Source organism: Paraburkholderia xenovorans (assembly GCF_046030735.1).
Taxonomy (GTDB): domain Bacteria; phylum Pseudomonadota; class Gammaproteobacteria; order Burkholderiales; family Burkholderiaceae; genus Paraburkholderia; species Paraburkholderia xenovorans_A.
The window spans coordinates 1-57,671 of the sequence record NZ_JAQQBV010000010.1; the positions used below are offsets into that span (position 1 = coordinate 1).

53 protein-coding genes and 1 pseudogene (1 of these 54 running past the window's edge) are annotated in these 57,671 nt (G+C 61.6%); 34 read left to right on the forward strand and 20 right to left on the reverse strand.

The window, feature by feature from the left end; all coding sequences use genetic code 11:
• Positions 1-296: 296 nt before the first annotated feature.
• The 4 genes from PQQ51_RS11690 to PQQ51_RS11705 form a co-directional block, all read right to left on the reverse strand.
• Positions 297-977 (reverse strand): GIY-YIG nuclease family protein, encoded by a 681-nt coding sequence (locus PQQ51_RS11690; RefSeq protein ID WP_408496941.1) that lies wholly within the window; start codon positions 975-977, stop codon positions 297-299.
• A gap of 123 nt (positions 978-1,100) precedes the next feature.
• Positions 1,101-1,952 (reverse strand): carbohydrate ABC transporter permease, encoded by an 852-nt coding sequence (locus tag PQQ51_RS11695; RefSeq protein WP_408496942.1) that lies wholly within the window; start codon positions 1,950-1,952, stop codon positions 1,101-1,103.
• Positions 1,949-2,839, reverse strand: a complete 891-nt coding sequence (locus PQQ51_RS11700) for a carbohydrate ABC transporter permease (protein ID WP_408496943.1) — start codon at positions 2,837-2,839, stop codon at positions 1,949-1,951. The genes PQQ51_RS11695 and PQQ51_RS11700 overlap by 4 nt, the downstream gene beginning before the upstream one ends.
• 164 nt (positions 2,840-3,003) lie before the next feature.
• A complete protein-coding gene (locus PQQ51_RS11705; RefSeq protein ID WP_408496944.1) occupies positions 3,004-4,236 on the reverse strand; it encodes an ABC transporter substrate-binding protein in 1,233 nt (410 codons plus the stop codon).
• Positions 4,237-4,527: 291 nt separating this feature from the next.
• Here PQQ51_RS11705 and PQQ51_RS11710 point away from each other — a divergent pair, with 291 nt between their 5' ends.
• The 3 genes from PQQ51_RS11710 to PQQ51_RS11720 all read left to right on the forward strand — a co-directional run bounded on the left by PQQ51_RS11710 (position 4,528) and on the right by PQQ51_RS11720 (position 7,421).
• Positions 4,528-5,301: an SDR family oxidoreductase gene (locus PQQ51_RS11710; protein WP_408496945.1), complete on the forward strand. Its 774-nt coding sequence runs from the start codon at positions 4,528-4,530 to the stop codon at positions 5,299-5,301.
• 70 nt (positions 5,302-5,371) lie between these two features.
• A complete protein-coding gene (locus PQQ51_RS11715) occupies positions 5,372-6,454 on the forward strand; it encodes an ABC transporter ATP-binding protein (protein ID WP_408496946.1) in 1,083 nt (360 codons plus the stop codon).
• A 103-nt stretch (positions 6,455-6,557) separates the two neighbouring features.
• Entirely contained in the window at positions 6,558-7,421 is an 864-nt protein-coding gene (locus PQQ51_RS11720) for a MurR/RpiR family transcriptional regulator (RefSeq protein WP_408496947.1), read from the forward strand.
• Between the two features lie 4 nt (positions 7,422-7,425).
• Here PQQ51_RS11720 and PQQ51_RS11725 read toward each other — a convergent pair whose 3' ends face one another.
• The 4 genes from PQQ51_RS11725 to PQQ51_RS11740 all read right to left on the reverse strand — a co-directional run bounded on the left by PQQ51_RS11725 (position 7,426) and on the right by PQQ51_RS11740 (position 11,204).
• Positions 7,426-8,457 (reverse strand): MerR family transcriptional regulator, encoded by a 1,032-nt coding sequence (locus tag PQQ51_RS11725; protein WP_408496948.1) that lies wholly within the window; start codon positions 8,455-8,457, stop codon positions 7,426-7,428.
• Positions 8,458-8,618: 161 nt separating this feature from the next.
• Positions 8,619-9,392 (reverse strand): hypothetical protein, encoded by a 774-nt coding sequence (locus PQQ51_RS11730; protein ID WP_408496949.1) that lies wholly within the window; start codon positions 9,390-9,392, stop codon positions 8,619-8,621.
• Between the two features lie 133 nt (positions 9,393-9,525).
• Positions 9,526-10,338, reverse strand: coding sequence for an IclR family transcriptional regulator (locus PQQ51_RS11735; RefSeq protein ID WP_408496950.1), 813 nt, complete (start codon positions 10,336-10,338; stop codon positions 9,526-9,528).
• Positions 10,335-11,204, reverse strand: a complete 870-nt coding sequence (locus tag PQQ51_RS11740; protein ID WP_408496951.1) for an IclR family transcriptional regulator — start codon at positions 11,202-11,204, stop codon at positions 10,335-10,337. The genes PQQ51_RS11735 and PQQ51_RS11740 overlap by 4 nt, the downstream gene beginning before the upstream one ends.
• 269 nt (positions 11,205-11,473) lie before the next feature.
• On the opposite strand from PQQ51_RS11740, the gene PQQ51_RS11745 reads away from it, so the two are divergent.
• Genes PQQ51_RS11745 through PQQ51_RS11765 form a run of 5 tightly spaced genes read left to right on the forward strand, consistent with a single transcriptional unit; the run spans position 11,474 to position 15,399 of the window.
• Positions 11,474-12,433, forward strand: coding sequence for an MBL fold metallo-hydrolase (locus tag PQQ51_RS11745; protein ID WP_408496952.1), 960 nt, complete (start codon positions 11,474-11,476; stop codon positions 12,431-12,433).
• A gap of 45 nt (positions 12,434-12,478) precedes the next feature.
• Positions 12,479-14,179: an FAD-dependent oxidoreductase gene (locus PQQ51_RS11750; RefSeq protein WP_408496953.1), complete on the forward strand. Its 1,701-nt coding sequence runs from the start codon at positions 12,479-12,481 to the stop codon at positions 14,177-14,179.
• A gap of 48 nt (positions 14,180-14,227) precedes the next feature.
• Positions 14,228-14,464 carry a DUF2783 domain-containing protein gene (locus tag PQQ51_RS11755; protein ID WP_408496954.1) on the forward strand — a complete coding sequence of 79 codons (237 nt, stop codon included), beginning with the start codon at positions 14,228-14,230 and terminating at the stop codon, positions 14,462-14,464.
• Between the two features lie 28 nt (positions 14,465-14,492).
• Positions 14,493-14,696, forward strand: a complete 204-nt coding sequence (locus tag PQQ51_RS11760; protein ID WP_408496955.1) for a hypothetical protein — start codon at positions 14,493-14,495, stop codon at positions 14,694-14,696.
• Between the two features lies 1 nt (position 14,697).
• Positions 14,698-15,399: a 4'-phosphopantetheinyl transferase family protein gene (locus PQQ51_RS11765; protein ID WP_408496956.1), complete on the forward strand. Its 702-nt coding sequence runs from the start codon at positions 14,698-14,700 to the stop codon at positions 15,397-15,399.
• A gap of 22 nt (positions 15,400-15,421) precedes the next feature.
• Here the strand turns inward: PQQ51_RS11765 and PQQ51_RS11770 are convergent, their stop codons facing one another.
• The 6 genes from PQQ51_RS11770 to PQQ51_RS11795 all read right to left on the reverse strand — a co-directional run bounded on the left by PQQ51_RS11770 (position 15,422) and on the right by PQQ51_RS11795 (position 19,777).
• Positions 15,422-16,231, reverse strand: coding sequence for a 4'-phosphopantetheinyl transferase family protein (locus tag PQQ51_RS11770; RefSeq protein ID WP_408496957.1), 810 nt, complete (start codon positions 16,229-16,231; stop codon positions 15,422-15,424).
• A 12-nt stretch (positions 16,232-16,243) separates the two neighbouring features.
• The gene (locus PQQ51_RS11775) at positions 16,244-16,723 is read right to left on the reverse strand and encodes a hypothetical protein (RefSeq protein ID WP_408496958.1); all 480 of its coding nucleotides are present in this window, start codon (positions 16,721-16,723) and stop codon (positions 16,244-16,246) included.
• Between the two features lie 115 nt (positions 16,724-16,838).
• Positions 16,839-17,468, reverse strand: coding sequence for a nitroreductase family protein (locus PQQ51_RS11780; RefSeq protein WP_408496959.1), 630 nt, complete (start codon positions 17,466-17,468; stop codon positions 16,839-16,841).
• Between the two features lie 220 nt (positions 17,469-17,688).
• Positions 17,689-18,162 (reverse strand): Lrp/AsnC family transcriptional regulator, encoded by a 474-nt coding sequence (locus tag PQQ51_RS11785; protein WP_408496960.1) that lies wholly within the window; start codon positions 18,160-18,162, stop codon positions 17,689-17,691.
• 674 nt (positions 18,163-18,836) lie between these two features.
• Positions 18,837-18,992: a DUF3309 family protein gene (locus PQQ51_RS11790; RefSeq protein WP_408496961.1), complete on the reverse strand. Its 156-nt coding sequence runs from the start codon at positions 18,990-18,992 to the stop codon at positions 18,837-18,839.
• Between the two features lie 116 nt (positions 18,993-19,108).
• The gene (locus PQQ51_RS11795; RefSeq protein ID WP_408496962.1) at positions 19,109-19,777 is read right to left on the reverse strand and encodes a GntR family transcriptional regulator; all 669 of its coding nucleotides are present in this window, start codon (positions 19,775-19,777) and stop codon (positions 19,109-19,111) included.
• A 797-nt stretch (positions 19,778-20,574) separates the two neighbouring features.
• On the opposite strand from PQQ51_RS11795, the gene PQQ51_RS11800 reads away from it, so the two are divergent.
• The 16 genes from PQQ51_RS11800 (at position 20,575) to PQQ51_RS11875 (ending at position 42,651) form a co-directional block, all read left to right on the forward strand.
• Positions 20,575-21,954: an undecaprenyl-phosphate glucose phosphotransferase gene (locus PQQ51_RS11800; protein WP_408497108.1), complete on the forward strand. Its 1,380-nt coding sequence runs from the start codon at positions 20,575-20,577 to the stop codon at positions 21,952-21,954.
• Between the two features lie 22 nt (positions 21,955-21,976).
• Positions 21,977-24,373, forward strand: coding sequence for a YjbH domain-containing protein (locus tag PQQ51_RS11805; protein WP_408496963.1), 2,397 nt, complete (start codon positions 21,977-21,979; stop codon positions 24,371-24,373).
• Between the two features lie 19 nt (positions 24,374-24,392).
• A complete protein-coding gene (locus tag PQQ51_RS11810) occupies positions 24,393-25,109 on the forward strand; it encodes a carboxypeptidase regulatory-like domain-containing protein (RefSeq protein ID WP_408496964.1) in 717 nt (238 codons plus the stop codon).
• 683 nt (positions 25,110-25,792) lie between these two features.
• Entirely contained in the window at positions 25,793-27,313 is a 1,521-nt protein-coding gene (locus PQQ51_RS11815) for a mannose-1-phosphate guanylyltransferase/mannose-6-phosphate isomerase (protein WP_408496965.1), read from the forward strand.
• A gap of 7 nt (positions 27,314-27,320) precedes the next feature.
• Positions 27,321-27,776 (forward strand): arsenate reductase/protein-tyrosine-phosphatase family protein, encoded by a 456-nt coding sequence (locus PQQ51_RS11820; protein WP_408496966.1) that lies wholly within the window; start codon positions 27,321-27,323, stop codon positions 27,774-27,776.
• A 14-nt stretch (positions 27,777-27,790) separates the two neighbouring features.
• Positions 27,791-28,192: a hypothetical protein gene (locus PQQ51_RS11825; RefSeq protein ID WP_408496967.1), complete on the forward strand. Its 402-nt coding sequence runs from the start codon at positions 27,791-27,793 to the stop codon at positions 28,190-28,192.
• A gap of 118 nt (positions 28,193-28,310) precedes the next feature.
• Positions 28,311-29,480, forward strand: coding sequence for a polysaccharide biosynthesis/export family protein (locus PQQ51_RS11830; RefSeq protein WP_408496968.1), 1,170 nt, complete (start codon positions 28,311-28,313; stop codon positions 29,478-29,480).
• Positions 29,477-31,744: a polysaccharide biosynthesis tyrosine autokinase gene (locus tag PQQ51_RS11835; RefSeq protein WP_408496969.1), complete on the forward strand. Its 2,268-nt coding sequence runs from the start codon at positions 29,477-29,479 to the stop codon at positions 31,742-31,744. The genes PQQ51_RS11830 and PQQ51_RS11835 overlap by 4 nt, the downstream gene beginning before the upstream one ends.
• Before the next feature lie 54 nt (positions 31,745-31,798).
• Complete coding sequence (locus PQQ51_RS11840) at positions 31,799-33,073, forward strand: hypothetical protein (RefSeq protein ID WP_408496970.1); 1,275 nt, start codon at positions 31,799-31,801, stop codon at positions 33,071-33,073.
• Positions 33,070-33,906 (forward strand): glycosyltransferase family 2 protein, encoded by an 837-nt coding sequence (locus tag PQQ51_RS11845; protein WP_408496971.1) that lies wholly within the window; start codon positions 33,070-33,072, stop codon positions 33,904-33,906. The genes PQQ51_RS11840 and PQQ51_RS11845 overlap by 4 nt, the downstream gene beginning before the upstream one ends.
• A gap of 3 nt (positions 33,907-33,909) precedes the next feature.
• Complete coding sequence (locus PQQ51_RS11850; RefSeq protein ID WP_408496972.1) at positions 33,910-35,004, forward strand: glycosyltransferase family 4 protein; 1,095 nt, start codon at positions 33,910-33,912, stop codon at positions 35,002-35,004.
• 71 nt (positions 35,005-35,075) lie between these two features.
• On the forward strand, positions 35,076-35,885 hold the full coding sequence (locus tag PQQ51_RS11855) for a glycosyltransferase family 2 protein (protein WP_408496973.1): 810 nt from the start codon (positions 35,076-35,078) through the stop codon (positions 35,883-35,885).
• Complete coding sequence (locus PQQ51_RS11860) at positions 35,882-38,212, forward strand: DUF4838 domain-containing protein (RefSeq protein WP_408496974.1); 2,331 nt, start codon at positions 35,882-35,884, stop codon at positions 38,210-38,212. Before PQQ51_RS11855 ends, PQQ51_RS11860 begins: the two co-directional genes overlap by 4 nt.
• Positions 38,209-39,492 (forward strand): glycosyltransferase, encoded by a 1,284-nt coding sequence (locus tag PQQ51_RS11865; protein WP_408496975.1) that lies wholly within the window; start codon positions 38,209-38,211, stop codon positions 39,490-39,492. The genes PQQ51_RS11860 and PQQ51_RS11865 overlap by 4 nt, the downstream gene beginning before the upstream one ends.
• Positions 39,493-39,568: 76 nt before the next feature.
• Positions 39,569-41,311, forward strand: coding sequence for an ABC transporter ATP-binding protein (locus tag PQQ51_RS11870; RefSeq protein WP_408496976.1), 1,743 nt, complete (start codon positions 39,569-39,571; stop codon positions 41,309-41,311).
• Positions 41,312-41,313: 2 nt separating this feature from the next.
• Positions 41,314-42,651: a hypothetical protein gene (locus PQQ51_RS11875; protein ID WP_408496977.1), complete on the forward strand. Its 1,338-nt coding sequence runs from the start codon at positions 41,314-41,316 to the stop codon at positions 42,649-42,651.
• An 83-nt stretch (positions 42,652-42,734) separates the two neighbouring features.
• On the opposite strand, the gene PQQ51_RS11880 is transcribed toward PQQ51_RS11875, so the two are convergent.
• Entirely contained in the window at positions 42,735-43,133 is a 399-nt protein-coding gene (locus tag PQQ51_RS11880) for a hypothetical protein (protein WP_408496978.1), read from the reverse strand.
• On the opposite strand from PQQ51_RS11880, the gene PQQ51_RS11885 reads away from it, so the two are divergent.
• Positions 43,132-43,266 (forward strand): hypothetical protein, encoded by a 135-nt coding sequence (locus PQQ51_RS11885; RefSeq protein WP_408496979.1) that lies wholly within the window; start codon positions 43,132-43,134, stop codon positions 43,264-43,266. The two genes, PQQ51_RS11880 and PQQ51_RS11885, sit on opposite strands and share 2 nt — an antisense overlap.
• A 59-nt stretch (positions 43,267-43,325) precedes the next feature.
• Here the strand turns inward: PQQ51_RS11885 and PQQ51_RS11890 are convergent, their stop codons facing one another.
• The 3 genes from PQQ51_RS11890 to PQQ51_RS11900 form a co-directional block, all read right to left on the reverse strand.
• Complete coding sequence (locus PQQ51_RS11890; protein WP_408496980.1) at positions 43,326-43,568, reverse strand: hypothetical protein; 243 nt, start codon at positions 43,566-43,568, stop codon at positions 43,326-43,328.
• Between the two features lie 179 nt (positions 43,569-43,747).
• Entirely contained in the window at positions 43,748-44,032 is a 285-nt protein-coding gene (locus PQQ51_RS11895) for a hypothetical protein (RefSeq protein ID WP_408496981.1), read from the reverse strand.
• A gap of 97 nt (positions 44,033-44,129) precedes the next feature.
• Positions 44,130-44,411, reverse strand: a complete 282-nt coding sequence (locus tag PQQ51_RS11900; RefSeq protein ID WP_408496982.1) for a hypothetical protein — start codon at positions 44,409-44,411, stop codon at positions 44,130-44,132.
• A gap of 415 nt (positions 44,412-44,826) precedes the next feature.
• Here PQQ51_RS11900 and PQQ51_RS11905 point away from each other — a divergent pair, with 415 nt between their 5' ends.
• Positions 44,827-46,926, forward strand: a complete 2,100-nt coding sequence (locus tag PQQ51_RS11905) for a serine/threonine protein kinase (RefSeq protein WP_408496983.1) — start codon at positions 44,827-44,829, stop codon at positions 46,924-46,926.
• Positions 46,927-46,948: 22 nt separating this feature from the next.
• Here PQQ51_RS11905 and PQQ51_RS11910 read toward each other — a convergent pair whose 3' ends face one another.
• Positions 46,949-47,779 (reverse strand): formylglycine-generating enzyme family protein, encoded by an 831-nt coding sequence (locus PQQ51_RS11910; RefSeq protein WP_494478653.1) that lies wholly within the window; start codon positions 47,777-47,779, stop codon positions 46,949-46,951.
• Between the two features lie 363 nt (positions 47,780-48,142).
• A pseudogene (locus tag PQQ51_RS11915) lies at positions 48,143-48,871 on the reverse strand (caspase family protein); the annotation flags it as partial.
• A 365-nt stretch (positions 48,872-49,236) separates the two neighbouring features.
• Between PQQ51_RS11915 and PQQ51_RS11920 the strand changes: the two are divergent.
• The 8 genes from PQQ51_RS11920 to PQQ51_RS11955 form a co-directional block, all read left to right on the forward strand.
• Positions 49,237-49,704: a DUF4399 domain-containing protein gene (locus PQQ51_RS11920; protein ID WP_408496984.1), complete on the forward strand. Its 468-nt coding sequence runs from the start codon at positions 49,237-49,239 to the stop codon at positions 49,702-49,704.
• Between the two features lie 46 nt (positions 49,705-49,750).
• Complete coding sequence (locus PQQ51_RS11925; protein WP_408496985.1) at positions 49,751-50,185, forward strand: DUF4399 domain-containing protein; 435 nt, start codon at positions 49,751-49,753, stop codon at positions 50,183-50,185.
• Positions 50,186-50,460: 275 nt separating this feature from the next.
• Positions 50,461-50,748 (forward strand): hypothetical protein, encoded by a 288-nt coding sequence (locus tag PQQ51_RS11930; RefSeq protein WP_408496986.1) that lies wholly within the window; start codon positions 50,461-50,463, stop codon positions 50,746-50,748.
• A 268-nt stretch (positions 50,749-51,016) separates the two neighbouring features.
• Complete coding sequence (locus PQQ51_RS11935) at positions 51,017-52,429, forward strand: efflux transporter outer membrane subunit (protein WP_408497110.1); 1,413 nt, start codon at positions 51,017-51,019, stop codon at positions 52,427-52,429.
• 270 nt (positions 52,430-52,699) lie between these two features.
• Entirely contained in the window at positions 52,700-55,267 is a 2,568-nt protein-coding gene (locus tag PQQ51_RS11940) for an FHA domain-containing protein (RefSeq protein ID WP_408496987.1), read from the forward strand.
• Positions 55,245-56,618 (forward strand): beta-barrel domain-containing protein, encoded by a 1,374-nt coding sequence (locus PQQ51_RS11945; protein WP_408496988.1) that lies wholly within the window; start codon positions 55,245-55,247, stop codon positions 56,616-56,618. Before PQQ51_RS11940 ends, PQQ51_RS11945 begins: the two co-directional genes overlap by 23 nt.
• Before the next feature lie 44 nt (positions 56,619-56,662).
• Complete coding sequence (locus PQQ51_RS11950; RefSeq protein ID WP_408496989.1) at positions 56,663-57,415, forward strand: peptidylprolyl isomerase; 753 nt, start codon at positions 56,663-56,665, stop codon at positions 57,413-57,415.
• 60 nt (positions 57,416-57,475) lie between these two features.
• A protein-coding gene (locus tag PQQ51_RS11955) for a peptidase domain-containing ABC transporter (RefSeq protein ID WP_408496990.1) crosses the window boundary here: on the forward strand, positions 57,476-57,671 show its 5' end (the start). The gene runs 2,861 nt beyond the window's last position; the window shows 196 of its 3,057 coding nt (coding positions 1-196); its start codon is at positions 57,476-57,478; its stop codon lies beyond the right edge, outside the window.

Here is a 57,671-nt window from a genome sequence, read left to right on the forward strand (position 1 = left end):
ATATGTGTGCGTTTTTTTCAATAGAGCCGCCGTGCTTCGTGTCGATGCACACGCTGACGCAATTAAAAAATAAGATTGACAGACGGGCTTCTCGGTGATGGAAATAGGAAAGGTGGGGCCACTTTGGCTCGCCACGATCACCGTTTTTTTCATTGTCGGAACGTGCTAATCCCGTTGGATCTACTCGCGCCGGGAACGATGGCTATCAAATTGGGGAGTGACAAAATTAACAGACACTGTTTGTCGAGTCAGGTGATGCTGCCTACACGTAAATTTTTGTGTGTAAGGCCAATCATCTATTTTTCTGCCGATTGCCATTGCGGTTTAAATATTTCTCCAATTTCTCGGCATGCGGCATCGCTGAATAGATCCGTCACCATCATGATTGAGTAAGCATCGAAATCTTCGGTAAATTTTTTGGCATTAATAGTGACAGTGTCATCTCGCTGGAAGTAGTTGCTTTCTTCATCGTCGCCACATATGAACGCAAGATCAGTTCGTTTGATGGTTTGGTCTTTAAGGTAGTCTGCAATCGTTTTCTCCCACGTAATTTCCAGCCACACTCTTTCGTTGGTTTGAACAATGCGAACGTCTGCTATAGACGGATCCATCCAGTTATTATATTTTTCCTTCAATCGATGGAAAATGCTTACCGCTCCAAACTCAGAGTCCGGATCATTTTTATTTTTACTTAGATCGAGGACAAGACTAATTATATCTTTCAGCGGATAGCGAAAAAACTCTCGATCGTCATTGACACGAAAATTAGCGAGTCGGCTGTGTAATTCTCCTTCCAGCTTTTCATGATCCTCTGTGAACACTTCGAAGGCCACTTCGAATGGAGTTGGCACGCCCGTTGTGTACAGTTTTCGTGCTCTGAACTTGCTGTCCCGCAAGGTGCATCCAACCTTGACCATGCCCGGCATGGAGGGGTTGATGAGAAGGTAAACATACCCAGATGCCACGGCGATATCCAATAGAAGATCAAACGATCAAGTTTAAAATATCTACATGTCGCGCTCAACCAATATTTGGCGTCAGTACAGGGGTGCTCGAATTTTGTGTACAAGGCAGACCAACTCCTTCGCTTTTTCCGCAATTTACTTCACCGCCCCCAACGCCAACCCCTTAACCAAGAACCTCTGCAACCAGGCAAACACAATAGAAACCGGCAACGTCGCACAAAGAGTAGCGGCCATCACCAGATGCCACTCGACAACATATTTCCCAGCGACCATATCGGTGACTTGAACGGTGAGAGTCTTATTCTCCGGCGACCGAATCAACGTATAAACAACCGCAAACTCATTCCACGCATTAATAAAAGTAAAGATCGCCGTAACAACAATCGCAGGCACAGCCAGTGGCAAAAAGACCTTAAAAACAGCCCTCGTCCGACTACAGCCTTCGAGCCAGGCCGACTCCTCAAGATCCCTCGGCACGGTCTGAAAGTAAGAAGACAACATCCAAACCGCAAACGCGATATTGAACGCGGCATAAGAAACAATGACCCCAATCTTGGAGTCAACCAGATTCCCATCCCCATAAGGAATCATCGCAGCAAGCCGGAACAACCCCACAACCAGCAAGATAGGCGACAGCATTTGCGTCACCAGCAAAAACTGCGAATACAACCCCTTCCCACGAAACGGAAACCTGGCCAGCGCATAAGCCGCCGGCAAGCTCACCGCCAACGCCAACGCCGTCGACAAAAAGCTAATCACACAACTATTCCTAAGCGCGACTCCAAAATTAGCCGCAACCCACATATCCGAAAAATTGCTCCACTGCCAATGCACAGGCAGCCACCTGGCGGGATAAACAAAAATCTCCGAAGCCGGCTTCAGCGCAGTAAACAACATCACAGCAAACGGAAACAACACAACGACAACCAGCGGCGCCAGAGCCAACCAACACCACAACGACCGCTTCATCTTCGCGCTAAGCATCACGACGGATCTCCTTCTTTCGCGGGCTGCATGCGCAGATAGGCGATCGAGAAAATGAACAGCATGACGAGCATGATCAGCGAGACTGCGGCAGCCTGACCAGGCCGCCCCAACCGGAACCCGAGCTCATACAGATACGTGACGAGAATATGCGTACTGTTATCCGGTCCGCCCTGCGTCATCACCCAAATAATCGGGAAGGAATTGAACACATAGATCACGTTCAGAAGGATCGTCATATTGATGAACGGCCTCAACAGCGGCAACGTCAACTGACGAAACTGCTGCCACGCAGTAGCCCCATCCATCCGCGCGGCTTCATAAATATCCCCCGGCACCGACGACAACCCACCCAACAGAATCGTCACCGTAAACGGAATCGAAACCAGAATCCCAACCGCGATCTCCACCGGAAAAGCGAGCTCCGGCGTCGCGAGCCAGTGAATCGGGCCGCCGATCAACCCCAGCCGCTGCAACGTGACATTAACCATCCCGTAGTCATCGTTGAAGGCCCAGCGCCACACCACGGCGGTCATCGTCAGCGAGACGGACCACGGCAGCATCACGATCGTGCGCGCCACGCCGCGGCCATAAAAATCCTGATTCAGAATCAGCGCGACAGGTACCGAAATCAGCACCGTCCCACCCACCACGAACACGGTCCAGATGATCGTGCGCCGCGCGGCAGCGAGAAAAGAAGGATCGCTAAAAATAGCCGAGAAGTTATCCAGGCCGGTGAAATCGCGAATCGCGCCGAAGCGCGAAACGTCGTGCAGCGATTGCCACACGATGTTGAAAATCGGATAGCTGATGATAAAAAGCGCCAACACCAGGCTCGGCGCAATCAGCAACCAGGGCGCTTGCAGGCGCGAAGAAGCGGAACGGCTCATGCGTGCTCGATCGTAAGACGCGTCGGCATAACAGAGCCGACGCGACGGGATGGGCCGAAAAAACGTGCATCAAAACCGAAACGCGCACCGCCTGCATAGCAACGCAAAAGCGGCGCGCGTCCCGTGTTCAGCAAAAAATCACAACGCAAAACGAAACCAGAAAATCACTTCCCAAGCGACTTATTCGCCTGCGCAGCCGCCGCATTCAACGCATCAGCCGGCTTGGCCTTACCCAGATAAATCGATTGCATCGCATCGGTCACAGCCTTCGCGGTATCTTCCCAACCGGTCACAGTCGGCGCGAAATGAGCGGTCGGCAGCAGCGCGACAAACGCCTTCGTATCCGGATCGTTGAACGCCGGATCGGTTGCCTCAGCCTTCGTGGTCGGCAGGAAACCCTCGGTCGTCGTGAACTCGACACGCGGTTCCTTCGTGAACAGATAGTCGAGGAACTTCCACGCCGACTTCTTCACCTTCGAGTTCTTGAACATCACGATCGAGTCGGTCACTGCATACGTCGCGTGCGCGGTGCCCGTCGGGATCGGATCGATGCCGTACTTCAGGTTCGGCGCTTCCTTCTTGATCTGCTTCGCGAGGAACGGCGCGGAGATCATCATCGCGACGCGGCCTTGCTTGAACAGGTTCTGCACGTCTTCACGGCTGTAGCCGGTCACGCCCGGTTGCGTCAGACCCTGGTCGATCAGGCTCTTGTACAGCGTCGCAGCCTTGATGCCGGCCGGCGAATTGAACGCGGCCTTGCCGTCCTTGCCGACCACGTCGCCGCCATTGGTCCACAGCGCGTAGTAATAGTAGACGTCGGTTTCGATTTCCTTGCCTTGCAGACCGAAGCCGGCCACGCCTTGCGCCTTCAGTTTCTTCGACGCTTCGATCACGTCGTTCCACGTCTTCGGGCCGTCCGGGTAACCGACCTTCGCGAGCAGATCCTTGTTGTAGTAGAGCGCGCGTGCGGAAGCGGCGATCGGCAGGCCGTACACCTTGCCGTTGATCTCGCCCGGCGCGAGGAACGGGCCGATGAAGCGGGCCTTGAAGTTCGCGTCCATGTAGCCGTCGAGCGGTTCGGCGACGTCGTCCTTCACGAAGTCGAGCAGCCAGCGCGTGCCGACGATCGCGAGGTCGGCGTTCGCGCCGCCGGAAATGTCCGTTTGCAGCTTTTGTTGCAGCGTGTCCCAGTTCACGTCTTCGATCTTGATGGTCGTGCCGGGATTGGCCTTCTCGAAGTTGCGGGCCATTTTCTCGAAGTGCGGGGCGGTCGCATCGCTGTAATGCGCGACGGTCACGCGAACCGTGTCGGCGTGTGCCGCGACGGCGATACCTGCAAAAGCCAGCGCCACGGCAACTTTGCCGAGCGCGAGGGAAGCACGGGCATGCAACGACATTTCTCTCTCCTTAGTTGGTCTGCTGCCGTCGCCGGCCGCTTTGGGGTAAATTGTTTGAAAAAATCCTACATGACGCAAAATAGCTTGTCACGTAGGGTCTGCCATATTTTTTCTCAGCCAGTTTTGTGCATAAGATGCTGTAAAGCAGGGATATTCTGCATAACGCGAAGCAACGGATACCCAATCTTCGGGATGACTAGACAACTGCCGTTCAGTGGTTATGTAGGAAATTTACAAGCCCGGTGAGCCGTGAGACCGTTGTCGGCAACCGCTTCAGGAGCGAGGACGCAGATGAATCGTGTGGTGTTGGTAACGGGCGCATGCGGCGGAATCGGCAGCGTGTTGTGCAAACGTTTCGTGGAGCAGGGCGACACGGTGCTGGCGCTCGACATCGACGCGACCGCACTCGGCGCGCTGACTTCGCAACTGGGCGCGGCGCAGGTCACGCCGGTGGCCGTCGATCTCGCCGATGCCGACGCGGTGAAGCGCGCAGTGGCGGAAGCGGTGAAAGCGCGCGGCCCGGTCGACGTGCTGGTCGCCAACGCGGGCGCGGCCGAAGGCATGACGCTCGCCACCACCGACGCCGCGAGCTGGCAACGCGACATCCATCTGAATCTGAACGGCACGTATCACACGGTGGAAGCGGTGCGCGCGTCGATGATCGAGCGGAAGACGGGCGCGCTGGTGCTGATCGGCTCGGTGAACGGCCTGGCCGCGCTCGGTCATCCGGCGTACAGCGCGGCGAAGGCGGGGCTGATCAGCTACACGAAGGCGCTCGCGATCGAACTCGGCCGTTATGGGATTCGCGCGAACATCGTCTGTCCGGGCACCGTGAAAGCGCAGGCGTGGCAGGCGCGCGTCGACAAGAATCCGCAGGTCTTCGAGGACCTGAAAAAGTGGTACCCGTTGCGCGATTTCGCGACGCCCGACGACATCGCCGATGCGGTGCTGTTCCTCGCGTCGCCGATGGCGCGAGTGATCACCGGCGTCACGTTGCCGGTGGACGGCGGCCTGATGGCCGGCAACCGTTTGATGGCCGAAGAACTGACGCTCGAATCGCTGTGAACGCGCGAAACGCAGCACGCTTCAAGCGACGAAAAAACCTGAGTCAACGAAGCACGACGATGAGGACAGCATGGCAGCAGTGCAACTGAGCGGCATCTTCAAACGCTATGGCGACACGCAAGTGGTGCACGGCATCGATCTCGACATCGACGACGGCGAGTTCGTCGTGCTGGTCGGGCCGTCCGGCTGCGGCAAGAGCACGCTGATGCGGATGGTGGCCGGGCTCGAGGAAATCAGCGGCGGCGATCTGATGATCGGCGGCACGCGCGCGAATACGCTCGCGCCGCAGCAACGCAATATCTCGATGGTGTTCCAGAGCTACGCGCTGTATCCGCATCTGTCCGTCTACGAAAACATTGCGTTCGGGCCGCGCATTCGCAAGGAATCGTCGGCGAGTTTCAAGCCGCGTATCGAAGCCGCGGCGAAGATGCTGAACCTCGGCAGCTATCTGGACCGCTTGCCGCGCGCGCTGTCCGGCGGTCAGCGTCAGCGTGTCGCGATGGGCCGCGCGGTGGTGCGCGAGCCGTCGGTGTTTCTGTTCGACGAACCGCTGTCCAATCTCGACGCCAAACTGCGCGTGCAGATGCGCACGGAAATCAAGGCGCTGCATCAGCGTCTGAAGAACACGGTGATCTACGTCACGCACGATCAGATCGAAGCAATGACGATGGCCGATCGTATCGTCGTGATGAACGCGGGGCGGATCGAACAGGTCGGCCGGCCGCTCGATCTGTACGACCATCCGGCGAATCTTTTTGTGGCGAGCTTTCTCGGTTCGCCGTCGATGAATTTTGCGGAGGGCGTGCTGGCCGCTCGCGAAGGCGGCCAGGGCCACGTGCTGAAACTGACCGACGGCGGCGAGATCGTGCTGGAAAGCGTGCCGGCTTCGGCGCGCATCGGCGCGAAGATCACGCTCGGCGTGCGGCCCGAGCACATCGAGACGATGTCGGCGACGCCGGACGCGACGCTCGAAGTCGAAGTCGTCGAGCCGACTGGCGCGGAGACCCATCTATACGGGAAAATAGGCGGCAGCACGTGGTGTGTGACGACTCGCCAGCGCTCGAAGGTCGAGCCCGGACAGCGCGTCACGCTGCGCCTGCCGGCCGAGCACATCCATCTATTCGATACGGAGAGTGGACGCAGGCTGGTCTGAACCGCGTGTTGCCGCCTGAGGCTGAATCAAGCCGATTCAAGCTGAGGCAAGCGAACGAAGCTGCGGCGCGACGCGGATTCATTTAACCCTTAAGGAACACTGGGTGTCCGCACCGAACCTGATCCCCCACATCCGCGGCGCACTGGCCAATCTGCGGCCCGCCGAGCGCAAGGTCGCCGACATGGTGCTGAGCGACGTCGACTTTGCGATGCGCGCGAGCATCACCGAGCTCGCGCAGCGCGCCGAGGTGTCCGAGCCGTCCGTCACGCGCTTTTGCCGCGCGATCGGCGCGCATGGTCTGCGCGACTTCAAGATGCAACTGGCGCAGAGCGTGGCGGGCGGGATGCCGTATGCGTCGACCGCAGTCGCGCGCGACGACGACGTGCAGACGCTGATGGATAAAGTCGGCGAGGCGGCGGTCGACGGCATCACGCATGCTCGCGGCGCGTTGGACCCGGTGGTGGTGGAAAGCGCAATTGCGGCGTTGTCGAGCGCGGGGCGGGTGTTTTTTTTCGGCGTGGGGTCGGGCTCGGGGCTCGTCGCGCAGGATGCGGCGTTGCGGTTTCTGCGGCTGGATATTGCAGCGACCGCTTTCACCGACGGTCATTTGCAGCGGCTCTACGCGGGTCTGATGGAACCGGGCGACGTCGCGTTCGCGATTTCGCATTCGGGGCGCAGCGTCGAAGTGAACGAGAGCATTCAGATCGCCAAGGAGCGGGGCGCGACGACGATTGCGTTGACTAACGTCGGCTCGCGGCTTGCGTGGTTGGTCGACATTCCTTTGCTGCTGCGCGTGCCGAGTCCGGTCGATCCGAATACGCCAGGCGTGTCGCGGCTCGTGCATCTTTGCATCATGGATGCGCTCGCGATTGGCGTCGCGTTGAAAGCCGGGCCGAAGACATTGGAAAAGATGCGGCATGCGAAGGCCAGGTTGGCTTCGCATGAGCCGGAGGCGACGGGGGATTGAACGCTTATGCCGCTTCAGAGCGCCACGCGATCATGCCGGCCGTGCGCGCGCGAACTTCCGGGGACGCGACGCATGTCGCGACCGCCTCATATCCCGGCGATCCCGGATAAGGCGCGACACGGCTCGGCGGACTGTGATTGGCCGGGCAGAAAATGATCGATTCTTCTGGGCCGATTGCCGCGAGATCCAGAATCGCCGACGAACGTGTCATCAAAAACAGCGGACGTGCGCCGAATTTTGCGCGTTGGCGAAGAAGGGCGATTAACGCTTCCTGCGTCGTCTGATCCAGTCCTTGCTCCACCATATCGACGACTAGCACGGCAGGTGCTTCCGCTTCGAGACTCGCGAGCAACGCGATGAGTGCTTCGGATTTTGTAGCGCCTTCATCGACGAGCCACGTTAGCGTCCGATCGACGCGCGCTTTAAGCGCCATGTCGGCTTCGAGACGCGCTGCGGCGTTGCCTTCTTTCACCCGATCGAGAGCCAGAAATGCGGCATCGGGAAGCTGCTCGGCGAGACGCATCGCGAGGCGTGTTTTGCCGCTTCCCAACGGTCCGATGATGTAGTTCAGCGGCCTGATCTCGTTGAGTTCGAACCGCTCGCCGCCCCAAGGCCAAGGCAACTCGAACGAAACGCTCGATGTTGCGGACGGGTTCAGCACGCGCGCCAACTCTCCATCGGCCGGTACTTGGCCACTAGCTAACCCGGCGCGAATCCCGCGAATCCGATCGATCGTTTGCACGAGGCGGCGGATATCGCCTTCGAGCGCGGCTTCATGCGCGGCCAATGCAGGCTCGAGACTCCGCGGATCACCTTCCAGCACGCGCGACACTTGCGCGAGACTCAGACCGAGCGCCCGCAGTGCGGCGATCTCTGCGGCCCGCGCCATTTCCTTGGGACCGTAGCTTCGATACCCCGCCGCAGTGCGTTGCGGCGTCACGAGGCCACGCTGCTCGTAAAGGCGCAACGCCTTGATGGACACACCAAGGCGCTGCGCTGCTGCGGATGCGCTCAAAAACACAGTGGAACGATTCATGGAAAACCTCTTCGTTGACGGACCACTTGCATCATCGTGTCGACCCCAAGGGCCGGGTCAAATCGTTTGTGGCGTGATTCATGGCGAGTCGTCGAACAAAGCGTCAACAAGCCGGTGAGCGGCAAATGCGTGTCGACCCGGCGTGTCGACCTTGTTAGCGCTTACTCGTGGTTCTCGTCCGAGAATGCATCGGTCACAGCCTCGATGATCTGCGTGCTCAACTCCGGTCGTTCGTCGAAAATCGGGTAGCGCTTGCGCAAGCTGTTCGACACGCTGTTGCCGTTCTGCCGGATGCTACGGATGATGCGGTCGAGATCGGTGTCCGGTGCTTCGAGAAATTCCTTGATCGCACGCCGTGCTTTGTCGTTGGCATGCAGAAAACGCGCTTCGACACGCATTTCATGCGTGAGCGTCGCGTCGATGACGTCCGCGAGATACACGACGTGCGCGGTCAGATCGGGATAGCGCCAGGCGGGTAACGCGTCGTCGTAACCCTGAAAGTGCAGGTTGTATTCGACGCCGTCTGCCGCGATCTTCGTCTTGCCGAACGTGTATTGATCCGCGTAGTGCTGCATCAGCGGGCGCGAAAAACGTTCGAGCACTTGCGGCATCAGCCATTCGTAGAAGAAGCACGCGCGGCGCGCGTAGGCGCCGGTGGGTTCGCGGGCGATCCAGGCTTCCAGTTCGCTGCGTACTGCCGGCAGCGCGTAGAGCCGCGCGAGGAATTCCAGATGAATGCCTTCGCAGCGGAACGCGAACCCTAGATGACCTGGCAGGTTGGCGGCCGGGCGGTAGGCTTCCGGATAAATCTCGCGGCGGATGTCACCGTCGGTGGAGGTGGAGCGAACCCGGCCGATCTCGCTGCGCACCGCGAACGGGTGCACTGGCACGACGCCGTAGGTGTTGGATAGCCATTGGTAACCGACCTGCGGCATGGTTTTCGATCCGGGGACAAAGCGCGTGCGAACCGTCCGTTCCGCTTAGTTTTGATTATTCGACTCTCAAAACGATTGCAAAACGCCATTTTTCCAAAAAAACGATTGCAATCGATCGGCCAAAGCCGCTTTTTTAGCCCGCGCCATCCGTCGCGATCCAGCCGAAGCGCCGCGACAACCGTAGCGTCGCGGCCTTTAGCGTGTGCGCCGGCTGACCCGCCACTTCGCTATCGAAGCTGCCGCTCGGTCCCATCAGCGCGAGCACGAGGCAGATGCTGCCGGTGTGGTCCAGCACCGGCGCGGCCAACGTGCTGATGCCGGGCACGGGCCGACTCAGCGCGGTATCGATGCCGGCGGCGCGGATTTGCGCGAGCCGCTCCACGTAGGCTTTCGTCGCTCCCTCCGATGCCGCCGCGGCGCCGGCCAGCCGCAAATGATCCTGTTGAAGCAAACCGTGGCGCACGTCATCGGCGACATACGCGGCGAACACGCGCCCGATTGCGGTATTCACCAGCGACATCACCGTGCCGACCCGCAAGCTCACATGCAGCGGACGCGCCGATTCTTCCAGCCGGACGACGGTCGGCCCCAGCGGCCCTAGCACTGCCATCGCGACGCTCATCCCGGTCGAGGCGGCCAGTTCCACCACCTCCGGTTCGGCTTCGCGCGTCGGCGACAAACGCTGCAAGCCGATCAAGCCAAGTTCGAGCGCCAACGGGCCGGCTTCGAAGCAACCTGTCGCATCACGGTTCAGCAGACCGATCTTCAACAGGCTCACCAGATGCGGAAACGCTTTTGCCGGCGGCATGCCGGCCGCCGCCGCCAGATCGCGCAAGCTCAAAGGCCGCGCGGCGGTGACCAGCGCGGCGAGCAGTTCGCCGGTGCTGTCGAGCGACTGGATGCCGCGCTGCGGTTTGGCGTCGACGGTGTCGGGAGAGTCGGTCACGATGCGGAAGGAGCCAGAAGTGAGGGCAGGGCGGCGAGCTCTGCGCCGATGTCATGAGCGGCGGCGAGCAGCGCGCGAGCGATAGGGCCGTCGTCGGCGACGTCGATTGCGCCGGTCGGGCCGATCACCGTGAGCGCGAGACACAGGCGGCCGTCGGCATCGAGCACCGGCGCGCTCAGGCTGCTGATGCCGGGGCTCGGCGCATCGATACTGCTTTCCAGTCCACGTTTCAGGATCGCCGCCAGAACCTTGTCGAACGCGGCGCGCTCGGCCGCCGGCACCATTGCACCGGTCGCGTCGCCGGACTGATTCGCCCACATCGCCGCGATGGCTTCGTCGGGCGAATACGCGCAAAACACGCGTCCCGTCGACGTCGCCGGCAGCGACATCACCGTACCCACGTGCAGATTCACATGCAGCGGAAAACCCGCATGCTCATATCGAACGATGGTCGGCCCTTGCGGCCCGCCGATACAGATCGCGACGCTAAAGCCGATCGCCTCGGCCAGCGCCGCCACGCGCGGCACGGCGGCGCGAAACGCCGGCTGGTTTTGCAGATGCATCAAGCCGAGCCGCAACGCGAGCGGACCCGGCTCATAGCGGCCGGACAATTCATCGCGTTTGATCAGGCCCAGACGGCTCAAGCTCACCAGATAAGCATGCGCCTGGCCCGGCGCGAGTTGCGCGGCGGCCGCCAGATCGGACAAAGCCAGCGGACTGCGCGCTTGCGCCAACGCCTGCAGCACGCGGCCACCGACCTCGACGCTTTGAATACCGCGCTGGGTCTTGCCGCCGTCGGCCGTCTCGCCGCCGTTCGCACCTTTGCCCACGCCTGATTTGGCTGCCTTGCTCACGCCTCGACTCATCCCTGAAAAAGGGTCCATGTTAGCGGATGCCCCGCCTCTCTCACGACCATCTTAGGCGTCTGGTAATTTGCGTATAGCGATACATTTCGCTATTGACAAATATTCTGAGACAGCCATAAGATGGCTTCACCCCGACATACCGGCGCAGTCACAGAGTCAAAACGGGGCGAGACATCCTCCAATACCGTCAGTCCGCGCGTAGTACCGAACGCGATGCAACGCGCAGCCGGCCGTCTCGCCTCACGTCCACACTTTTGAGGGAGACAAGCATGGCAAAGGCATTCGCATCCCAGGCCGACCTGGAAGTCAAGAAAGTCACGTGGACCCAGTTGTCCGAGAACGCGTACGCGTACACCGCCGAGGGTGATCCGAACTCGGGCGTGATCGTCGGCGACGACGGCGTGCTGATCGTCGACACGACAGCCACTCCGGCGATGGCGCAAGACCTCATCGCGAAGATCCGCAGCGTCACCGATAAACCGATCAAATACGTCGTGCTGTCGCACTATCACGCAGTGCGCGTGCTTGGCGCATCGGCGTATTTCAACGAAGGCGCGCAGGAAGTGATCGCGAGCCGCGGCACGTACGAGATGATTGTCGAGCGCGGCGAAGCGGATATGAAGTCGGAAATCGAACGCTTTCCGCGTCTGTTTGCCGGCGTCGAAACAGTGCCGGGTCTCACGTGGCCGACCCTCGTGTTCGAGAAGGAAATGACGCTGTTCCTCGGCAAGCTCGAAGTGCGCATCGCGCATCTCGGCGCGGGGCACACGAAAGGCGACACGGTTGTGTGGCTGCCGTCGCAGAAGGTGCTGTTCTCCGGCGACCTCGTCGAATACGACGCGGCCTGCTACTGCGGCGACGCGCAACTCGCGCAATGGCCCACCACGCTCGAAGCACTGCGCGCGCTGAATGCCGAGAAGCTGGTGCCGGGCCGCGGACCCGCGCTCACCACGCCGGAAGACGTGCACAAGGGCCTCGATTACACGAAAGACTTCGTCACCACGCTGCTGCAACAAGGCCGCGAAGCCGTCGAACTGAAGCTCGATCTGAAGGCCGCGATGGCGCACACGCGCAAGGCGATGGACCCAAAGTTCGGCCAGGTGTTCATCTACGAACATTGTTTGCCGTTCGACGTGTCCCGTGCGTTCGACGAGGCGAGCGGCATCACGCATCCGCGCATCTGGACCGCGCAGCGCGACAAGGAAATGTGGGACGCGCTGCAAGCCTGACAGAAATAGGCGCACAGAAAAGGTAGAGACAGACGGAGACACCAGATGAGCATCAACTACCAGACGCTGTCGTTTGAATATCGTCGTTGCCGTGAGCAGAGCGGCGACGACGGCAAGCAGGCCGCGTATCCCGTGATCGTGGTCGGCGCGGGGCCGGTGGGCCTCGCCACCGCAATCGATATCGCGCAGCAAGGCGTGCCGGTTGTTCTCGTCGACGACGATTGTTCGCTATCCACGGGTTCGCGCGCGATCTGCTTTTCGAAGCGCTCGCTCGATATCTTCGATCGGCTCGGTTGCGGGCAACGGATGGTGGAGAAGGGCATCAGCTGGAATGTCGGCAAGGTGTTCCTCAAAGATGAGCTGGTGTACACGTTCAATCTGCAGCCGGAAGCGGGCCATAACCGGCCCGCGTTCATCAACTTGCAGCAGTACTACGTCGAAGGGTTTCTGCTCGAACGCGCGCAGGAGTTGCCGAATCTCGAGATCCGCTGGAAGAGCAAGGTAGTCGGCGTGGAGCAGAACGGCGCGGCGGGTACGAGCGAAACCACAGTCACGCTGACGATCGATACGCCTGACGGTCGATACCCATTGCGCGGCCGCTATGTGGTGGCCGCCGACGGCTCGCGCAGTCCGATCCGCAATCTGCTCGGACTCGACAGCAAGGGTGTCACGTTCAAGGACCGTTTTCTGATCGCCGATGTGAAGATGGAAGCGGACTTCCCAACCGAGCGCTGGTTCTGGTTCGATCCGCCGTTTCATCCGAATCAGTCGGTGCTGCTGCATCGTCAGCCGGACAATGTGTGGCGGATCGATTTCCAGTTGGGATGGGACGCCGATCCGGTGCTGGAAAAAACGCCGGAGCGTGTGATCCCGCGCGTGCGCGCGTTGCTCGGCGAGGACGCGAAGTTCGAGCTGGAATGGGTCAGCGTCTATACGTTTTCGTGTTTGCGGATGGATCGTTTCCGGCACGGCAATGTGCTGTTCGCCGGCGATTCGGCGCATGGCGTGTCGCCGTTCGGCGCGCGCGGTGCGAACAGCGGCGTGCAGGACGCCGAGAATCTCGCGTGGAAACTGGCGGCGGTTCTTGACGGTAAGGCATCCGATGCATTGCTCGACACCTACGCAAGTGAACGCGAATTCGCCGCCGACGAGAACATTCGCCATTCCACGCGTTCCACCGATTTCATCACGCCGAAGAGCGCCGTCAGCCGTGTGTTCCGCGATGCGGTGCTGAAACTCGCACGTCATCATCCGTTCGCGCGGCAATTGACGAACAGCGGGCGACTGTCCGTACCGGCGGTGTTGCGGGATTCCCCGCTGAATACAGCGGATAGCGAGCGTTTTGAAGGGGCGATGGTGCCGGGCGCGTCGTGCGTCGATGCGCCGGTGCTAGTGGAGGGGCAACCGGCGTGGCTGTTGCAGCAACTCGGTCAGCAATTCACCGGTGTGCTGTTCTGCGGTTCGCAAGGTATCGATTCGGCGACGCAGGCTGCGGTGGATGCGCTGCGTCGCGGACCGATCCCGCTGAAGCTTGTTGTCGTCGCAAGTGACGGTGCTCAAGTTGTCGCGCCTTCAAAGCTTGTTCATGACATCGAGGGCCTTGCTGCCGCTCGTTATGACGCAAAGCCCGGCACGTTTTATTTACTGCGCCCCGATCAGCACGTTTGCGCGCGCTGGCGGCACGTCGACGCGAGCGCGGTCGAGCATGCGTTGAAGCGCGCATTGTGTGTCGAAGGGACGGCCTGAGCCCGTCGCGCATCGCACGCCTCTGCGAAAAAACAGCAGGAGACAGACATGACCTTGAACACACAACCGAATCTCGGCCGCCCTGATGATTTCTACGAGGCGCTGATCGACATGCACCGCGATCTCGACGATGCACAGAGCCAGTCGGCGAATGCGCAACTGATTCTGTTGCTCGCCAACCATATCGGCGATCACGCGACACTGCTCGAAGCGATGCGCTACGCGCGCGAAGGTGTGGCGCAAACGGCGACGCAAACTGCCAACCCGCATCCATTGGCGGCGTGAACACACTAGCAGCACGATAAAACGCGACATGAGCGGCGTGATGGGCATGTTCGGCTGGCAGTGGATGGTCGTGAGCGGCGTCGCGTTGCAGCTCAGGGCGCCGAAGCGGACGCAGGGCGCCGAAGCGGACGCAGGGCGTCTGAAGATGAAGACGGCGGCGCAAGTTGAGTCGTCAGATCGGGTAGAGTCGCGGATATTCTTTTGCGACCTGGCACGTGACTGCCGATCCTGACATGCCTTTTGTCGAACCTGTTCTGATCCCGCATGACGGGCCACCCGATGTTGCATTGTGGCGCGTCGATATCGCGTTCGATGCGTCGTTGAACGACGCCGCTTTCGCATCGCTCAGCAACGACGAACGCAACCGCGCGCGAGCGTTTTATCGTCACGAGGACACGCTGCGTTTCGCGACGGTACGTGCCGCGCTACGCGAGCAGATCGCCAGCCGCCTCGGCATCTCAGCGCGTGCAGTGAGTTTCTCCGCCGATGCCAATCGCCGTCCGCAACTGGCCGACTCCGTCGCACTCGATTTCAACGTATCGCACGCGGGCGCGTACGGGCTCATCGCGATGTCGGCCGTGCGGCGAGTGGGCGTGGATATCGAAGAACGCAACGATAAGTTCGATTGGCGTTCAATTACCGCGCTGACACTCGCGGCAACCGAAACGGTATGGATCGCGCAGCAACTCGATCCGGGCGAGCAGCGTGCCGCGTTCTACGACGCATGGGTGGCGAAAGAAGCGCTGGTCAAAACCACGGGCGTGGGCATCGCACGTGGTTTGCAGCATCTGACCGTGTTGCCGCGCGAAAGCGCTGCGGTGACCTTGCGCGATCCCGTTCCCGACGACATGCACGAACTCGCGGCGTGCTGGATTGCGGCACCGGACGCTTACGCGGCGTGCGTCGCGTGGTCGACTGCAACGATTGCCCGCTAGAACACGAGCCAATCGCGAAGACTCAAACGTCCGCACCCAGAGCTAACGTTTTCGGCCAACCAAACGCATAGACGTGGGTGACCGGTTGCGCGAGCGCGACGGCCGCGCGAACCTTGCCGGCCATCGGCAGATCGAGCACGTGCCAGCGGCCATGCTGCGCGAGATCGACGCCGCACCACGATGCGTCGCTGCCCAACTGATGCGGATCGACGCCGTCGGGTGCATAGCGCAGCGCGTTGCACAAACTGGCATAGCGGGCTAGCTGGCGCTCGCGGTCTGCCTGATCCACTTCAGCGGCCGCTCCAGGCGACGGCACCATGACGCCGAGTCCGAGCATGGCCGCCGAAACGCCGATCACGATCCAGATTCCGCCATAAGCGATATCGAGCGTGATCCCCCGTCCGTCACGCGGATGCCGCGCGCGCAGTTTCTCACTGCCGTCGTCTTGCAGATCGACGTCGCGCGGCTCGCATTCGAACAGATTCCCCACGATCCAGCGCGCCACCACGCGCGCGCTGACGAAACGCTTGCGCAGCGCCGCGTTCGGATGCAGCCGCGCGCGTTCGCGTTCGCTCTTCGATAACCAGCCGTCGCCTTCCTGCACGGGCACCGGCAACCACTCGCAACGAAAGCGCCACAAATGCAGCTCGCCCGCGCGCGGCACGCCGATGTCGAGCGGATAGTGGCGCGTGAGCGGCTGTGAAACGAAGCGCGGCGCGACTGTTTCAACCAGGCTGTGCATCGCGCCCGCACGCGGTTCGACGTGCGTCGCGTTCAGGTCGGCACTGTCGCGTCCGCGCGGCAGTGCGGAATAAGCCAGTTCCATCGGCATACGCTGGCGTCCTCAATGCATGTACGAGACGCGCCGCGCTTGCACGTCGAGTTCGAGACCGGCGTCGAGCAGATCGATCGCAAACCAGCGGATCAGTTTCAGCACGCCGCTGACGGCCGGCGCGGGCAGCCATTCGCTCAACATGCGCAACGCGGCGCCGCTATGCGTTTTCTGCAGCAGCGCGATGGTTTGCAGGATCACCGCTTCGTCCTTGCCGAGTTCGCTCGCGCAGCGGCAGCGCATGTCGAGCGGACGATACGACACGTGCATCAGCGAACGCATCAGCAGATCGAAATGTTCAATGCCGTCCTGACGCAAGCCGACACTGCTCAGGATGTCGCGCCAGTGCACGCCACTGCGCGCGGTTTCGCAGCCCGGCCGCAGCCAGGTGCGCACGGCGCTCAGTACGGTGTGCTCGGAGGCGTCGGTGCTGTCCGTCTGATGGTCGTCGATCAGTTCGGGACGGCTGCTGTATTGAGAGCGGAAATTCATCGAGACTCCTGAATGGACACAGTCCAATGAGTCGCGCCGGCCTGATCGGGAGAGTGCCGCGTCGCAGGCCAGCGCTTGTTGCATGCGACGGTGAGACGCTGACGCAGTGCGTGCGTCAGCTTTTCGCGGGCTGCGGCGGCAGCCATTCGCGTACGTGATTGCTGCGTGCCGGACGGGCCGGCGTTTGCCCCGGCGTCTTCGCGGTGCCGACGAACAGAAAACCCAGCAGCCGTTCGTTCGGTGCGAAGCCCAGTGCGTCGCGCAGTCGCGGCTCGTAACTGTCCGGACCGGTCGCCCAGAAACCGCCGTAGCCGAGCGCGTGGATCGCGTTGAGCATGTTCATCGTTGCCGCGCCGGCCGCCAGCAATTGCTCGATCTCGGGCACTTTCGGATGAGCCGAAACGGCTGCGCCGAGCGCGATGATCAGCGGCGCGGCGAACGCCTTCTGCCGGCGGTGCGCATGCGCGGAACGCGGTTCGTCCGGCGCGCGCGCGCTGGCGAGGTCGACCAGCAGGTCGCCGAGCGGGCCGCGTGCTTCGCCGCGGATCGTGACGAAGCGCCACGGGCGCAGATTGCCGTGATCGGGTGCGCGCAACGCGGCGTCGAAGATCAGGTCAAGCTCGGCTTGAGCCGGTCCCGGCTCGGTGAGCGGCCACTGGGACTGGCGCGAAAGCAGCACGTCGAGCGCGGCGTCGGCCCGGGCTTCGCTGCCCGTTTCGAGGCGGTTGAGGTCTAGCGTGGTCATGTCTGGTCGGACTTGAAAATTGTCTAGACGCAATCATGAGCGAAATCTCTCGTAAATGCAAATCATTCGCATTTACATGCATTACCGATAAACGGATGGCGTTGGGGGCAGCGGCAAGCGGGCTCGAGTCCTCGGCTGGAGCTTCGCGCAAGCTGGGGCGATGAATACGGCCAACGCACGGCCTGCAAAAAACCGCACGCCGTCACACGCGCCGAATGCGCTACACCTGCACCGACGGAATGCTCTTCATACAACGCAGCGCGAACATCGAACGGCTGTGACGAATGCCCGCGATCTTGTAGAGCTTCTCGCGCAGAAAGCGTTCGTAGCCCGCGGTGCCGTCCACGGCCACCTTGACCAGATAGTCGTAGTCGCCCGATACCAGATAGGCCTCCAGCACTTCGGTCAGCGTTGCGAGCTCTGCGCCGAAGCGCGCGAGCGCGTCCTCGTCATGGCGGTTGAGCGTGACCTCGAGCAGCACCACATCGGCAAAACCGAGCTTCTGCTGATCCAGCAACGCAACGTAGCCGCGAATGTACCCGTCGGTTTCCAACTGACGCGTACGGTTCCAGCAGGCGGTAGTCGACATGCCGACCAGTTCGGCCAACTCCGCGTTACTCAGACGGGCATTTTTCTGTAGCTCGCGCAGGATCTTGCGATCCTGGTTGTCCAGTGGACGATTTCGGGTGGTCATCCGCATTCTCGGGAGATTGTTCTGTCAAATAAAATTATAGAGGAATAATGTCCCGTAATCGGAAACAACGTGCGTTGCTTTAAGAAGCCTATCCAGCGTGAGCCTGGGTATATTTTCACCATGCATTCATGCCCGGGACAACCGTCCGGGCCGCCGGCCTCGGACCGGCGGCTTTGCGCGGCCACAAGCTGCAACCGTTGTCTCGCCGCCTTTACTCGCACAGGAAGGCGGCACGCGGGCGAATTCCGGCGCCACCAGCACCGGAAAACGCGCTCGCCGGGTATGGACGCATGTCGTTCCCCGCTACCTGCAAGCAGGAATCGCAGCGCTGCGTTTCGATAAGGGGATTGACGGCAGACCAACAGCAAAAAGAAGACGCCTAACCTTCGGGCGTCTCAGGACGCGCGACCATGAACGACTGGTCGCGACGCAAGGAAATGGCAATTGAACCGGAGTGCTGACGGTTCGCTACAAGGGTCAATGGAAAATGAGGTACAGGATGACCAGTACGATCACCGGGACGCCGAGAAGCCAGCCGAGAAGGTAAGGCATGATGTGATCTCCTTTCGTATTGATGAAGTGTGTCAGTGCCATTTCTATTGAGCATCCGGCGTGCCTGAGTCCGCACTGACTGTCGAGTCACCTCGGTTGCTGAACCGAGTACTTCAATGCGCCTATATCACGCCGGCGATCAGCAACACGATCACGACGATCACCACGATGCCGATACCGCCGGTCGGCGCATAACCCCACGAGCGGCTATGCGGCCACGACGGAAAAGCACCGATCAGAAGAAGAATCAGCACAATCAGAAGAATAGTTCCCAACATATATGACCTCCGCTTGGTTGACAGGATTTGCCTTTCTTCCTGTTGAGCAAACGGTGTGCCCAACGGGAAGAACAACGCGGAAATAGCGGTGCGGAGGTTGTGACGCTCGCAAGCTCTCAGACTTCGAGAATGCGAAAGTGCTGCAACGTGTCGATCTGAAATTGCAGGCACTGTGCGCGGTACGCACGGCAGAGTCGTTCTGCGGCGGCGCTGTCGCCGGCGCGAATGGCGTCGAGTATCGCGCGATGCTGCGGCGCGGGCAGATCCGCGAGTGTAGTGAGACGCAGCGTGAGATCCCGCACCCGGCGAATCTGATCCCAGCACTCGTTGACGATTTGCGCGAGCCGCGGGTTGCCGCCGAGTTTCAGCAGATGCGCATGGAAGGCTTCATCGGCGTTGGCCCATGCGTCCGGGTCGTTCTTCGCGAACGCGCGATCCATTGCGTTGCAGGCCTGCTCGAACGGCGCGAGGTCCTTCACCCGTTGTTTCGTTGCCGCGACGACGCCCGCGACCGTCGCCTCGAGACTGGTCTGCACCTGGTCGATTTCTTCGATGTCCGCGAGCGAAACCTGGCGCACCCGAATCCCGTGACGCGGAATGATTTGCAGCAGGTTTTCTTTTTGCAAACGCACGAGCGCTTCGCGAACCGGCGTTCGACTCACGCCGAAAAGACTGACGAGATCCCGTTCGAGCAATTGCATGCCGGGACGAAATTCATTGCTGAGGATTTTTGCGCGGAGTTGTTGATACACCGAATCGGTGGACTTTTCGCGCAACGTGGTCATGAGAGCGTTTCTGTTTTCGCCGACGGGTTAGGAGCGTCTTTTGCCGCGCAAGTTGGGAGAGTCGTGGCGGCCATTATAAGTCGGTGTCGGCAGCCGATTCGCGGCGAGGAGGCCTACCGCGTCGCACAACACCCGCTTTATCGCCCGAGATCGGCGCGGCCCGTTACGGGCGACGTTACGTAACGAGCGTGTTTCCGCACACGTTTCCGGGTAGTTTTTCCCGACCCCGACGAGCCTGAGAAAACCCCAAAAAGCCTTATCCAGAAAGACTTTCACGCCGATCGCCGCAAAATCTCAGCAGCGGATCTGCCAATTGGCATGCTTGCTGCTTTATTGATTGCGCGGTGCACAAGACAGACAAACAGTAGCAAGTAGTCGTCGTGAAGCGGGAAGCTCGAAGTTCGTGTCAACGACCGGCCTGGTCGGGGGTTATCAGGCCGGTCTCCTCAACGCACAAGCGGTTTGATCGGTTGTCCGGATCGTGCCGTCGCGTCGTTTTGCCAACGCACTCCAGTTGGATGAGTGCGCGCGGCGTGTAGTCCATCCCCCAATGTCGTCCAGAAAGGCCCGCCGTTCGAATCGCGGCGAGCCCGGTGAATTCCAGTTTTGTTTTTTATTGCGCGCTTCTTCGCGTGCCGGGGCGGTGTTGTATTCGCGAAGAGCGTGGTGGTGGATGTCGTGGGATCTGAGCCGTTGAAGCGAACACAAGTTGAACGGCCCGATAAGAACGTTTGGCGCGAGAGACCAGCGCAGGGATAAGAATGGACACGGCGAATTTTGCGCAGCATAGAAGAACGATTCCGGGGTTGCAGAGCCTGATTGCGCGCATGCTCGATGTGACGCTAGTCGTCCTCGGCGCGTTGGCTGCATCGCAAGTGCGGTTTGAAGATCTGGCACAAGACCGGATCGACACCGCATTCGTTGCGTTTGCAACTGCGTTGACGCTGGTCTTCTTCCCGGTATTCGGCGTCTATGGTTCGTGGCGCGGCCGCGCGATGTTGCGCATGGCCGGGCAGATGGCGCTCGCCTGGCTCGTGGTTCAGGCTTGCGGCCTCGTGCTGATGTTCTCCCTGCATCGCACCGACGACATATCGCGTTTGTGGTTCGCCTATTGGACTGCGCTGAGCGGCGGCGGTCTGATCGTATCGCGCCTGCTGGTGCATACGGTGCTCGCGCATCTGCGGCACGCGGGGATCAATCTGCGCCGCGTGGCGGTGGTCGGCTGCGGCTCGCACTGTCACCAGGTGGTGCGAAATATCGAAGGCTCCGCGGCCAGCGGGTTTCGCGCGGTCGCGGCGTTCGACGTGCGTCCCGTGCTGGGCACGACCGGCTCCGGCGTGCCGGTGTATGACGACATCGACAAGTTCGCGGCCTACGTCAGGTCTCACGACGTGCAGGAGTTGTGGCTCGCGTTGCCGCTCTCGGAAGAGCGCACGATTTCCCGTTTCGTCAGCGAGTTCCGCGACGACCTCGTGAACGTGCGTTTCGTGCCGGACATGCGCAGCGTTGCATTGTTCGACAGCGGGATGATCGACCTGATCGGAATGCCCGCGATCAATCTTGTCGCTTCGCCGGTACCGGCTCGCGCGCTGGTGAAGAAAGAAATCTTCGACCGCGCGTTCGCTGCCTGCGCGCTGCTGGCGCTCGCGCCGCTGCTGATTGCGATTGCCATCGCGGTAAAGCTGTCGTCGCGCGGACCGGTGTTCTTTACGCAGAAGCGCAAGGGTGCGGACGGCCGCATCTTCAGAATCTACAAGTTCCGCTCGATGCGTCCGCACGCGGTGGAAGCCGGCGTGGTGAAGCAGGCAACCCGCGACGACCCGCGCATTACGCGAGTGGGCGCCTTTCTGCGGCGCACGAGTCTCGACGAACTGCCGCAATTCATCAATGTGCTGTGCGGCGATATGTCGGTTGTCGGTCCGCGGCCGCATGCGATCGAACACGACGAGCTCTATCAGAAGGTCGTGAACGGCTATATCCACCGCTACCGGATCAAACCGGGCATCACCGGCTGGGCGCAGATCAACGGATTCAGAGGCGAGACCGATCAGATCGAGAAGATGCAAGGACGCGTCGAACACGATCTGTACTACCTGCGCAACTGGTCGTTCGGGCTCGACATGAAGATTGTCGCGGCGACCATCGCGAAGGGTCTGGTTCATAGCAACGCGTACTGACACCCGCATTTCATAAAAACATATGGCCAACACATTGCGCGGACCCCGACCCCAACCCCAACTCCAACCCGTTACGGTGCCGAATGCGCTGGCGCTCGCGGCCGCTTTGACGTTCTGCGTGTCGGCGCACGCGGCCGATCCGGCGCTCAACGCGCTCGGTCAGGCGGGCGGCCTCGTGATCCCTTATGCGTTCGCGTTGCCCGAAGGGACCGTGGAAGCGCAGTACAACAACTACATCGATCCGCGTTACGGCAAGCAGGCCACCGGCGCGCAGATGTATTGGGGCGCGGTGGGCTTGCTGCCTTATGTGGAAGTGTCGGGTGGACTCGCTAATTATCCAGCCGACGTTCACGCGCCGTTCAGCAACGCCGACCACTTCCTGTTCCGTCATCTGATGGGCGATGTGAAGCTCGAAGTGCCGAAGTTCTTCAAGTATCAGCCGAGCATCGCATTCGGTATCGGCGACATCGGCGGGCAGACGAATTTTTTCCGTTCGAAATACGGCGTGGTGTCGCAAGCATTCGGACCGGTGACATTGACTGCGGGCTACGGACAGGGCGATCGCCTCGACGGCGTGTTCGGCGGCGCGCAAGTGTCGCTGTGGAATACGGGCTTATCGCTGCTCGCCGAAGACGATTCGAAAACGCCGTACGCCGGCGTGCGTTATCAGTCGCCGCGGATTCGCTGGCTGGCCGATGCGAACGTGATCGCCACCTTCATGCGCTCGATCCGTTCGACCGACGGCGTGTCGCCGCGCACGTCGTTCTCGGTGGGCATTCAGATTCCGCTCGGCAAACGCTTCAGCGCTGCGCGGTGCGCGGACGGTCTGTGCGAAGGTCCGCAAGTGCCCGTGGCTCAAACGGCGAACGCCAATGACGAACCGCTTCGGCTTGCCAGCCTGCAACCCGTCGACCCGCGCGCCGCCGCGGCAAACAGCAATCCGCTCGGCGCGGTGCCGATAACTTATGTGCCGCCGCTGCAGTCGTATGCGTCCGTGATGCTGAGCGATGTGACGGCGGCCGGTTCGCCCGACAAGCCGTCACCGGCGATTCCCGAAGCACTGGATACCGCCGCACTCGATGAAATCGCCGCGCAGTTGTTCGCTGCCGGTCTGGAGCGCGTGCGAGTCGGCGTGAGCGGTCGCGATCTGGTGGTCGAGTATGAAAACCACCGCTACAACCAGAACGAAGCCGACGCGCTCGGCATCGTGCTCGGCGTGGCGAGCGTGAACGCACCGCACGGCACGGACAAGATCCACGTGGTGATCAAGAAGGCCAACGAGCCGTTGGGCGAAGTCGTCGTCGATCGCGATGCGTTCGCGCAGTTCGTCGCAGGCGGCGCGGCTGGCGCTTCGCTGACGATGCGCTCGCGTCCCACTTACGACGCGGACTCGATCGCGTGGCACGGCAACGAACACACGCATGGTCTGACGCGCATTCAGATCGAGCCGATCGTCAGCTACCTGTACGGCACCGAGTACGGCAACTTCGATATTTCGCTTGGTGCGAACATCGAAGGCTTCATTCCGCTGTGGCGCGGCGCCGAGTTTTACGCGAGCTACATCGCGCCGCTCTACAACACGAAGAACATGGATTCGGGACGCGTCTTCAGCGATTACCGCTTGCGCGGCGGACTGAATTCGGTGGCGCTTGCGCAGAGTTTCTGGATCGTGCCGCAGGTGTTCAACGTCGCATCGGTCGGCAAGTTCGATTACTCGTATGTCGGCGTGCAGAACGAAACGACGGTGTTCGTGCCGGGCCGTCCCGATCTGATCCGCTTGCGGCTCGCGTATTTGCACCACGAACCGGGCCACGACGAATTGCCGAGCGAGAAGAACGCGGAGCTCACTTATCGTTGGGTTCAACCGTCGTGGAAGCTGTGGATCGAAGCGGGCGTCGCGCGCTTCGTGGGCGGTGACAAAGGACCGGTTGCGACGCTCACGCGCTGGTTCGACGACGTTTCCGTGAGCGTGCATGGCGAACATAGCGGGCAGGGCACGTTTGTCGGCGCGGCGATCAGCTTCCCGCTGACTTTGCGCCAGGGGATGAAGCCGGGCATCACGCAGCTGTCGGGTTCCGAACAGTTCGGACTCGACTTCCGCACGCGTGTGAGATCGACGAATTATCTGTCCGCCGACGGCGCGCAGAACATGAGCTTCCCGTACAGCACGCAGCAATATCTGTTGAATCAGGGCCGCTTTAGCGGCGAGTACTTCTCGACACAGCTTTACCGGATGCGCGACGCGTATCTGCGTTATGGGCGGCCCGGTGGCGATGCGACCCAGCCCACGCCAGCGCCCAGGCCGCAAGCGAACGCGCCGGCCGCAGCGATGGGCATCGCGTTTTCACGGCGTGTTTGCGGAAACGGCTTTCAGGGTGTGAGCGACGCACAGGCGCTGGTGCCGGTCAATTGTGAATGACTTTCTTTGGAGATGGGCGATGAAGCTTCTTAACGGCGCCATGCTGCGCACGCTGCAGTTCGGATCGATGGTACTTGCGACGAGCGCGCTGGTTGCGTGCGGTGGCGGCGACAGCGGCAGTTCGCCGGGCGGTACGGTGAGCGGCACTGCGGCCGTCGGCGCCGCGCTCGCGAATGCGAGCGTCACGTTGACCTGCAAGAACGGCTCGGGCAGTGCAACGGCGGATTCCAACGGCGCGTACAAGGCGACGTTCGTGTTCGACGGTCCGTGCGCGATTGCCGCGTCGAGCGGCTCGATCGCGATCCATTCGTTCGCGGCCGGCTCGGGCACGTTCAACGTCACACCGTTGACGGAGTTGCTGTTGAGCTATATCGCCGGGCAATTGGGCACGACGGTGAGCGGTTTGTTGTCCGGCATCTCGTCCAACGCGTCGTTCCAGAGCGCGCTGACGAATAGCACGGTGATTGCGAATGCGCAGGCCGCCGTCGTGACGCTGATCAAGAACCTGTACGGAATTACGCTTTCTTCTTCGTCGTTCCTCACCGTTTCGTTTACGCCGGGCTCGCCGGGCGCCGATGCGGACCTCGACACGTTGCTGGCGGCCGGCGCGATTACGAGCAATGGGCAACCCGCTGCTTCGCTGACGGCCGCAGCAGCAGCGGCCGGTGCTGCTGCGCCGATCTCGAGCGGCAGCAACGGCGCGACGGGCGGCACGGGATCGTCGACCACGAAGTAAAGATTCATGATCTGAACAGGCGATGCCTGGGTGTCGTGTCCGATCCGGATCGATGACGAGTCCGGATCGGCATCACAGCCTGCATGATCCACCGGTTTGAAACAGCAACCGATTCAAACGCTGCAAGCCTCAGCCCATTGTTTCCAGAAGTTCTCCGCGCTTCATGCTTCGACGACCGGGAACCCACTCCAGTAAGGATTAGTTAGGGTTCCTGCATCGCTTCAAATCATCCACTGTTCATCGCGATGCAAAACACGCTGCTGTGGGCGAGCCTGTTTGGCGGGCGGTCGACGAACGTCATGTCACGTTACAGCCCCCCACGCGTTACCCCGGCGTTACGCCACGTTTTCCCTGATCCGCGCGGCCGACTCTCGAATGTGAATCGTCGAAGTGTGCTGCGACGGAGCATCGAAGCGCGACAGACCTATACAGCATGAGGCTGAGAGACCTTGAGTCATCCGTCGCGATGTCGTGCAAACGCGGAGAACCGCGTTGCCCGCTGATTGGCACAGACCTTGCATTTATCGCTACGCAAAAGGCATCCGAAACATGGCGGTGCCACCAATAACGTGGTTGCTGGCAAGTTTCGCCGACGTCGACGCAGTTCGAACGCGGTTTGCCAAGGCGACTTCTCAAGATCGCAGTTCCGGGGGTAGTGAACGATGAAAGCAGGCAATGAGGCCATGAGCGTTGTCGCGCGTCTGCGCGCCGCTCCGCGTGTCGAACAATCGCAGGATCGCGCAGTGGACACCGTCGTGCCGGTGGTCCTCGCAGGCGGAGCGGGAACGCGGCTCTGGCCCATCTCGCGCGAACACCATCCAAAGCAACTGGCGAGCGTGATCGGCGAAGAAACGCTTCTCGAAGCGACGCTGCGCCGCGCGTCCGGCATCGCCGCCTTCGCCGCCACACGTGCGGTCGCCACGCCGCTCGTGATCTGCGGCGAAGAACATCGTCACATCACCGCGCGCCAACTCGCGCAGAGCGGCTTCGACGCGACGATCGTGGTCGAACCGGCGCGGCGCGACACGGCGCCTGCGCTGTCGATCGCGGCATCGCTCGCGCGAGTGGAGCATGGCGACGCAGTGCTCGTGGTGATGCCCGCGGATCACACCATCGACGACGCGAAGGCCTTTCATCGCGCGCTCGATCTGGCGATCGGTTATGCGCGCCTCGGCTGCATCGCGACGCTGGGCGTGACGCCGACTCGTGCGGACCCCGGCTTCGGTTATCTGCGGATCGGTGACGCGGTGCGCGCCGAAGGCGTCGAAGGTGGCGTGCGTCTGGACGGCTTCGTCGAAAAACCCACGCCCGAAATCGCCGCTCAATATATTCAGGCCGGCTGCTACCTCTGGAACAGCGGCATTTACGTTGTGCGCGCAAGCGTTTGGCTCGCTGCGGTGGAACAACTCGCTCCCGCGATGTACGCGGCTTGCGATCGCGCGGTGACCGAAGGCCGTCGCGACGGCGTGTCGTTCCGGCCGGCGCGCGATGCGTTCCAGGCGAGCCCCAGCGATTCGATCGACTACGCAGTCATGGAGCGGCTCGCCGGATGGCCAGGCGGCCCGGACGCGGTCGCCGTTCCGCTGGATGCGGGCTGGTCCGATCTCGGTTCCTGGAGCGCGGTGTGGGAAGCGCTGGATAAAGATGCGGACGGCAACGCCGGGCGCGGTCGGGTGATGTTCGAAGGCGCGACCGGCTGCTACGCGCATTCCGAAGGCCGGCTCGTCGCGTGTGTCGGTGTGACGAACGTCGCGGTTGTCGAGACGGCGGACGCGGTGCTGGTGGTCGATCGCGCGCACGTGCAGGCGGTCAAATCGGTGGTGGGCCGGATCGCGGCGTCGCATGCGTCGGAGGCGACCTCGCACCGCGTGGTGCGTCGCCCGTGGGGCTGGTACGACTCGATCGATCGCGGCGAGCGCTTTCAGGTCAAGCGCATCGTGGTCGATCCGGGCGCGAGCCTGTCGCTGCAAATGCATCATCACCGCGCGGAGCACTGGACCGTCGTGAGCGGCACCGCAATGGTCACGCGTGGCGACGAGCGCTTTCTGCTCAGCGAAAACGAATCGACGTATATCCCGATCGGCGTCACGCATCGACTGGAAAACCCCGGCCGGTTGCCGGTGGAAATCATCGAAGTGCAATCCGGTTCGTATCTCGGCGAGGACGACATCGTCCGCTTCGACGATACCTACGGCCGCGTCTGATCGAATCATGATCGAACGCGTTCTCGTTATCTGCGACGGCAACGTGTGCCGCAGCCCGATGGCCGGCGCACTGCTGTTGAAAGCGCTGCCCGACCTCGTGGTGCGATGCGCGGGATTGATCGCGCTCACCGGCCGGCCCGCGGCTCGTCTTGCCATCGACGTAATGAGCCGGCGTGGCGTCGACCTCGAAGGCCATGTCGCGCAAATGGTTCATTTGGGCCACGTACGCGAATCGCAGTTGATTCTCGCGATGACGGCCGCGCAATGCCGCGAACTGGAACGCCGCTATCCATTCGCGCGGGGCCGCGTCTTTCAGCTCGATCAAACGACCCGACAGGATATTGCCGACCCGTTCGGCCAATCCGCGGCGGTGTTCGAAGCGGTCGCTCGCCATATCGAGCGCGCGCTCGAACATTGGGTCGCGCGCATCGGTGCGAAAGAAACGCGCGGAGCGGTGAATTGAATCCGGGCCGTTGCATGCGCAACCTGATAGCGCTGTCGATGGTCGGCGCGATTGCGTGCTCGTCCGCTTACGCAGGTGTTGTCGATATGACCACTCTGTCGGGACCGACCTCGCGCTGGGCGGGCGCGGCCTCGGGCGTCGGTGCGGCGGACAAGTCGGGCATGCCGCTCGTGCCTTCGGTAGGAACCGGCCGCAACGCGTCACGCGACGACTACGCGATGTTGCCGACCGAGCGGAGTTTGCAGACACGCGGCGAACGGACATCGCGTCGTGGCGGAACTCGTCAAACGCGGACGCGGCACGCGATATCGGTCGGCAAGGACCTTCAGCTACCTGGCGGCGATCTGGCCGCGACTCAGGCGCCGTGGAGCACGACACCCTGGAGCGGTTCGCCATGGACGGTGTCGCCCTGGTGAACAGGACACGGTGGCTGGCCGTGTCCGGGAGGACAAAAAACGTTGGGATAGTGAAGGAGCGCGGGGCTCCGCTTCTTGAGTGTGCAGTCGGGAACTACAACAAATCGAGGAAGAGGCAATGAAACATCGGCCAAACGACAAGGTTAAAAAAAATCCATCGCCGGTATGGCGCCGTCTCGCGCTGGGCGGCTTCTGTCTGTCGCTTGCAGCGTGCGCGGTGGCGCCGGGAATGCGGATGACCGACAAGCAGACGCTGCCGTTGCAAAGCGCACGCGACGGCGCGCCGGCCCAGGTGCTCGACGTGCCGATTCAGGACGTCAATATCGACCTGCTGAACGATATGCGTGAGCGCGACAGCAGCAAGGCCGTGCAAAGCGTCGAACTGTTGTCCGCCGCCAATCGCAGCGCGGCCTATCGGATCGGTCCCGGCGACGTGTTGCAGATCACCGTGTGGGATCACCCTGAACTGTCCGCCGCCAATCCCGGCGGACAGGCCGGCGCCGCGCCGCGCACGAGCGATCCGGCGAGCGGCTTCGTGGTCGATCAGAAAGGGGACGTGCAGTTTCCGTACGCCGGTTCGATTCATGTCGGCAACCTGACGACCGGCGATGCGCAAGTCGCGGTGATCCGCGCATTGACCATGTTTCATGCACCGCAAGTGACGGTGCGCATCGCGTCGTTTCGCAGCCAGCAGGTGTACGTGGAAGGCGAAGTGCACAGCCCCGGCGTGCAGCCGATCAACGATGTGCCGATGACGCTCGTGGATGCAGTCGACCGCGCGGGCGGCTTGCAATCCACCGCGGACAGCAGCCGCATCGAACTGATGCGCGGCTCGCAACGCTACACGTTGAACCTCACGCAGTTGCTCGACAAAGGCCTCAACCCCGCGCACATCGTGCTGGAAGACCGCGACGTGCTGCGGGTGATGTCGCGCGAGGACAGCGGTGTGTACGTGATGGGCGAAGTGACCAAGCCGACGCTCGCGCTGCCGCTACGCAACGGTTCGCTTTCGCTCGGCGACGCGCTTTCGCAGGCGGGCAGCATCAACAGCAATTCCGCGGACGCGGCGCAGGTCTTCGTGATCCGTGGACACGGCACGAAGCAGCCGGACGTTTTTCATCTCGATGCCAGATCGCCGGTTGCGATGGTGCTGGCCAACGAATTCATGCTTCAGCCAAAAGACGTCGTGTATGTCGACGGCAACGGACTGGTGCGCTTCAATCGCGTGCTGACGCTGTTGCTGCCCGCGATCAACGCCGGGCTGACCGGAGCGGTGCTAGCCAAATGAACGATAACAATCTGAGACGCAACGGACTCGTGCCGATGGACTTTGTCGACGCGCGAGTCGCCGATTCGAACCCCGACGATGTTCCGCTGTCGAGTTACGTCGATATCGTGATGGCGCGCTGGCGCCTCGTGCTGACGATCACGCTGTTCGTCTTCGCGCTCGGCCTCCTGTACGTGGTGTTCGGTACGCCGGTCTATCAGGTGGATTCGACGATTCAGGTCGACGATTCGAGCTCGGTCAGCAAGACGCCGCTGCGCGATATCGGCGCGCTGCTCGATTCGCAAAGCAGCTCGGCGGCCGAACTCGAACTGGTTCGCTCGCGCAAGGTCATCGACGCGGTGGTCGATCGCCTGCACCTGAATATCGTTGCCGGGCCGCGCTATTTTCCGGGACTCGGCCGCTGGATGGCGCGGATGTACAAGCAGGACGGCGTCGCGGATGCGCGCTTCGGCCTCGCGCGCTTCGCATGGGGCGGCGAACACATCGACGTCGACCGCTTCACGGTGTTGAGCAGTACGCAAAGCGAAGCCGACAACGGCATCCTGATGGGCGAGAAGTTCACGCTGACCGCCCAAGGTGACGGCCGCTACGTGCTGACCGACGAAGACGACGAAGTGGTGCTGCATGGGCGTGCCGGCGAGGAAGCGACGGGCATCTACCGCAAGCAGCCGGTGTCGCTGCGCGTGACCACGCTTCAGGCGCGGCCGGATACGCAGTTCCGCATCATCCGCATTCCGCGCCTCGAAGCGGTCACGCAGCTTCAAACCCAGCTCAACGTCGAGGAAAAGGCGAAGCAGTCGGGGATCATCTCCGTCACGCTCGAAGGCGACGACAAATCGCGCATCGAGACGATTCTGTCGGCGGTAGTCAACGCGTATGTGCAGCAGAACAAGGACTATCGCAACGAGGAGGCGCATGCGACGCTGGATTCGCTCGGCCGCAGCATGCCCGAAGTGCGCGCCAACCTGGAACGCGCGGAGGCGGCCTATACCGCATTCCGTCAGCGCTCCGGGACCGTCGATCTCGACGAGCAGGGAAGGCTGCTGCTCGGCCAGGAAGTCGACGTGCAGACGCGCATTCTCGATCTCAAGCAGAAGCAGATCGATCTGGTCGCGCGCTATTCGGATACGCACCCCGCGGTGATCTCGCTCGAACAGAGCCTCTCGGCTTTGCAGGCGCAGGACAGTGCGTTGAAGGCGAAAGCGGAGCATCTGCCGCAAACCGAGCGCGAAGGGCTGAGTCTGCTGCGTGAAGTTCGCGTGAATACCGAGCTGTACACGAACCTGCTGAATACCGGGCAGCAACTGAAGATCGTCGAGGAAGGGCAGATCGGCAGCGTGCGGATCGTCGACGTGCCCGAGTTGCCGGTCAAGCCGGTGAAGCCCAGGCAGGCGCTCGTGCTGGCGCTGTCGCTGTGCGTGGGGCTCGCACTCGGCATTGCCGCGCCGTTCTCGCTGCGCGCGGTGTGGGGACGCGTCGAGCATTCGGAGCAACTGGAGCAGGCGCTCGGCGTGCCGGTGTATGCGGTCATTCCGCACAGCCGTCAGCAGGGCCGCATTACGCGGCGTCAGCGCCGCGACGATCAGGGGCTGCACGTGCTCGCGCTCGATATTCCCGAGGACGTGTCCGTCGATGCCGTGCGCAGCCTGCGCACGACGCTGCATTTCACGATGGCCGAAGCGCACAACAACGTGATCATGGTGACGAGTTCGCAGCCGGGCGCGGGCAAGTCGTTCCTGAGCGCGAATCTGGCCGCGGTGTTCGCGTCCGGCGGCAAGCGCGTGCTGCTGATCGACGCGGATATGCGGCGCGGTCAGGCGCATCGCTATTTCGGTGTGCCCGCCACGCCCGGCCTGCCGGACGCGATTACGAGCGGATCGCTCGAACGGGCGGTCAAGAACACGTCGGTGGCCGGCGTCGACGTGCTGGCGCGAGGTGTCGCCGCGCGTTCACCGGAACTGCTCAACGATGGACGCTTCAAGGCGCTGCTGGAAACCGCGTCGCGTTGCTACGACATCGTCGTGGTCGACACGCCGCCGATCCTCGCGCTGCACGATGCCGCCGCAATCGGCCGCCTCGGCGCGACGACACTGCTGTGCGTGCGTTACGGACGCAGCTCGATGCCCGAGATTCGCGAGGCCGAGCGGCGTCTGCGTAATGCAGGTATCCAGATCGGCGGCGTGGTCCTCAACGACGTGCCGCGTCGCCAGGCCGTGTACGGCTCGTATGGCGAAGGGGCGTATGCGTATGAGACCGAGGTTTGAGGCCGGCATGCGCACGTTCTTCTCGACATCTCACGGCATGGCGGGGAGCCCGCGATGAACGCCGACGTGCGCATTCCGCCGCTGGGTCCTGTCGTTGCCGAGGGGCGCCCTCGTGAGCCGCGACGCCGGCCGCGTGTCCCGCAGACGCAAACGCGCGCACGCGTGCGGCGCGATTTCGCGGATTGGGTGTTTCTGATGCTGCTGTTCCTGCTGTCGATCCAGTTCGTGCAGATCGGCGGCGCGCAACTGTCGCAACTGTTTGTCGTGCTGGTGTTGCCGCTTCTGCTCGTGCAGCGGCGCATCACGATCAGCGGCTGGGAGTTGTGGAGCTTCGGCCTGTTCATCACGGCGACGCTCGCGCTCACATGGTTCGCCGGCTACTCGCATATCAAGGCGACCGAGCAGATCATCAAATTCGCGTTCATGTTTCCGGGCTTCTATCTGGTCGGCCGTTACTTCGGCAAGCGCTATATGACGCGTCCGCTGCCTTATGGCTACGTGGTGCTATGGGTCTTCCTGTTCTATCAGATGGCGCTGCAATACCTGAATGTGCCGGTGTTGTATCAGGAGGTCGACTTCATGCAGGGGGCGCTGCATGGCTCGTTCAAGGAGCGCAACTGGCTCGCCGCGACGTTTTTTCTCGCGAGCTACCTGTGTTTCCTGCAATCGCCGCGCCGTGTGCCCGACATCCTGCGCTTCCTTTCGCTGGGGCTCGTCGTGACGCTGCTCAGCGAATCGAAGACCGTGCTGATTCCGTGCGGGATCGTGCTGCTGTTTCAGGTGCGCGGCTATGCCGTGCAGAAGGTATTGCTGATGGCGGCCGGCGCGGCGTTCTACGCGTATGAATTTTCGCGTCAGTTTTCCGGCGATGTGTTGCAGGTGAAGCTCCAGGAAGAGCGAGGTCTTGCGTTCATCGAGTCGGTGAAGCTGCTGGCGAACGACTGGCTCGGGCATGGCCTCGGCTTCGTCGAATATTACTTTGCGCATTCGGCATTGAGCGTCAAAGGGCTTGGCGAAGGCACCAACGCGGTGTTCTGTTCGCCGCTCGATCTGATGCTGGTGGCCGGGCCGATCGGTCTCTTCGCGTGGGCGGTGTTTTTTTGCGGGCTCGGACTCGGTCGCCGCGCCGTGTTGCTGATGCTGCCGCTGGCGGCGTGGTCGCTGGTCAATCCGATGCACGAGAGCGAAACCTCCTATCTGTTTCTCGGCGTACTCGCCTCTTTTGCGGCGTCCGCGAGCATGGGCCGGCCCTCCGGCTCCGGCTTTGCGCAGCCTCAGCGGCTCCTCTTTTCCCGTCGCAGGTCTTCGTCACAGGGCTCTTTTCTATGAAATTCTCGCTGATCATGGCAACGTTCGGACGCGGCAGCGAACTCGAGCGCATGTTCGAATCGCTGACCGGGCAGACTTGCGACGACTTCGAGTTGATCGTCGTCGACCAGAACCTGGATGATCGCGTGCGACGGGTGGTCGAGCGATTCGCAGGGCGGTTGGACATCGTCTACCTGCGTTCGGAGAAGGGGTTGTCGCGCGCGCGAAACGTGGGCTTGCAAGCGGCGCGCGGCGAAATCGTCGCGTTTCCCGACGACGACTGCTGGTATGCGCCTGACACGCTGGCATTCGTGCTGGGTCGCTTCGCGGAAGATCGCCACCTCGCCGGCCTGACCGGCTGCACCGTCGACGATAGCGGCAAGCCTTCGCAGGGACGCTGGGCGACCCGCTCCATGCTGGTGGACCGCTACAACATCTGGACCTGCGCGTGCTCGGCGACGATCTTTTTACGCGTCGACGCGGCAAGCGCGGCCGGCCGGTTCGACGAACAACTCGGCGTGGGCGCGGGCACGCGTTGGGGCGCCGGCGAAGAAGTCAATTTCCTGCTTGGCGCGCTGCGCTCAGGCATGCGGGTTCGCTACGACCCGCAACTGCGCATCGGCCATCCGGAGCCGCTGGAGATTTTCGACGATAAAGCGTTTTCGCGCGGCCGGCTATACAACCGCGGCTTCGGCCGCGTGCTCAGGCTGAACCGGTATCCGGCGCATTACGTGTCGTACATGATTGCTCGCGCCGTTGCCGGCTGCGTGCTGTCGATCATCCGGTATCGTCCGGCGCGAGCGCGTTACTACTGGATCGCGGCGTCGCAGCGTTTGCTTGGCTGGATGGACTGAGCCATGGATCTCGCAGAAGCTCGCTATCGGATGCCTGCCCAAGACGCGCGTACATCGGCCCCGGCTGCGCGCCGTGAAGCGCTCGTCGTTCACGCGGATTTGCGGTGGCCGACAGGGACCGGTATCTACAACGTGATGGAGGCTTACCTCTCCAGAGCGCCATCGCATATCGAGGTCGAGCCGCTGGCTGTCGAAGGCGGCGTCGCGCGGCCTTTCACGCCGCTCGCCTTGACGCGTGCGCTCAAAGGCGTTTCCTCACGCGACGGCGTGTTCTGGAACCCAGGTTTCGTGCCGCCGGTGCCGACGTTGCGCGAGCACTGTGCGTCGGTAGTCACGGTTCATGACCTGACTCATCGGCATTTCTACAGCCGTGCGCATCGTCTCTATTACGACCACGTGTTCCGCTGGTTTTATCGCCGCTGTGCCGCGGTGGTTTGCGTTTCCGAATTCACGCGCAACGAGTTTCTCGCGTGGTCGGGCATGTCGCCGGATCGGGTGCATGTGATCGTCAACGGAGTCGATGCCGCGTACGCGCAAAACCGCGAGACGCTCGATTATCCGTTTCCCTATGTGCTGTACCCCGGCAATCGACGCTCGTACAAAAACCTGAATCGGCTGATCGAAGCATTCAGCGCGAGCGGTTTGGCGCAGTCGGGCGTACGCCTCGTGCTGACCGGCAGCCCCGACGAAGCGCTGATCGATCACGCACGCCGATGCGGCTCTGAAGCGTCGCTCGTGTTTGCTGGCGTGTTGCCCAACGACGCGATGCCGAAGCTCTATCGCGGCGCGCTCTTTCTCGCGTTCGTTTCCCTTTACGAAGGCTTCGGCCTGCCGATTCTCGAGGCGATGGCCTCGGGCGTGCCGGTGCTGACGTCGAATCTGTCTTCGATGCCCGAAGTGGCCGGGCAGGCGGCGATGCTCGTCGATCCGCTGTCGGTGCCGGACATCGCGGCGGCAATGAAGCGTCTCGCCGAGGACCGCGGCTGGCGCGACGAGTTGATCGCACGCGGCTACGAACGGGTCACGCATTTCGATTGGGATGCGTCGGCGGCGACGCTTTGGTCGCTGGTGGATGAGGTCGGTCATTCGGCGCGCTGATGTTTTCGGCAGTGCCGGCGGTGCAAATAAAACACACGTAACGGGGTGAAACGGTGAACACACAAGGACGCTTGAACGTCATTATCGTCAACTATGGAACGCCGGAGTTGACGCAAGCCTGCGTAGCATCGCTGCTCGAACTCGATGTCGCGCTGCCGGAAGACATTGTCGTGGTCGACAACGCGTCGCCGGACGACTCGTATGCGCGTTTTCGCGTCAGCCTGCCCGCCGGCATTCGCCTGCTCAGGTCGGCGTGCAATCGGGGTTTCGGCTCGGGTGTGAACTTCGGCATGGCGGCTTGCCGGCGCGACTATGTACTGGTGGTCAATCCGGATACGCGGTTCACGGAGAATCGCTTGTCGGCGGTACTCGAAGTTCTCGACACGCAGCCCGAAGCCGGGCTCGTCGGTCTCGATCTGCAGTACCCGGACGGGCGCCGCCAGTATTCGGCGCGCCGCTTCTACAGCTGGCTCGACATCCTCGGGCGGCGCACGGCGCTAGGCCGCACCGCGCCGTTCAGGGCTCGCCTGCAACATCACATGATGGTCGAAGCCTGGAACTGCAACGGCGCGTTCGACGCCGAGTGGGTGATGGGCACCGGCTTCATCGTGCGCCGCGAGATGTATGAGGCGCTCGGCGGAATGGATGAATCGTATTTCCTCTATATGGAGGACGTCGATCTATGCGCCCGCACGTGGCAGGCCGGCTACCGCGTGCTGTGCATGCCCGGCGTGACGCTGGTTCACCTGCATCAACGGCAATCGGCGAAGGGCCCGTTATCGGGGGCCGGGCGGCATCATTTGCGCAGCCTGTTGCGATTCCGGCGCAAGTTTCATGTGCCTCTGTCGCTGCCGCCGGGCATTTCGGGAATATCCCGTTGAATACGTCGCGCCGATTCGGACTGCGGCTGGCGAGCTTCGCCGGTCTTGCCGTATCCGCATCCCTGTATGCCGCCGCTGGTTGCGCGGCAGACTTCGCCACGCTCGCTGACCACGGCGTCGCACGCTACACGATTCGCGCCGGCGCAACCGACGCGGTCACGCGACACGCGGCCGACGAGCTGGCGGATTATCTGTCGCGTATCTCGACGGCACAGTTCTCGGTGTCGGACGATGACGGCTTTGGTGGCCGGCCTGCAATCGTAGTCGGCGGCGGTCAGGACGCCGTGCAGCATTGCGCCGGCAATCGCGACGCGGCGCTGGGCGACGATGGCTTTGTCATCTGCCAATCGTCGGGAAACCTGATTATTTCAGGCAACACCCCGCGCGGCACGTTGTTTGGTGTGTATTGGTGGCTGGACCGGCAACTCGGCGTCAAATGGCTCGCGCCCGATGCGGTCGAGGTGCCGGTTCAGCGCACATTGAAAGTATCGACCGTCGCCGTGCGGCAGAAGCCGCGTTTTGCCTATCGGGAAGTACTCAGCGCGGAGGCGGAGGACAAAACGTTTCGCGCGCATAACCTGTTGAACGGCGAATCGCATGGCACGTCGTTCCGGCCGTCGCCGGCCGGCATCGATATGTGGGACCACAGTTGGCTCGCCCGTGGCGGCGACTTTGATTTCTGGACACTCGTGCCGCGCTCGCGTTATGCAACGGAGCACCCTGACTGGTTCGGCGGTGGGCAACTGGCGATGATGTCGCCCGACGTGCGTCGCGTGATGGCCGACGAAATCGTGCAGCGCCTGAATACGCGGAATGCGCCCGGCAAGATCTGGTTCGGTATCCACGATATGGATTGGGGCTGGGACATGGACCTAGCGAGCCGCGCGTTCGCCGACTCGCATGGCGGCGCGCCGTCCGCTGCGTTTCTCGACATGGTGACGGACGTGGCCGCGCGTGTGCGCCAGCAGATTCCCGACGCGCGCTTTGCGATGCCCGCTTATCACTGGGGTTTTGCGCCCCCCGACAACATGAGCGTGCCGGACGACGTGCTGGTCTACCCGATGACGATCCAGGTCGATTACAGCACCGCATTGAACGAAGGCCGCAATTCGCAGCTCGGAGAAGGTATTCGACGCTGGAACGAGATTGCCAGGCACGTGATGGTGTGGGACCACATCGTGAACTTCGGCGGTTATCTGCAACCTACGCCGAATCTTTATCCGATCGGTCGCAGCATTGCCTGGCTGGCGACGCTCGCGCATGTCGAAGGCTATTTCGCCGAAGGCGATTGGCAATCGCGCGGCGGCGAGTTTTCGAGTCTGCGGGTGTGGCTCATTGCGCGGCAACTCTGGTCGCCGTCTGCGGATGTGCCGGCCTTGGTGCGGGAATATTGCAACGCGTATTACGGCGCGGCCGGACCGGCTATCGCGCGCTATATCGACAGAATGCACGAGACCGCGCGCGCCACCGGCGACGTGCTGGCGGAACAGACACCGGTCGACTCGGCGATGTATACGTACGAGTTCGTGCGCCAGTCCGATCGGGATTTCGGCGTTGCCGAGCGCGCGGTGGCCGACGATTCGACGAAACTGGCGCGAGTCCGCAACGCACGTGCGCCGCTGGACTTTGTGATCCTCGCGCTGCGGGAACGCTATGAGGATCGCGCGCAGCAAGACGGGTGGGACATGGATATCGCGGCGCGCAAAACGCGTCTGTTGGACACGCTTGCGGCAAGCCACGTGAGCGCTTATCGACAAAGCGGCGACCTCGGCGCGTTGCGAAGCCTGCTGGACGTGTCCTGGCATCCGTCGACACCGCCGGCTGGCGTGTCGAAGCTCGACGCAACGGACTGGCAGGAAATCGGCGTGCGCAAGCTGAATCTCTACGACAGCGCTCGCGTGGTATCGGATACCGAAGCGGCACAGGGCGGCGCGGTGTCGCTGCGCGGCGACTCCGGCGCGTGGGCCGTGCAACTCAAATTCGACAAGTTGCCGCATGAAGGCCAATGGGATCTGTTTGCAGAGGTCCGCGTGCCCGACGCCGCGCTTGCGCCGGCCGGCTCGGCGATTCGCGTGGGCGCGTATCCACCGATGACGCGCCGCACCGACACGCCGGTTCGTGCGCTGCCGGGCTCCGCCTATCGCTTGCTGCCGGTTCCGGGCGGCCCGTTCGCTTACACCTTCGACCATGAACGCGGCGTGTACGTACACGGCGTGGGTCTCGCAAAAGGACAAGCCGTGTTGATCGACCGCTTTATCGCCATTCGTCACGATGCGGCGACTGCCGCTACTTCAGCCATGCTCGAACTCAATGGGAATGCGCCGTGAAAGTCGCCATTGTTTCTCCTATTCCGCTGTTTCCGCTCAACGCGGGCAATCGCAGCCGCGTTCTGAATCTGGCCCGCACGATCCGGTCGCTCGGTCACCAGGTGGAGTTCATTTATCTGGAGAGCCGCCAGCCCGAAAGCTTCGATACAGATGCGCACCATGAAGAATTCGGAGCCTCGCGTGTGACGGTATTGCATCGCACGGGAGCGGCACTGTGGTTGTATCGCGCGAAGCGAGTCGCATGGCTGTTGCGGCGCATCGCGGCTCGCGTAGCCGGTCATCGCGACGGGTATTACACGGGGCTCGACGAACTCTATAGCACGACATTCTCGAAGCAGTTACGACGTTTGCAGGATGAGCGTGGCTTCGACGCAGTGTTCGTCGAATACGTTTTCTATTCGCGTGCGCTCGACGCATTTCCCGATTCGGTGATCAAGGTGCTCGATACGCATGACATCTTCGCGGACCGGCACATTCCTTTTATCGGTCGTCCGGGTGCACAGAACTACATGTTCTCGATTTCGCAGAAGCGCGAAAACGACGGCTTGCGGCGCGCGCAGGTGGTGCTGGCCATTCAGGCGGAGGAGGGGGCGGTGTTATCCGCGCGGCTCATCAGTACAAAACACGCGCCCGAGGTGGCCGTGCTGAGTCATCTTCTCGAACCCTGTGCGGGTGTCGATAGCCGGGCTCACGCCGACGCGGCATTTCTCGCCAGCAACAATCAACCGAATCGCGATGCGCTGGCGTACTTCATGAAAGAGGTACTGCCGCGCATCGTCGCTGTCGTGCCGCAGTTCCACTTGCATCTGCTGGGCGGAATCGCCGGCGCGGTGGACGATCATCCGAACCTGATCAAGCGTGGACCCGTGAAGAATCTGGCCGACGCGTTTGCATCGGCGCCGATTTCGATCAACCCGATGTTGCTCGGCACCGGCATCAACATCAAGCTGCTCGAGAGCATGCAATACGGCTTGCCCGTGGTGACGACCCGCCTGGGCGCTCGCGGCCTGACAGCGAATTGTTTGCGCGGCGTGACGGTGGTAGGCGATAGCGACGCGCAAGGTTTCGCCGATGCGGTGATCAGACTGGTCCGCGATACCGACCATCGCGCGGCGGAAGGCGCGGCGGCGCGACAGTCCGCGCGGTTGTGGCACGACGCGCAACTTCAGGTATTGCGACGCACGCTTGACGGTAATCTCGCGCAGATAGCGCCTGAGCAACGTGCCTCCCCGGAAACGGGCTGGCAAAAAACCGAATTACCGATATCTGTTCATAACTAGAAAGGCCTTTTGAGGAACTGCGATGGACCGCGAAATCTATGTGATGTTATGGCGCTGCCTCAGCAGAAGCCATCGCATGCAGCTACTGGCACTGCTCGGCCTGATGATCCTGGTGTCGTGTTCCGAGGTGCTGAGCGTCGGGGCAATCTTCCCCTTCCTCGCGTTGCTCACGGACCCGGAGAGGATCATGCGATACGCGTTCGTGCGCGCCACCGCCAGCACATTCGGCATGACGTCCGCTCACGATCTGCTTGCTCCGCTCGCTGTGCTCTTTGCGGTGGCCGCGGTGTTTGCCGGCGCGATGCGTGTGCTTCTGCTGCGCGCGAGCAACCGCTTTGCTTTCTCTCTCGGCTCGGACCTGAGCGTCGCCGTTTACGACCGCATTCTGGGACTGCCGTATTCGCGGCATATTGCGTCGAAAAGCAGTGAATTCATCAATACCGTGTCCTACAAGACCGGTCTTGTGATCGACGGCATTCTGATGCCGTCGCTGATACTCATGAGCGCACTGTTCATGGCGGTTCTGATTTCGCTGGCGATGTTCTACGTCAGTCCGCTGGCAACGTTACTTTCGGTGACCGGATTCGGACTGCTCTATGTGCTGGTGTTCATTGCGTCGAAGAATCAGCTGAAAAAATGCGGGCGGGAAATCTCGGCGCAGAAATCGTTAGTTGTGAAGGCGGTGCAGGAAGGACTCGGCGGAATCCGCGACGTCATCCTGGATGGCACGCACGACGCGTATGTGGATTCCTATCGCCAGGCCGATAGAAAACTGCGTGACGCTCAGGGACGGTACGCGTTCATTTCGCAGAGTCCGCGTTTCGGTATGGAGTCGTTGGGAATGGCGCTGATCGCGCTGCTTGCTCTCGTGCTGGCGAAAGGGCACGGCGGTATCGCCGCGGTAGTGCCGACGCTCGGCGCATTGGCACTCGGCGCGCAACGTCTTCTGCCGGTGCTGCATCAGGCTTATTACTCGCTTTCGGCGATGCAGTCCGCTGCTGTCAGCTCACGTGAAACGCTGGCTTTTCTCAGCGAAAAACACGAAGGCGCAGTGCCGCGCGCTAACGTAACGCCGTTGCCTTTCGCGAAAAGCATCGTGTTTCGCGATGTCGGATTCAAATACGCGGATGACGCGCCGAGCGTGCTGTCCAATATCAGTCTCGAGATCAGAAAGGGCGCACGGATCGGATTCATCGGCAAGACGGGAAGCGGCAAGTCGACGTTGATGGATATTTTGATGGGCTTGCTCGAGCCTACCCATGGGGTCATCCAGGTCGACGGCGTAGAGGTGTGCGATGCGAATCAACATCAATGGCGCGCCAACATGGCGCATGTGCCGCAAGACATCTATCTGTCCGATCAATCCGTGATGGAGAACATCGCGTTTGGTATTCCGAGAAAAGAGATCGACGTCGACGAAGTGCGCCGCGCGGCCAGATTGGCGCAGATAGCCGATCTCATCGAAAGTTGGCCGCAGGCTTATGACACGCCCGTCGGCGAACGCGGCATCCGGCTGTCGGGCGGACAACGTCAGCGTCTGGGGATCGCACGGGCGCTTTACAAGAAAGCAAGCGTCATTGTTCTCGACGAGGCGACGAGCGCGCTCGATAGCGAGACGGAAGAAGCCGTCATCAAGGGAATCGAGAGTCTCGATCCGGATATCACGATCATCGCGATCGCGCATCGGGTCAGTACGCTTGCTGGGTGCACGAAAATTTTCGAGCTGGATGACGGACGGATCAAGTTCGTGGGCGGATATCGCGAGATAGATCAGTCCGTGTCGGCCCAACTGGTTGAAATTCAATCCGGGGTTCTATAAAAATGAAAAACCCAGTAAGACAGCTGTTTGCACAAGTCAAGGAAACGGGCGGTTGCGCTGCCACGGGGGAAATGGTTCGGCATGAAAGCGCGGCGGAAACGGAGCGGGAGGTGATCGATGTCACGCGGGACGGCATGCAACACGTTACCGACGATCTGGTGGGAACAACAGTCGAGTCTGCACGCACGGCATCGCGGATTGTGATGACTTGCGACTTCATGCGGACAGGAGAGCACATCGAATTCAATCAGAGCATCAATCTGAAACGAATGCTTGATTTGCTTTTGCCCGCGATTGAAGCGGCGACCGATCTGCCGGTGCAGACGTTTCCTGATCCGGACGGCGTTGACTACAGATCGTTGGTTTCGAAGTTATATGCGACGTTCGGCCTCGAGCCTTCCGCGGATGCATGGGCGAAAACGTACCATGCTTCCAGCCTGACCGAATTCGCCGATTTGACGGATCAGGTATCGGCGTTGCTCAAAGAGGCCTTTAGCGGCGCAGTCGTGATCTCGTTCGAGTCTTCTCCGATGCTGCGGCATATCATCGAAAGGCATGCTGTCGCTCATATCGATGTTCGAATGCATTTCGAGCGTTTTATGGACGACCTGCCGTTGACGTTCAGTTCGAACTCGAAACCGGTTCGCGACGCGATCCGGCGATTCCAGATCGAGCGCAACGACGTGGCTCAACAGTGCCGGTCGATCAAATCCAGTACAGCGGCGCGGCAACTGCCTGAGAACACTGTCGTGTTCATGGCGCAAACGAGACGGGACTCGTCCGTGATCACCCAAGATGGCAATTTCTTCGACATCCGTCCTCATATGGACAAGGTTTCAACGATCCTCGAATCGTACGGGACGAAGAACTTCCTGATCAAAGCGCACCCGATCGAACCGGATAGTCCCGTCGTCAAGGCGCTGCTGACATTGCCGGGCGCACGGCTGACGAATATCAACGCTTATGAGTTGATGTGCTCGGACAATGTCTCCGCATTCGTCACGTTTTCATCATCTACGGGACACGAGGCCGAGGCGTTCGGCAAACCGGTTCACTGGATATCGACCGGCCAGCCGATCCGTCGATATATTCCAGTGATGTTCGAATTCAGAAATGCCGAATTCTGGCGCGATGTTTTGCTGGCGCTGAACGTGCAGGTCAAAAAAGCACATGTTGAACAACGTGTCGAATTCCAGCCGGAGTTCGTCAGACAATGGTTCGGGATGAAGCGGGATGGCTCGTTGACTCAGGGGCCGACGCAAACGCTTATCGGCGGCAAACTCGATTCATTGAAAATGCGTCTTTCGAAGTGGCGAGGCGTGCGTGGCACAGTGAGCTAACGTAGCGGATTGACGAGGGGAGCGCCGCACGCGTTGGTCCGCGGCCAACCCTCATTAGCCTTCATTAGCCCTCACACATCGAACTAGATTCTTCCGCCACAATTTTCCGCCTCGAAACGATCCAGCTCGCCAAGCAAATGCCTGATCTGGAAAGTCTGCATTTCGGTGAGGGGAAATTCGTCCTGTATGCGTTGTAGTCGTTTTCGCCAATAGGCTGGCGGCAATACAGGTTCACCGCGGAACGCGCGTAGCGACGGCGCCATCACGCGCGAAACGTGAGCGATGTCATCATCCATTGTCATGCCGGAACCCCGGAAAACCTCGTTATTTAATTGTGGCTTCTTATGACGCGCTTGAGGTGAAACGGGTTCGGACGACGGGTGCAAGCGCCGACGCTTATAGTAAGAAATCAGAATGCCCAGGTCAAGATTTCTGAGCATCTGGAGGACCAGGCCGTGCCGAAAGATGATGGAGATCTTCATGCGCGAAGGGTCGACCGATGCGGTGGCCGATCGCATGACGTCATTCGAGGATTTCAACCGCTTCGTCGGGCTCGATGAAGCGGTGGCTGAAGAGGCGTCGTTCAACGCCGCTGTAACGGCCATAGGTTTTTAATTGCCGGCATCTCGCGCGTCCTACGAATAGGTGCGTTAAATGCGGCTGGATAGATGAAGTTATTTTTCCCGCTTTAGCAGACGGCCACGCGTTGCAGTACCGAGCGGCGCCGCGACCTCGGCAATCGCCTCGTGCGCAGCGGGAAATCCCGGCGGATACTCGACCACACGTGGCGCTCCTGCTAAAGGCTGCAACGCGGTGCTCGTACGCGCCCCGATTCGCGCTCCGCCGACAATGGCGGCCATCGCCTGGTGGTCGAGTTCGACGCTGTCGCTGAGATCCTGAATCACGAGCTTTGCCATGACGGCTCCGGAAAAAAGCGAAGCGGCGGCCGGTGCGATAGTCCGGCCGCCGTTTCGGTTGGATCGTGGGGTGTGCTGAGGTCTCCTCGCACTATCAGTATAGGAAATGGCTTTACAACGTGTCCGTCGGATTCGTGAGCGGCGGTACGAAGGCCCCGAACCTTCGCTGCCGCGCGTCGTTACACGGCGGCGTAGTTCCCGCCCCACAGCGACGGGCTGACGTTCAGGTGCAACGGCGTGAAGTCCGAGCCGATCACACCGACGTTGTTGAGTGCGGCAACGTTCACGTATTGCATCTGCGTGAGGTTCTGGTTCACCGACACGTTGACATTGGCGATGCCGCTGAGGCCCGGCAGCGAGGGCAGTCCGGGCACGCTGCCGCCGGTGCCGCCTGACACGGCCGACATCGCGCGGCGGTCGAGCTCGCGGGCGCCGGACAGATCTCGAATCATGAGGGATGACATGGTGATTCTCCAAAATTGCGTGGAAGACGGACGTAAGCGCCCGTGGCGTCGTGAGGCGGGTGATCCCGTGAGATCGTGCGCCTCACGCGTGCCGGCTTTACACGTGGATGTTGTTGCTCGTGGAGATGCAGGGCACCACCGACGTGTTGATGCAGCTCGCGAACGCGACGTTGTTGCCGTTCGCGCTCTGCAGATTCAGTTCGTTGTTGATGAGTTGCGTGGCGTCGACCTTCTTGCTGTTGTCCGGAGCGACGACCGGGCTGAAGTTGTAGTACGCCGAGCTGGGGTAGCCGAATCCGGTCCCGCCGCGCACGGCACTCATGGCTTTGCTGTCGAGTTGTTCGGCGCGGGACAGGTCTTTGATCATCAGCGTGTTCATGGTGAATCTCCTGGAGGAAAGGATCACAGCGTTTCGGTTGGGTTCGAGCAACTTGTCTGCTCGAGTGTCACTAATGCATGGGCTGTGCCAGTTTTATTCCAGTGTCCTAAGAAAGTTTCGAGAGGCTTGATGCACGGGGATTTCGCGGCATGGTCCTGCATCGATACGGACGTGACGCATCGCAAAGACAAGCGGGTGGTGGTGGCGCTGAACCGACAAACCGCCGCGCGCTGTTGGATATCGCACGACATTAAAGCCGTGCGCTTGCAACGGGGCAATCCTGGTTTGCGAAAGAGCGGGTCGGGAGCTAGTATCGATGTGGCACATGTAACTGGTTACGACAGGTTTTCACTCAACTCGACAGGCTGCGGTCGCACGCGATCCGCCTCGACGGCAGCGGCGGCGCTTCGCACATATGGCTAGCCTTGCGCATGTGATTCGCGACTATCAGAGCGGCGAGCTGTCTCGCGACGCGTTCCTCGCTCAGCTCGACAGCACGTTGACGACCGACGGCTTCGGTCCCGCGCAGCTGCTGGAAATGCTCGGCAGCGCACAACGCAAAGCGCCGCTTCCCGACGATCTCTATGTCGAAGTACGGCGGCGCATCGAGCAGTTGCGTGTGTCGAACGTGGCGGCGGGCGGAGAGGAAACCGGCATGCAGACGACCGTCGAGCTTCCGCCCGCGCGCGCTGCGGGTGCGGGTGCGTCGAATTCGTCGAGCGCAGCGGGCGTGCCGGGTCACGATCAGATCAAAGGCACCGGCGATACGCTGAACAATCGCTTCGTGCTCGAAGAGTGTCTCGGCGTCGGCGGAATGGGCACGGTCTACAAAGCGCTCGATCTGCGCAAGCTCGAGGCATCGGATCGCAAGCCGTATCTCGCGATCAAGGTGCTCAACGTCCAGTTCCGCGGCAACCCCAATTCGCTGGTTGCGCTGCAACGCGAGGCGCGCAAGGCGCAAGTGCTCGCGCATCGCAACATCATCACGGTGTACGACTTCGATCGCGATGGGCCGATCGTCTACCTGACGATGGAATACCTGAGCGGCAAGCCGCTTAGCCAGTTGCTGCGCACGCCCGGTTACCAGGGCATGCCGGTGCGTGCGGCGCTGCCGATCGTGCGTGGCATGTGCGGCGCGCTCGCGTATGCGCACGAGCGCGGCTTCGTGCACTGCGATTTCAAGCCCGCCAACGTGTTTCTGACGATCAACGCCGAAGTGAAGGTGATCGATTTCGGCATCGCCCGCGTGTTTCAGCGGCCGGAGGAGGAGAGCGACGCGACGGTTTTCGATCCCGGCAGCCTCGGTGCGTTGACGCCGGCGTACGCCAGTCCGGAGATGATCGAGCATCGCGAGCCGGACCCGCGCGACGATATCTACGCGCTCGGCTGCATCACGTACGAGCTGTTGACGGGGCATCATCCGTTCGACCGCTTGTCGGCGACTCAGGCGCGCAACGCGGATTTCAAACCGCAGCGGCCACCGAATCTCGACGCGAAACAATGGCGTGCCCTGCGCGCAGCGCTGTCGTTCGATCGCACTACGCGCATGCCGAGCGTGGTGCGCTTCATCGCCGAGTTCGACAACGAAGCGCGCGCCGAGAAGTCGGGGACGCTCGCGAAGGTGGGGCTCGGCGGCCTCGCGGCGGTGTGCGCGGCGGCGGTGGGCGTGTTCGCGTTTCGTGCGACGCCGGATCGTCAGAACGATGCGCGGCTGGCTGCGGCTGCGACTGCGGCGACGGATGTGGTGGATCGGGAGGCTTCCGGGTCTTCTGCGTTGCCGGTAACTTCAATCGCAACGACAGATTCTGCGCCCGACACACCATCCGCGCCGAAACCTGCGTTAACGCTGGCAACCGTCGCTCCGGCGCTCGCGCAAGTGCCGTGTTCGGCGTTGGCCGCTTCGGTCCAGGATCATTCGCTGACGGTACGCGGCTACGTTTCGCAACGCTATGGCGTCGCGCATCTGAAGGACATGTTGGCGGCGTTGCCGGGCGTCGATACGCTGGCGTTAGAGGTCGAACCGCTTGCCGACGACAAATGCGACACCGTGAATGCACTTGCGCCCTACTGGACGCGCAATCTGCAGGCCGGCCACATTGCGGCGCTGCACGTGCGGCCGCCCAGCGGCCAGTTGAACGAAGGCGACCCGCTGGTCGTCGACGTGACGACGCCCGCTTACGACTCGTACGTGAACCTCGACTACTACCAGCTCGACGGCAACGTCGTGCACATGGTGCCGGGTCCGCGCGCGAAGGACAATCAGGCGCCGCCGCGCTACACCGCGACCATCGGCGGCGCGGGCGACTGGATCATCTCGAAGCCGTTCGGGTCGGAGATGGTCGCGCTGCTGATTACGCCAGCACCGCTTTTCGACAAGCCGCGCCCGGAAAGCGAATCGCGCGCCGACTATCTGCGTGCGCTCGATACCCGGCTTGCACAGATGGCCGCGAAGTACGGGCAGGACCGCATCGTCGCGGATTTTGCGCCGATTACGACGAGGTCGCGCACGCAGTGAGTTATGCGTCGAAGGCCGGGGATTACTTCAGATCCTTCACGACCCGAAAGCCATCTTGCGACTGCCGCACGCCTGCGCTGTATTTGAAGCGCGTCGCGCTGAGCATATAGCTGCCGCCTTCACGCCATGAGCCGCCGCGAATCACGCGCATGTCGCAACCGGGGCTGTCCCATGCGTGACCGTCGGCGGGCGCGCCCTGGTAGGAGTTGTGCCAGCAATCGCCGACCCATTCCCACACGCTGCCGTTCATGTCGTACAGACCGAACGGATTCGGCGCGAAGGAACCGACGGCTTCTGGTCCTTCCTTGTGCCACGGGTCGCCGCAGTCCTTGCAATTCGCGTTGCCTTTGCGCATCTGATCGCCCCACCAGTACTGCGTGGTGGTGCCGCCGCGGTCCGCGTATTCCCATTCGGCCTCGGTGGGGAGTCGATACGATTTGCCGGTCGTTTTGCTCAGCCACTTCACGTAGGTTTGCGCATCGTCCCAACTGATGTCGCGCGCGGGCGCCGCTTTGTTTGTATTGCTCTCGGGCGTCAGCTTCTGACACGCGTTCGCGGCGACGCAGGCATTCCATTGTTCGACCGTTACTTCGTATTTGCCGATCGCAAACGGCGCGCCGATGCTCACGTGATGGACGGGTTTCTCTGAAGGATCGTCGTTGGCGTTGCCCATTGAAAACGAGCCTGCGGGTAAAGCGATCATCAATGGGCAGGTGGCGCAGTCGCGGCTTTCTGAAGCACCCGGCGCATGAGACGCGGGTTTCTGTGCGACGGCGGGTGTCGCGGGAGCGGGCGGTGCTGCCGGCGCAGATGTGGCCGTCGCGCGTGGACGTTCGGCTGGCGCGGCGCTCACCGTGGCGGCAGGTTTTGCGGACTGCGATGCCGGTGCATTGGGCGGAAGCGGTGGATTCGCCGTTGGCGTCGACGATGAAGCCGCCGCATGCAAGCGTTCGATACGCGCATGAGCGAGCGTGGCGAAGCGACCGTTCGGATAGGCCTTCAAATAGGCCTCGTAATCGCTCGCGTAGTTGCTGTCCTTGATCGAATCCCAGAAGGTCAGTTCGTATTGCTCGCTGCTGTCTTTCGGCAGAATGCCTCTACTGTGCAGTGCAATAACAGGCTCATCGGATGCGATAGAGGCAAATCGGGAAGAGGTTTGAGCGGTCAGGACCGATGTTGCCAGTACCGTTGAGAAGCCTTGTGTGAAGACGATCCACGGTGTCTGCTCGCCTCCTGTCGTCGCACGTACCTTCGCTGCAATGCGGCTGAAAAGAGTCGACAGATTCTGTGCCGTTGCGTTATCGAGCGCGTGTAGCAGCGCCTGCGTAAAAACACCATGATGCGCGCCATCCGCTGCGAATCCGCCGGGAGCGGTAGCGTATGCGATCAACGTATTGTCCGGCAGCGCAACATCGCTCATTGGCGCGTCGCCCGAGAACGGATTGTTCAGGCATGTGTCGAGAATCACAAGGTTGAGCTGATCCGCTCGCGGCACACGCATCGCTTGCAAGACGGTTCGCAGTTCGATATTCGCACCGACCAGTTGCGCCGGTGTGCGCTCATCGAGCCCAGCAGGGACGAGTAGCGTTTCGTTGCCAAGCTGCATGCCGTGCCCCGCGAAATAGAAGAGACCGACGCCGCCTGCTTGCAGACGTCGGCGGAAATCGTCGATTGCCTCGCGCATTTGCGGGCCGCTTGCATCGGTGCGCAGGATCACGTCGAAACCCCGCGCGCGAAGCGTGTCGCGCATCGCCTCGGCGTCGCGTACCGCGTTGCCGGCGAGCGGATCGTGTGCCGCACCGTATGCGCCGTTGCCGATCACCAGCGCGACACGGCGAGCTTGCGACGCGTGCGGTTCGCCGTCGCGCTGCGTTGCGGCTTGAACTTCGCCGCAATGCGCCTGTATGGCGCCGGCCATACATATCAGCAGGAAGATTCGCCACATATTCACATCCTGTTTGTTCCGGACAGAACATAGGTATTCGAAGACCGCGACGTCCCTGGTGATCGTTTGGGCGTAGCACGCGAAATAACGACCCTGTGGGGCACTTTCTTCGATAACCGATGAACAACGATAGCACGCGCTTTACGCATCACAATGGTCCGCGTATCGCAATGCGTTATACGGTTAACGAGTGTCGCGTATCTTTTTGGCAAGTTACGACCTAAGCTGATTCACAAAGTGACGCAGCACGGCCGTCTTAACAGAGCGGCCACCGCATCTGGCGCGTCGCCGCGAATCCTGCCGGAGCGCGCAGCGTCTCGTTGCGCGGCCGACGCGGCCATGTCCACTCTTCGAGGGAGTGCGCAATGCGAAGAATCCGTACACCTGGCGCTTCCTTCATACGACAGGGCGTAGGCGCGCTGGTCATTCTGTTCGCCCTCACGCAGCCGCACAGTTCCGCATTCGCCGCGCCGACCACTTCGCCGCCGGGCGCCGAGGAGTACATCATCTGGCCGTCGGACGGCGCGGTGATTCACGGCGGCAAGCTGTGGGTGCGGATGGGACTGCGCAATATGGGCGTGTGTCCGAAGGGTGTCGTGTTTCCCAACAGCGGCCATCACCATTTGCTGATCGACACCGATCTGCCGCCGCTCGATCAGGAGATTCCGTCGGATCGCAACCATCTGCATTTCGGTGCGGGCGAAACCGATGCGCGCATCGAATTGCCGCCGGGTAAACACACGTTGCAACTGCTGCTCGGCGACCACAACCACGTGCCGCACTCGCCGCCGGTGTATTCGAAGAAGATCACGATCACCGTGCTGAAAAACTAGCGCAGGCGGTTTTTCACTACGGTTTCGTCACGATAGAGAGACCATCATGTACAAGCTCATCGCGGCCACGGTGCTGGTGACTTCGGCGGCGCTCGCATCGCCGGCCGTGGTCCTCGCAGGCACGACGCCGGCGCCGGCCGGCGCCTATGCCTATATCGGCTATCCGAACGACGGCCAGGTGATCGCCGCCAACAAACCGTTTCGCGTGTGGTTCGGGCTGCGCTACATGGGCGTGGCGCCGAAGGGCGTGAAGTATCCGAACACGGGGCACCACCATCTGCTGATCGATACGGATCTGCCGCCGATGGATCAGGAGATTCCGTCCGATCGCAATCATCTGCATTTTGGTGCGGGAGAAACGGAGACCACGATTCAATTGCCGCCCGGCAAGCACACGTTGCAGTTGCTGATGGGCGACGACATGCACGTTCCGCACAATCCGCCGGTGTACTCGAAGAAGATCACCGTCATCGCGCGGTGAAAAGCGGGGCGCTGGAAAGGCACTGTCTTGTCGCGGCCAACACTGAAATGGGAGTTGTTGGCTACTAGCGATCATCTTCGGTTCGCTGTGTCGAGCCAGTCGCGCGCAATCCAATAGTACTTCTTCTCTCAAGCCCTTTATCTGTAGCCTTCTGGCGAGTTGACGAGGATCGGAAAGCACAACTGGCACAGCCCATGCATTAGTGACACTCGAGCAGACAAGATGCTCGAACCCAACCGAAACACTGTGCTGTTACCCCTTCCAGGAGATTTGCCATGAACACGCTGATGATCAAAGACCTGTCCCTCGCCGAACAACTCGACAGCAAGGCCATGAGTGCAGTGCGCGGCGGTACGGGCTACTGCTATCCGTCTTCGCCGTCGTATTTCAGCTTTACGCCGGTGTACGCGCCGAACAACAGCAAGACCGTCGACGCGACGCAACTGATCAACACCACGATGAACATCCAGAACGCGAACGGCAACAACGCTGCTTTCGTTTCCGGCATCGATACGTCGATCAACCCGCACGTGAGCGCCAGCAACAACATCACCGTGTCCTGATCGGCACAGGTCGCCGCGGAGGCGCCGTCGCCTCCGCGGGTTTTGTTATACGCACCGTCAAAAAGCATTCGCAGCCAATCGTTCTTTCCACACGACTCCCGCATCCCCGCACCTATTTCCTGCGCCGGCTTCTTGCAGCGCGCGTTCTTCTCGTGCAATGCGGCCGGCGTCATCGGAGACAATCGTGTCAGCGTCGTTCGATTCTTCGCACCTGTCGCAACTGCGGCAGCTTCCCCGTCTCCATCGTGGGCCGACCAGTGTCGGCCGGATGAAGTCGACGCTGCAAGGACTGGGTGCCGCCATTGCGTGTGCCGCGCTGCTCAGCGCGTGTATCGACGTCGGCATGCCCGACTACAAGCGCCCGGATACACCGGCAAAGACTTCATGGTCGGATCAGAAAGGCTCGCCGGTGTCGGCGAGCGCGACCATCGAGCCGGACTGGTGGAAGGGTTTCCACGACCCGTATCTGGACACGCTGATCGCGAAGGCGATTGCCGGCAATTTCGACATCAAGGTGCTGGCTGCGCGCATCGACGTCGCCGGCACGCAAATCGGCGAAGCGAAAGCCGGCGCGTTGCCGACCATGGACCTCGGCGCCGGCGCCGATTTCGAAAAGACCACTCATCAGACTTTCGCGAAACAGTACAACCTCGCGACCCAGGTGAACTGGGACATCGATATCTGGGGCAAGGTGGAGAAGGGCGTACAGGCGCAAAAGGCCGAGTACCACGCGAGCGAAGCCGATTGGCGCGCGGGCTATCTGGAACTGGTCTCGAATGTGTCGAGTACTTATTTCCAGATCCTGCAATTCGACGACCAGATCGAGCAGCAACAAAAAACGCTGGTCACGAATAAGCAGATTCTCGCGATCTACGACGGCCAACGCCGCAACGGCCTCGTGCCACAAACCCAGGTGCTACGCCAGCAGGCCGAGATCAACCGCCTGACCAATCAACTGCTTGAACTGCGCCGCTCGCGCGACATTGCGAATAACGCGCTGTGCACGCTGCTCGGCGTGCCGGCCGGCGAATTCCAGTTGCCGAAAGGGCATTTGCAGCAACGCGTGCAGCTGCCGGCGGTTCCGGACGGCCTGCCCGCGCAATTGCTGGCGCGACGTCCCGACGTGGTGGCGGCCGAATTCAGAGTGCTGGAGGCCTACGATCTGGTGGGCCAGGCCAAGCTCGCGCAATTGCCGAGCATTAGCCTCACCGGTCATGGGGGCACGGCCAGTTTTGCGCTGACCGATCTTCTGAAATCGTTCACGTATGGCTTTATGCCCAGCATCAATATCCCGCTGCTCGATCCCGGTGTGCGGGCGCATGTGAAGGTCACGCAAGCGCAATCGGGCGTCGCCGAACAGCAGTACCGCGTGGCGGTAATGGGCGCATTCGAGGAGGTGGAAAACGCACTGGTCAATCTGAATTCGCACAAGGCCCAGCGCGTCGAGCTGGAGCAACAGGTGGCGCGCTTGCAGATCGTCGCCGATCAGATCGAATCGCAGCTTCGGCTCGGCGTGATATCGCAGCTCGAGGTGTTCGAAACCGAACGCACGTTGCTGGAGGCGCAGCAGGACTTGCTGTCCAATCACCAGTTGATCCTGTCCGACACAGTGCTGCTTTACAAGGCACTGGGCGGCGGCTGGCCGAGTGTCGATGTGCAGGCCGAGGTAAAGACGCACTGAGGGCGCACGGACGGAGCACTGAAGGAGCACTGAAGGAGCACTGAGCTAATCCGCCACGTGAGGTGCGGCGTGGCGTATTTTGCCTGCATCTGAGGTGCTGATCGGCTTCATTAACGGTAACGGGAAATTGACACTCGCGATGTGTGACTTAAAATCTGTAAGGGACCGACGTCTGCATCATTCGGTTAAAAACTCGTCGATTCGCGGTCGTTCTTCCTCTCTTCGTTGCGTTCTCGCCGCAGCGGGTAAACGATTAGTGATCCAGAAAAAATGACCACCGGCGAAGTTCCGATTGCGGAGATACGCACGACAGTTGGCCCCGCGTTCGACGTGGTGCTGTCGCCGGTCGCATCCGTGCAGCACGAAGCGCTCGACGCGATCCGGATCGTCGACAACCTGTTTGCGATCGGGCGCAGCGAAGTGCCGTTTACCGATTACCCGGCTGAGCGAATCACGCGTCTGTCGCGTCGGCATGCACGGATTTTTACCGAGCATGGCGCGGTTTATGTCGCCGATCTCGACAGCAAGAACGGCACGACGGTGAACGGTGTGGCAGTGCGCAAAACGCCCGCGCGCGTGCGAGCCGGCGACGAGTTGTGCTTCGGCGGCGAGCTGTGCTATCGCGTGAGCATCGAGCCGCGCGCGCGGATCGTCGCGGCGGTGACCGCCGTGCCCGCGCCGGCGTTGCTGCTCGCGCCGCAACGCGCCGACCTCGGGTTACAGCCGATCGAGGTGCTCGCGTTTCCATTTCTCGTCAGCAAGACCGATGAGATTTTCTCGCGCTACAAGCACCTCTATCCGCATCAGGTCAATTACATTTCGCGGCGGCACGCGCATATCTTTCTGAAGGGCGGCGAGCTTTACGTCGAAGATCTGGGCAGCACCAATGGCACATTCGTCGGCGGAAAGCGGCTCGACGAATCGGCGCTGCGGTTGGCGGGCGGCGACGTGATTGCATTCGGCGGCGACCACTTCGTCTACAGGGTGACACTGCAACAACCCGCCGAAGTCGAGCCGACCGTGACCCAATTGTTTCTCAACCCCGCGATCGACGACACCGCGGATACCGACAAAACCACGTTCGTCGGCGCGGCCCATTCGTTCCTCGATATCTTTTGCGTCGATCCAGCACTACAACGCGAAGACGAAGTCAACGAGGCGGCGCAGCGCACGTCCGCGCAGACGAAACGCGATGCAACCGCCGGCGGCGCAAACGGAAACCATGCTGCCCACGGCGCGGCATCGCCGAAAACATCGACGAAAACATCGACGCAACGCTGGCGCCTGCTCGCCGCAGAATTGACCAGGGCCTTTGCGGGCAGCGAACGCATCGGCTTGCGGCGCATTGCGTGGTGGGGCGGCGCGGGTTGGGTCGTGCTGGCGGCGCTCGCATTCACGCTCTATCTGCGCGGTTCGTCCGAGCGCGAACTAAAAAGCCTGCTAACAAGCGGCGATTACAGCAGCGCGGTCGCGTCGGCGAATGGCTATCTGGCAAGCCATCCCGGCGACGCGAAAGTCAGCGCGCTCGCGAGCGAGGCGCTGCTGAAGGCGAAGATCCCCGGTTGGCTCAACGCGCTGCAAAAGGCGCAGTTCGATCAGGCCGACACGTTGCTCAAGGAGATGAAGTCGTCGAACAGGAACAATGCGGACGCTGCCGCGCTGATCGCCGAATTGCAGTGGGTGGGCGATCTGGAGCGCTTCGTGGTGGGGCGCGGTGGTGTCGACGCACCGATCCGCCTGTACACGGACGAAGCGACGATTAGCGGCTTGCTGCAGCGTTGGGACGACGACCCGAAAAGCCATCAGCGTGCGCTGGATCGTATTGCCGGTTACGTGCCCGTTTTCGCCGAGCCGTATGCGCAAGCGTTGAGCCATCTGCGCAAACTGGAAAGCGACGACTCGGTGTACATCGCCGCGATCGACCGCCTGAATGGCACCATCCGCACCGAACTCGCACGCGACAAACCCGATGCGCTGGCTGCCGTATTCGACGACTACGCGCAGCGCTATCCGCGTCTCGCCGGCCTCGATCGTCTGCGGGAAGATTGGCGGCAATACACCGACGTACTGAATGCGATGCTTGGCCGGCAGCTAGGTCCGCTGCTCGCATTGCTGAAGACCGTGCGTTTCAGCACGCCGCCGTTTCAGGCGCAGTTCCATCAACTGGCCACGAGCCGTCTGCCGTCGAACGATGTGATCGAGCGCCACGACGCTGTCAGTGCAGCATGGCTGCGCGGCGACGCGCAGCAGGCGCTGGCCGGCTTGCAGGCGATGCCGGCCGGTCCCTGGTCGGATGTGCTCGCCGCGGAACAGGCGCACAAGAAAGCGTTGCTCGATCAGTTTGCCGATCTGCAGAAAGCGCGCGGCGGCAAGGATTACGACCCGCGTTTGCTGTCGTTTTACGCCAGCCTCGATCCGAAGACGGACGCATGGTTCGTGCAGTCGATTCAAAAAGACGTGTCCGCGTTGCGCGACACCGCGCTCGCTCGCGCGCAGGATTTGCTGCTGCGCGCGCAGAACCTGTGGAAACAATATCGCGCGGCCGGTTCGATCGGCGGCACGGAGCGGCTCGAAAGCGGAATCTCAGGCCGCTTTCGCAGCGCGGCGCGTCTGCTCTCCGATGCGCAAAGTGCGGCGCAACAGGGCATGCGCATCTACACGCAACTGAAGGCGGATCATCCCGCCGACTTCGATCGTCTGCAGGCGGATATCGACGCCGAAGTGGCGCTGCAGCGCCGCTCGCTGACCGAGTTGCGCATGGTGCTGGACCCGGCGCTGTTGAAGACGAAGCTGGCATTGATCGGAGGCGGGCAGAGTGAAACGCGACAGTCACCTTAGGTCGCTGTCCGAGGCGCTGGAGGACCATAGCGTCGAAGGCATCGCGATTCTGACCGCCGAGCCGGTGCGGATCGCGCGCGCGCTGATCTGGGCGATGGTTGCGCTGGTGGTGGTGGGGCTCTTGTGGTCGTTCGTCGGTCGCGCCGATGTGATCGTCAGCGCGCAGGGCACGTTGTCGCCGGAATCGGAAGTGCGCCGTATCTATGCGCCGATCGATGGCGAGCTTGCCGATCTGTACATCGCCGAGGGCCAGCCGGTGCAAAAGGGCGACGTGCTCGCGCGGCTGAATGCACGCGGTGCGATCGAAGCAGCCAGCAATGCGCTGCAGGCACAGCTCAAACTCGAAGATGCCGAACGCGACTGGAAGCAGTTTCCCGACAAGAAGGCGCTGATGGAGCGCAAGGCCGCCGCGCTGAAAGCGCAGATGGAAGTGGAGGCGCACCAGCACGAGAACCGCGTGTCGGAAGGCACCACGAGGCTCGCGGAAGGGCAGAAAGCCGAACTCGACGAGGCGCGCAGCGTGCTCGACAACGCGCGCCGCACGCGCGAAGCCGCGCGCCAGGAACTGGACCGCTACTCGCGACTTTTTGCGCAGCCGGGCGGCGGCGGTATCGCCGAATTGCAGGTTGAACAGAAACGCACCGCGGCACTGGAAGCGGATAACGCGTACCGTGTCGCGCAATCGAAGCTTGCGGAACTGGATTTCCGCCTGAGTCACGAATACGCGCAGGCCAATGCGCAACTCGAAACCAGCGGCCAGCAGACGACGGATCTGCAACTTCAGTACGACTCGGCCGTGCGCGACATCACCGACGCGGAAGACAAAGTACGTCTGCAACTGCAAAGCGCGCGGCTCGTCTCCGAAGCGGCGGCGCGCATCCGCTTCGAGAACATCGACAAGGACAACTTCCTGCTGATTCTTGCGCCGGTCTCGGGCGTGATCACCGATGTCACCTCCACGCAACGCGGCGACAAGATCCAGGCGAATGCGCCGCTCGGCGGCATCGCGCCGAAAGACGCTAAACCCGTTCTGAAGATCGAAATCGCCGAACACGATCGTGCTTTTCTGCATGAAGGCTTGCCGGTCAAGTTGAAATTCAACGCGTTTCCGTATCAGCGCTACGGCCTGATCAGCGGCACGCTTGCCTATATTTCTCCCGCCACCAAACCATCGTTGCAGGACAAGCAACCGGTGTACGAAGGCCGCGTCACGCTCGACAGGAACTACTACCAGATCGCCGATACCCGCTACCCGTTGCGTTACGGAATGACGGCAAGCGCGGAGATCGTGGTGCGCGAGCGGCGTTTGATCGACCTGGGTCTCGATCCATTCAGGCAGGTAGCGGGTTGAGCGCCGCCACGCAGATCACCTATCAATCACAAGGAGCGGATGACATGACCGCGATAGTGCGAATCGATGATGAAGTCGTGGATGTGGGCGAGTTCATTCGTCTTCTGAAACTGACGGGGCAGTTCGAGAGCCTGATCGAACAGATCGTGCGCGACAAGCTCACCGTGCATGCAGCGAAGAAGCAGGGCGTCGCGGTGAGCGCCGACGAAATCCAGCAACGCGCGGATCAGTTCCGCCGTGTGCGCGGTTTGCATCGCGCGACGGATATGAATCAGTACCTCGACGCGTTGGACGTCAGTCTCGACGAATTCGAGGCTTTCATTACCGACGGCCTGTATCAGGAAAAGATGCTCGACGTGGTGGGCAACGACTCAGCGATCAACGATTACTTCGCGCTGAATTCGCCGAAGTTCGACGCGATCGAGGTCAGTCATATCGTGCTCGACAGCGAGGGCAAGGCGAAAGAGATGATCTCGTATCTGCACGACGACCCCGACAGTTTCGCCGAGATGGCGCGCGAGCATTCGATTGCCGACACGCGCGAAGCGGGCGGCGTGATCGGCAAGGTGCTGCGCGGATCGTTGAAACCGGAGATCGAGGCGAAGATTTTCAACGCCGCGGTGGGCGATCTGCTCGGGCCGTTTGCATCGGCGGATCGCTCGTGCTTCGAGATATTCGCAGTGACCGCGAAGTATCCAGCCACGCTCGACGCCGACGTGGCCGCCGAAGTGCGGCGTCTGCTGCGCGAGAGCTGGTTGATCGCCCGTGCGCAGGAACATGTGATCGAAGCGCGCTAATGCGCTAGCGCGTTATTGCGTTAGTTGGCCGGCACAAGCTGGATCGAGGCTGAATCGCCCATGGATGCACCCCAGACCACTCCGTCCGCCGCAGCGTTTCTAACTTCGGTGGAAATCCTCTCGCCGTTTTCGCGCGACGAGATCGAACGTCTTGCCGAATTCGCGCAGGCACGTTTCTATTCGTTCGGCGAGACGGTGTGCTCCGCGGGCGAAACGGCTGACGGCCTGTATGTGGTTCGCTCGGGATCGGTGCGGA

Bases quoted from the DNA above. Each gene is read 5' to 3' on its own strand.
- PQQ51_RS11700 (WP_408496943.1), bottom strand. From the start codon at position 2,839: ATGAGCCGTTCCGCTTCTTCGCGCCTGCAAGCGCCCTGGTTGCTGATT.
- PQQ51_RS11705 (WP_408496944.1), bottom strand. From the start codon at position 4,236: ATGTCGTTGCATGCCCGTGCTTCCCTCGCGCTCGGCAAAGTTGCCGTG.
- PQQ51_RS11710 (WP_408496945.1), top strand. From the start codon at position 4,528: ATGAATCGTGTGGTGTTGGTAACGGGCGCATGCGGCGGAATCGGCAGC.
- PQQ51_RS11715 (WP_408496946.1), top strand. From the start codon at position 5,372: ATGGCAGCAGTGCAACTGAGCGGCATCTTCAAACGCTATGGCGACACG.
- PQQ51_RS11725 (WP_408496948.1), bottom strand. From the start codon at position 8,457: ATGAATCGTTCCACTGTGTTTTTGAGCGCATCCGCAGCAGCGCAGCGC.
- PQQ51_RS11730 (WP_408496949.1), bottom strand. From the start codon at position 9,392: ATGCCGCAGGTCGGTTACCAATGGCTATCCAACACCTACGGCGTCGTG.
- PQQ51_RS11740 (WP_408496951.1), bottom strand. From the start codon at position 11,204: ATGAGTCGAGGCGTGAGCAAGGCAGCCAAATCAGGCGTGGGCAAAGGT.
- PQQ51_RS11745 (WP_408496952.1), top strand. From the start codon at position 11,474: ATGGCAAAGGCATTCGCATCCCAGGCCGACCTGGAAGTCAAGAAAGTC.
- PQQ51_RS11750 (WP_408496953.1), top strand. From the start codon at position 12,479: ATGAGCATCAACTACCAGACGCTGTCGTTTGAATATCGTCGTTGCCGT.
- PQQ51_RS11755 (WP_408496954.1), top strand. From the start codon at position 14,228: ATGACCTTGAACACACAACCGAATCTCGGCCGCCCTGATGATTTCTAC.
- PQQ51_RS11760 (WP_408496955.1), top strand. From the start codon at position 14,493: ATGAGCGGCGTGATGGGCATGTTCGGCTGGCAGTGGATGGTCGTGAGC.
- PQQ51_RS11765 (WP_408496956.1), top strand. From the start codon at position 14,698: ATGCCTTTTGTCGAACCTGTTCTGATCCCGCATGACGGGCCACCCGAT.
- PQQ51_RS11770 (WP_408496957.1), bottom strand. From the start codon at position 16,231: ATGCCGATGGAACTGGCTTATTCCGCACTGCCGCGCGGACGCGACAGT.
- PQQ51_RS11775 (WP_408496958.1), bottom strand. From the start codon at position 16,723: ATGAATTTCCGCTCTCAATACAGCAGCCGTCCCGAACTGATCGACGAC.
- PQQ51_RS11780 (WP_408496959.1), bottom strand. From the start codon at position 17,468: ATGACCACGCTAGACCTCAACCGCCTCGAAACGGGCAGCGAAGCCCGG.
- PQQ51_RS11785 (WP_408496960.1), bottom strand. From the start codon at position 18,162: ATGACCACCCGAAATCGTCCACTGGACAACCAGGATCGCAAGATCCTG.
- PQQ51_RS11790 (WP_408496961.1), bottom strand. From the start codon at position 18,992: ATGTTGGGAACTATTCTTCTGATTGTGCTGATTCTTCTTCTGATCGGT.
- PQQ51_RS11795 (WP_408496962.1), bottom strand. From the start codon at position 19,777: ATGACCACGTTGCGCGAAAAGTCCACCGATTCGGTGTATCAACAACTC.
- PQQ51_RS11805 (WP_408496963.1), top strand. From the start codon at position 21,977: ATGGCCAACACATTGCGCGGACCCCGACCCCAACCCCAACTCCAACCC.
- PQQ51_RS11810 (WP_408496964.1), top strand. From the start codon at position 24,393: ATGAAGCTTCTTAACGGCGCCATGCTGCGCACGCTGCAGTTCGGATCG.
- PQQ51_RS11815 (WP_408496965.1), top strand. From the start codon at position 25,793: ATGAGCGTTGTCGCGCGTCTGCGCGCCGCTCCGCGTGTCGAACAATCG.
- PQQ51_RS11820 (WP_408496966.1), top strand. From the start codon at position 27,321: ATGATCGAACGCGTTCTCGTTATCTGCGACGGCAACGTGTGCCGCAGC.
- PQQ51_RS11825 (WP_408496967.1), top strand. From the start codon at position 27,791: ATGCGCAACCTGATAGCGCTGTCGATGGTCGGCGCGATTGCGTGCTCG.
- PQQ51_RS11830 (WP_408496968.1), top strand. From the start codon at position 28,311: ATGAAACATCGGCCAAACGACAAGGTTAAAAAAAATCCATCGCCGGTA.
- PQQ51_RS11835 (WP_408496969.1), top strand. From the start codon at position 29,477: ATGAACGATAACAATCTGAGACGCAACGGACTCGTGCCGATGGACTTT.
- PQQ51_RS11840 (WP_408496970.1), top strand. From the start codon at position 31,799: ATGAACGCCGACGTGCGCATTCCGCCGCTGGGTCCTGTCGTTGCCGAG.
- PQQ51_RS11845 (WP_408496971.1), top strand. From the start codon at position 33,070: ATGAAATTCTCGCTGATCATGGCAACGTTCGGACGCGGCAGCGAACTC.
- PQQ51_RS11850 (WP_408496972.1), top strand. From the start codon at position 33,910: ATGGATCTCGCAGAAGCTCGCTATCGGATGCCTGCCCAAGACGCGCGT.
- PQQ51_RS11870 (WP_408496976.1), top strand. From the start codon at position 39,569: ATGCAGCTACTGGCACTGCTCGGCCTGATGATCCTGGTGTCGTGTTCC.
- PQQ51_RS11875 (WP_408496977.1), top strand. From the start codon at position 41,314: ATGAAAAACCCAGTAAGACAGCTGTTTGCACAAGTCAAGGAAACGGGC.
- PQQ51_RS11885 (WP_408496979.1), top strand. From the start codon at position 43,132: ATGCGCGAAGGGTCGACCGATGCGGTGGCCGATCGCATGACGTCATTC.
- PQQ51_RS11880 (WP_408496978.1), bottom strand. From the start codon at position 43,133: ATGAAGATCTCCATCATCTTTCGGCACGGCCTGGTCCTCCAGATGCTC.
- PQQ51_RS11890 (WP_408496980.1), bottom strand. From the start codon at position 43,568: ATGGCAAAGCTCGTGATTCAGGATCTCAGCGACAGCGTCGAACTCGAC.
- PQQ51_RS11895 (WP_408496981.1), bottom strand. From the start codon at position 44,032: ATGTCATCCCTCATGATTCGAGATCTGTCCGGCGCCCGCGAGCTCGAC.
- PQQ51_RS11900 (WP_408496982.1), bottom strand. From the start codon at position 44,411: ATGAACACGCTGATGATCAAAGACCTGTCCCGCGCCGAACAACTCGAC.
- PQQ51_RS11905 (WP_408496983.1), top strand. From the start codon at position 44,827: ATGGCTAGCCTTGCGCATGTGATTCGCGACTATCAGAGCGGCGAGCTG.
- PQQ51_RS11920 (WP_408496984.1), top strand. From the start codon at position 49,237: ATGCGAAGAATCCGTACACCTGGCGCTTCCTTCATACGACAGGGCGTA.
- PQQ51_RS11925 (WP_408496985.1), top strand. From the start codon at position 49,751: ATGTACAAGCTCATCGCGGCCACGGTGCTGGTGACTTCGGCGGCGCTC.
- PQQ51_RS11930 (WP_408496986.1), top strand. From the start codon at position 50,461: ATGAACACGCTGATGATCAAAGACCTGTCCCTCGCCGAACAACTCGAC.
- PQQ51_RS11935 (WP_408497110.1), top strand. From the start codon at position 51,017: ATGAAGTCGACGCTGCAAGGACTGGGTGCCGCCATTGCGTGTGCCGCG.
- PQQ51_RS11940 (WP_408496987.1), top strand. From the start codon at position 52,700: ATGACCACCGGCGAAGTTCCGATTGCGGAGATACGCACGACAGTTGGC.
- PQQ51_RS11950 (WP_408496989.1), top strand. From the start codon at position 56,663: ATGACCGCGATAGTGCGAATCGATGATGAAGTCGTGGATGTGGGCGAG.